This is a genomic window from Chitinimonas lacunae (genome assembly GCF_042650885.1).
In the GTDB taxonomy this organism is placed as follows: domain Bacteria; phylum Pseudomonadota; class Gammaproteobacteria; order Burkholderiales; family Chitinimonadaceae; genus Chitinimonas_A; species Chitinimonas_A lacunae.
Genome location: NZ_JBHSBU010000001.1, coordinates 1,371,890 through 1,428,432 on the forward strand (window position 1 = coordinate 1,371,890; position 56,543 = coordinate 1,428,432).

A 56,543-nucleotide genomic window follows, 5' to 3' on the forward strand; every position below is an offset into this window, starting at 1 on the left:
ACCTGGGCGGGCACGCTTCCCCTGGCGTGCTCGCTTTTTTCATCCGCTTGATCCTGCATAATCGCTGCTTTCCCGACGGAGTTCCCGATGAGCCGCCCGCTGACCGCCACCATTCGCCTCGACCATTTGCGCGCCAATTATCAGTTGGCGCGGCGCCTGCACGGTGGACGGGTGCTGGCAACGGTCAAGGCCAATGCCTATGGCCATGGCGCCGTCGCCGTCGCCCGGGCGCTGGCCGATCAGACCGACGGTTTCGCCGTCGCCTGTATCGAGGAAGCCCTGACCTTGCGCGAAGCTGGGATCACCCAGCCTATCTTGCTGCTCGAAGGCTGGTTCGAGCCGGCCGAACTTGAGCTGATTGTCCAGCACCAGCTATGGACCGCCCTGCACTGCCCCGAGCAACTGGCCCAGCTTGAACAGGCCAAGCTCGCTGCACCGCTGCCCTCGGTCTGGCTCAAGTTCGACAGCGGCATGCATCGGCTTGGTCTGCCGCTTGGGCAGGCCCATGAAATCCATCGCCGCGTCTGCGCCAGCGGCAAGGTCGAATCGGTGGTGCTGGCCACCCATTTCGCCCGCGCCGATGAGCTTGACTGCCCCAGCACCACGGAACAGATCGAGCGCTTCCGTGCTGCGGTGGCCGGTCTGCCCTGTCCGCTCAGCCTGGCCAATTCAGGCGGTGTGCTCGGTTGGCAAGCCGCACGCGGCGACTGGGCCCGGCCCGGCATCATGCTCTACGGCGGCGCCTCGCTCGACCGCATGCCGGCCGAGCCGCCGCTGCCGGTGATGCAGCTCGACAGCAAGCTCATCGCCGTCCAAAGCCTGTCCGCTGGCGAAGCCGTCGGTTACGGCGCGCGTTTTGTTACCGAGCGCGCCAGCCGGATCGGCCTTGTTGCCTGCGGCTATGCCGATGGCTATCCCCGTGCCGCCAAGACCGGCACGCCGGTATTGATCGATGGCCGCCGCAGCCGGGTGGTCGGCCGGGTATCGATGGATATGCTGGCAGTCGATCTCGAACATTTCCCCGAAGCCGGCGTCGGCACGCCGGTGCGGCTATGGGGCGAAGGCCTGCCCGCCGACGAAGTGGCCCAGGCCGCCGGCACCATCTCCTACGAATTGTTCTGCAATGTGAAGCGGGCGCATTTCCGCTATGTCGGCTGAGCAATAGACTACCCCGCCTCGCCTACAGGCAGACCGGCCACGCCGGTTCATGGTGGGCAATCCAGGTCGCGGACGCCCTGAAGAGCGTGCTTCTTCAGGGCAGCCTCGATCGTTTCCCGCGACCATTTTGACTCCACCCCGGACGCCAGGTCAGCCCAGCGGCCGACCGTCCCGTCCGCGCCCAAACCCCCTACCCCGGAATATCCGCCTCCGTCGGCCCCTCCTCGATCGAGCCAGATACCAAGATGGCGTGACCCCAGAACAAATCGCCATCACGGTGCCAGAACTCAAAGTGCTGATCCGGATATACCGTAATGGCGATCAATGCCATCTTTTGCAGGAATTCCGCCGCCGTCACCTCGTCTTCGTCATCATCGAGCCAACTGTCGTTCTTCAACGGCAACAGCGACTCGACGGCAAATTGGCGAATCCGCTCGCTCCAGGTTGCCATATCGCGCCATAGCGTGCGGGCCGTCGCGATGGCTGCGGCGGTTTCCGACAAGTCTTCGACGCCGATACGCAGCTTTACCGCCTGGCCCCGCCAATCAGCCTGGGTTTCAAACCAGTCGAGGCGCCTGTCGAGAATCAGGGTGCCGAAATCGGGATCGTCCAGCGTACAAGGCTTTACATACTCGTCGAGCACACTTTGCAGTGCCGCATCGTGTGCCTCGCCATCGAGACTCAGCAGCAGGGCTTGCGGCGTGCCGAACGGATTTTCTTCAGCGAGTTTGACCGTGAGCCGGATCAGGCTTTCCGGCTTGAGGGCCTGTTGGAATTGCCGCAACTCGGCATCGCCGACCTTTTTGCAGACCTTGAGGAGACCTTGATGGAGAGGGCCGTCATCGACTTTCCAGGCAATCAGATCGAACCGCAGCGTCCATTCCTGTTCTGCCGGGGCTTTCCCACCGCTTGGGCCACTTGCGCCAACCACTGCGGTGATGGTGACAGGACTCTCTCTGTCGAACTGCTGCGCCAAAGCCAGCGCTTTCTGTTGGGCTTCGCTGAAAAAATCGTCGGCCATTATCTATTTAGCCCTCTTGCTGAATCAGACGAGTTGGCAAGCTGTCCGGTGGCGGACAGCAGCACGGTTTCCACGGCCTGGGGTGACTTCCCGGCTGCGTCAGGGTAGCGTGACAGACGGATTTTCCGCCCAGGATTTTTTAGCCAGGCTTCTGGCCCAATGGCGGTATGCACAAGATTCTTGGAGGCCCTATGCAAACGAACAGCAATCCTGGAGCAAACCTGGAAATCGCCACGCTGGCCGGTGGCTGTTTCTGGTGTCTCGACGCCGTGTTTTCGCGTATCGAAGGCATACAGCGTGTGGTGTCCGGCTATATGGGCGGACGGGTCGATCAGCCGACCTATAAGCAGGTCTGCCATGGCGACACCGGTCACGCCGAAGTCGTGCAGCTCCACTACGACCCGGCCCGGATCGACTACGCCACCTTGCTTGAGATCTTCTTCGCCATCCACGACCCCACCACGCTGAACCGCCAGGGCAACGACATCGGCACCCAGTACCGCTCGGCGATCTTCCACCACGATCCCGAACAAGAAAAAACCGCCCGCGCCACGATTGCCGCGCTGGAGGCTGAACACGCTTTTGCCGACCCGATCGTTACCGAGGTCGTGCCGGTCAGCACGTTCTATCCAGCGGAGACCTACCATCAGGGCTATTTCGAAGACAACCCGCTCCAGCCCTACTGTCAGATGGTGGTCGCTCCCAAGGTGCGCAAGGCGATGCTGAAATTTGCCCGTCGCTTGAAGCCGGTGTGAGCGCCAGCTCAGAGATTGCGAGAGAATTTTGGCAGGAATCGGTCAAAATTCTCCCTAAACATCTATGCATACAGCACTGAAGCTTCCCAATTATTTCCACTTGGCTCAACTAGCCCTTTTTCCCCGGCTCCGCTCCATGTCCGTCTCCCCGAGGACAACGGTTTTTGCCAGACATGAGAGGCGTTGACAGCGGCACAGCAATCGCGCTTTCGCGGCGTATTCGAATCGCTCTTTGCAAGAATCATGTTTTTTTCATTGAATACCGCGATAGGTCTTGCAAAGCGTTTTCCTAAAAGTTTCCAAAAGACTTGCATAGATAATCTGGCGTAGCGTGCAAGCTCGCCTATGCTTGTAAAAGTATGCGAAGCGGCACCGCCTCGCTGGTATGAACCCGCGCATTCGGAGGAAGCATGCAGTCCTTGCGCAGCAAGCTGATCGTCGCCGTATCCGCCCTGGTCGCTTTGACCGCCATCGTTCTCACCATCGTCGCCTATCAGCGTCTACGTACCGATCTATTCGAATCCCTGCAAGGCCAGACCAGCGAGGCGGCCAATGCCTATGCCAAGACGGTGGACGACTGGCTGACCGGCAAGGCCCAGATCGTCACCGCCCTGGGGGCAGCGGCCACACAGAGCGATCCGCTGCCTTACCTCCAGATGATCGCCAATACCAGCAGTTTTGATACGACCTATATTGGCTACCCTGACCGCCGCATCATCTTCTCCAAACCGCAGAACCTGCCGGCCGACTACGACCCGACTTCGCGGCCGTGGTATCAGCAGGCCGTCAGCGCCGGCAAGACCATCATCACCGAACCCTATAGCGACGCCGCCACCAAGAAGCTGGTGTTGTCGCTGGCCAGCCCGGCCGGCACACCCGTGACTGCCGTGGTGGCTGCCGATGTGTTCATGGACGGGCTGGTCGCCAGCGTCCTCAGTGCCCGGCTGGCGCATCAGGGCTATGCCTTTATCGTCGATGGCCAGGGCAAGGTGCTGGTCCATGCCAATGAAGCCCGGCTGATGAAACCGGCCAGCGAGCTTGGGACGGAACTCGAAGCGACCCGGATCAAACAGTGGGCCGAGGGTGATGTGATGGTCGAAACCACCATCGATGGCGCCGGCAAGTTTGTGCGTTTTAAGCGCATTCCGACCACCGGCTGGTATCTGGCCGTGGTGATCGACCGCCAGTCGGCGCTGGCGCCGCTTGGGCGTCTGCTGACTTTCTCGGTGATTCTGGTGGTAGGGCTGTTGCTGCTGGTGATTCCGCTGTCGGCGGTATTGATCGGCCGGATGCTGAGCGGCCTGCTGCGTATCCGCGACGCCATGCGCGCGATTGCCAGCGGCGGTGGTGATCTGACCCGGCGGATCGACGTCCACGGCCACGACGAAATTGCCCAGACGGCGCAGGCTTTCAATCAATTCCAGGAACAGCTGCGTCAGATGTTCGTCGCCGTGCAGAGCGAAGCGGCGCAGCTCACCGGCGGGGTTAACGATATTGCCGGCATTACCCGCCGCATGGCGCAGGATTCGCGCGTACTGGCCGACCATGGCGCCAGCAATGGCGCCGCCATCGAACAATTGACCACCAGCATTGCCCATATCGCCGAATACGCCAATCAGGCCAATCGTCAGGTGGACAGCACCGGCCAGCTATCGACCGAAGGTGCGGCCAGCATCGAGCGGGTCTCGGCCGAAATCGGCAAATCGGCCCAGGCCGTGCGCGAACTGGCCAGCCTGTTTGGCGAAGTCAATCAGCGCGCCAATGAGATCGGCGGCATTGTGCAGGTGATCAAGGAAATCGCCGATCAGACCAATCTGCTGGCCCTCAACGCCGCCATCGAAGCGGCCCGGGCCGGTGAGATGGGACGCGGCTTTGCCGTGGTCGCGGACGAAGTGCGCAAGCTGGCCGAACGGACTGGACAGGCCACCTTGCAGATCACCGGCATGATCACCGGGATGCGCGACGCCACACAGAGCGCCAGCGCCAATATGGGCCGCACCCTCAGCGCCGTCGAAGCCGGCGCCGGCCTGGCGCATGAAACGGCCCAGAGCATCGCCCAGATCCAGGCCTCGATGGATCAGGTGGTCAACAATATGCGCGAGATCGCCCACTCGACCAGCGAACAGCACCAGGCCGCCACCTTGATGGCGCAGAATACCGAGCGCGTCACCAATCAGTTGCATGCCAGCGATGAAGCCTTGCAGTCGGTGACGACGACGCTCCATAACCTCAATGAGCTGGCCGGCGCGATCCGCAGCCTGTTTGCGCAGTTCAAGGTCTAGAAACGACGGGAGCGGCCCGAAGCCGCTCCCGTGCCAGCGATTGCACGCCCGACCCAATGCAGCCTCGGCCCCAGGGCCAAGCCCCTCGACTCGGGTCGCTCGCTCAACCGGAGCAGCCCGACCCGCACCAATGCTGCCACCATGTGGCTTGCGACCCTCTGTCGCTCTTCAAATATCGAGCCGGGCGCAACGATACGCCTCGGTCCGGTAGGGAAACGCCACGCTGTCCCGGCCACGCAGCGCCGGATGGGTATCGATCAGTGTTTGCAACTGCGCCTTTACCCGGGCCTTTTCCGCGTCCGGCAAGGCGGCGATAAAGCTGACCGACAGGAAGCGGTCAATGATCACCAGCTCCGGGCCACCGAGGTGGTGATGAACGAAGACATTGCTTTGCAGCGGAGAAAAACCGCGCCTGCCGAACGATGCCTCGCCGAACGGCCGGCGCCAATCGCCCTTGTAGAAACGCGGCGCGTCGCCCTCGTATGGCGTGATGATCTCGGTGATGGCGGCGACCCAGTCGACCGATTCGTCGCGGACGTTCCAGACCAGGCCCAGTTGGCCGCCGGGACGCAACACGCGATGGATCTCCTGCAGCGCCGCGTCCGTCGCGAACCAATGGAAGGCTTGGGCGCAGATCACCACGTCGGCGCTGCCCGTCTCCACCGGCATCCGTTCGGCGGTGCCCGGCAATGCCGTGACCGTCGGCAGCTTGGCGGCCAGCCGTTCGCGCATTGCCGCGACCGGTTCGACCGCGACGACGGCGGCGCCCGTCCGGACCAGCCGCTGGCTGAATTTGCCGGTGCCCGCGCCTAGATCGAGCACGGTCGTGCCGGCCCCGATCGCGAGCGCATCGCTAAGCCAGCTTTGCAGCTCGCCGGGATACTCCGGCCGACCACTTTCATAGGATTTGGCTTCGTTGGAATAACCTTGCCGAGCGGCGTCATGAATTGCTGTCATCGATAACCCCATGAATCTGCACCCCCCATATAAAAAGAAAGGACCACCACGGCAAAGCGAACAGCGGTCGGGAAGCACCGCCTCAGCGCGACAGCGCCAGGACGAACAAGGCGACCACGACGCCGATGCCGACGAACCAGACCAGCGAACGGGCGACGTGCCAGTCCTTGATGTAGCAGACGCCGTAGAGCGCCCGCGCCACCACGAAGGTCAGAGCCAAGGCGTCAACAGTATCGGCCGCGACGCCCGCCTGGATCGCCACCAGCACCGCCGCCGCGAACGGCGCGAACGCCTCGAAGCTGTTCATCTGTGCCCAATAGGCACGCTGGCGCCAGCCGGTCAGCCCTTCTTGCTGGGCGCGCGGCGTGCGGTTGTTGTAGCGGATCGTGGCCTTGGTCAGCGTGATCCACACGTAGGGCATGCAGGCCGAAATCAGGATGCAGGCGTAGGCGAGCTTCATGGCGGCAAGGACCGGTCGTCTAGTGGAAGAAGACAGCAGTGTAGCCAAGTGCCGGCTGCGCGGAAGCGGCTAAGCCGCTAGAATAGCGCGCTTACAACAATTCATTCTGGAGACCACCATGTCGATGGCAGACCGTGACGGCGTCATCTGGTACGACGGCAAGCTGGTGCCCTGGCGCGAGGCCACCACCCACGTCCTCACCCATACCCTCCATTACGGCATGGGCGTCTTTGAAGGCGTCCGCGCCTACGAAACCTCGCGTGGCGCAGCGCTGTTCCGCTTGCAGGACCATACCAAGCGCCTGCTGCGCTCGGCGCATATCCTCGGCATGAAACTGCCTTTCGGCCACGACGAGCTCAATGAAGCCCAACGTGCCGTGGTCCGCGAAAACAAGCTCAGTTCCTGTTATCTGCGCCCGATGGCCTTCTACGGTTCGGGCAAGCTCGGCGTGGCGCCGCCCGAGAACGATGTCCACGTTATCGTGGCCGCCTGGCCCTGGGGAGCTTATCTGGGCAGCGAAGGGCTGGAAAAGGGCATCCGGGTCAAGACTTCCTCGTTCACCCGCCACCATGTCAATGTGACCATGTGCAAGGCCAAGGCGAACGGCAACTATATGAATTCGATCCTCGCCAATACCGAGGCCACTCGCGACGGCTACGAAGAAGCGCTGCTGCTCGATGTCGAAGGTTATGTGGCCGAAGGTTCGGGCGAGAACATCTTCCTGGTCCGCGACGGCAAGCTCTATACACCTGACCTGACTTCCTGCCTTGACGGCATTACCCGCAACACCATTTTCCATCTGGCGGCCGAACTGGGCCTGCCGGTGATCGAGAAGCGTATCACCCGCGATGAGGTCTATATCGCCGATGAAGCCTTCTTCACCGGCACGGCCGCCGAAGTCACCCCGATCCGCGAACTCGACGGCCGCCAGATCGGCGCTGGCGGACGCGGTCCGATCACCGAGCGCCTGCAGGCGATGTACTTCGCCTGCGTCAAGGGCGAGGATGAGCGGCGGGCCGACTGGCTGACCCTGGCCTGATTTTCCTTTTTACCGAACAGCCGTAGGTTGCATCACCATGAGCCAACTCAAAGAGAACACCCAGCGCCATATCGAGGTTGAAGCCAAGGACCTGCCCTTGCACTGCCCGATGCCCGATATGCTGAAGTGGAACGCCCATCCGCGCGTTTTCCTGCCGATCGAGAACAGTGGCGAAGCGCTGTGCCCGTACTGTGGCACCCGTTATGTGCTCAAGGGCGGACCGGTCGGCCACCATTGAGCCGTCCGGCCCTCGTCCCGGCCCGCCGCCCGCGCGGCGGGCCTTTGTTTTGTTTCCACCGTGGCAGCGCTGCCTGCCCGGCATTTCCCGGGTTCGCCCGGGCCGGCGCGGCAGGGATTTCCTGCGCCCCGTACACTGCGCGAGACACGCATGACCGACCGTCTTCTCGTTGTCGCCCCATCCTGGGTCGGCGACTGCGTCATGGCCCAGCCGCTGTTGCGGCGGCTCAAGGAATACCGTCCCGACAGCCATTTGACCGTATTCGCCCCGGCCTGGACCCTGCCGCTGTTCGAGCGTATGCCCGAAGTCGACGCCACGCTCGACAACCCGTTCGGCCATGGCCAGTTGCGGCTCGGTCAGCGCTGGCGCATGGGCCGCTCGCTGCGGGGCCGCTTTGAACAGGTCATCGTGCTGCCGAATTCCCTTAAATCGGCACTGCTGCCCTGGTTTGCCGGTATCGGCCAGCGGACCGGTTTTGTCGGCGAATCGCGTTATGGCCTGCTCAACGATGTGCGTCAGCTCGATGCCAGTGCCTATCCACTGCTGGTCGACCGTTTCGCCCTGTTGGCCGAGCCGCGCGACGCCACGCTGCCGCGTCCGCTGCCCTACCCCGCCTTGCAAATCGACCCGGCCAGCCGCACCCGCGCCCTGGCGAGCTTCGGTCTTGCCACCGACCGACCGATCGCTGCCTTCTGCCCCGGCGCCGAATACGGCCCGGCCAAGCGCTGGCCGGCCCGGCATGTGGCCGAGCTGGCCCGCCGTCTGGAGGCGCGCGGTTTCCAGGTCTGGCTGTTTGGCTCGACCAAGGACCGCGAAGAAACTGCCCGTATCGTCGAGCTGTCCGGCGCCAGTCCGACTGATCTGGCCGGCCGCACCACCCTGGCCCAGGCCATCGATCTGCTGTCGCTCGCCGACTTGGTCATCACCAACGATTCGGGCCTGATGCATGTGGCCGCTGCCTTGCAGCGCCCGCTGGTGGCGCTGTTTGGCTCATCGAGCCCCGATTACACCCCGCCCTTGTCCGACCGGGCCGAAATCGTCTCGCTCGACCTCGATTGCAGCCCGTGCTTTGAACGGGTCTGTCCGCTCAAGCATTTCGACTGTCTGGAGAAGCTGGGACCGGAGCTGGCGGAAGCGGCCATCGATCGCTTGTTGAGCGGAAAAGCGCAGATTCCCCTGCGCCCGGTTCAATAGGCGCAACCGGCACAGGAGAGCACCGTTTGCAGAGAAATGAAAATTTCAGGAAAATCATCTGCTATACAGATAGCCGAAATTAAACAAAAATAAATAATAATTCCATTTTTGCCTCCTCCGCCACCCGGTCCACTTGAACGCTTGACCGGATCGTCTGCTGTGAGAGCAAAGCCGTCGGACGCAGCGAGGACGCTGCCATGAAAAACGGGCGCCCGCAGGCGCCCGTTTCGTCGATGGCTCGAACCGATCAGTATTGATCGCCCGCCCACGGCTGCCGCACATGGACTTCCACGCCGCGCCGCTCGTTGCTGCCGATCCCTTGCTGTTCGGTAAAGGTATCGACCCGGTCCAGTAGATCGTTGACCTTGAGTCCCTGTTCCTGCCAGATGGTGTTTCTGACGTCGTTGGGTTTTGGCCCTTCGTACTGGGTGCGCAGGTTGTGCAGGACATCGGTCATATGGGCCAGACCGAAATGCTTGGTGTCGTGGGCAACCACCTCGGCCCAGTTATCGGGTTTGTTGAGGTGGGTGCCGACGTCGCTCAGCATGGTTTTGTATTCCTCGAACAGCGGCTTGGGCTGGCCCTTGTTGACGGCCTCGCGGTGCACGCCCCAATCGGGGGTGTCGAGCCCAAGATCGACGCCCATTTCCAGTTTGAAATCATTGAGTTGGCGCAGCGTGCTGCTGATATCGCCTCGATGGCTGTACCACTCCATCCGCTCATGCGAGTACAGCACGCCCTGCAGATCGGCGTATTGTGCCTGCAAGCCTTGCAGGGTGCGCTCCATATGGGCGAGGCCGTGCTTCTTGCTGTCCTTGAGCGTCTGCTCGACCCAGGCCTGATTGTGGCCGAGATCGGTCTTGGCCTGTTCCAGCACCTGCTTGTAGCTGTTGAACAGCGGCACAGCCGGTCCCTTATCGATGGCAATGCCCGGCTCGCCCGCTTTGGGCTTGTGTTCGATCAGGGAATGGAAGAAGTTGTTGGCATGCCCCAGACAGCGGAAGTTCGCCGCCGCGCGGTTCAGAACCTTGTCGGTCCAGCCCGATTCGGCATCGGCATGGGTGCCACGCCCAAGCACCGTGGGCATCCCGACCGATTCCCACTTCATGAATAAGCGCGGCGTGCCGCCTTGCTGGATCGAATTGATCTTGTCGAACACCAGACAGCCCTTGCCCGAGGGCATGCGGTTGTCGAAATCCTCCATGCCGCGCTGCGCGCCCTGGCCGCTCGCCACACCAGCCACCATACCGGCCAGACCGGCGTTGAACAGACCGGCCTGCGGTGAGGAGCTGCGTTCGTTGAAGTGGGTGGAGGCGCGGCCATAGGTATTAGGCGCACTGTTCATGAAGTTGTACAGCTTGTTGCCCGGGTCATCCATCACCATGCTGCCACGGTTCAGGAAAGCCGGTTCGACCTCGGGCGAGGCATTGTCGGCCAGTGCCTTGGCTTGCAGATACCACGAAATGGCCCGGGTGGTGTCGAGATTCGGCGACACCATATGGCCATCGACCTCGATCGGGCCACCGGTGTAGTCCGGCTGGCTTTGCAGCGCCTTGACCAGCTTCTCGCCCATATTGATATAGGTGTGCATCTCGGCCTGGCTGACCGGGCTGCCCAGGCGGGCGCGGTAGACGTTCATCAGATCGCTGACCGAGGCCTCACGCGGGCCATCGGGTGATTTGAAGGTGATGTGCTGGCGCAGCACGCCACCCTGCGGCGGTGGAGCCCCCAGATTGTCACGCAGCGCCTGGGCCTGTTCGCGCGCCACCTTGAGATCACCCCAGCGGCTGGAGAACGCATCACGCAAGGCAGCTACCGGCAGTGCCAGCGGGGTGACGATCGCCGTACCGATCAGGGTACACAGGCCGACAGCGCCCGACAGGATCGCCAGACAGCCAGCACCGAACTTGCGTCCGATATTTTCCAGCGTCCCAAACTCGCGCTTGGCCAGCCGCTCGCGGCATTCGGTCTGCAACTCGGTAAAGCCGGCTTTATTGTCGGGGGCCTGGGCGAGACTGATGGTCTTGTTGGGAATCGGGGAATTGGCGCTCGACTGGACAGTCTGGAGCGCAGGCTGCTGATTGCCCGAATTGTTCGATACATTCTGCGACTGCTGCGCGACTTCCATGCCGAAGTCGGCAACTTGGCGGAGATTGATAGAAGTGGTCATGGCAAATTCTCCGATCAGGCGCGCAGCATGTCCATGCTGGGCATGGCAGTCGGGGCGGCAGCCGCTTCAGCGCTGGCGGCGATAAAGGCTCGCCATTCGAGGGCGATCTGGCCGAAATAGCCGATCAGGCGGCCCAGGTTGGCGCCATCAAGGCCGGCGATGGGGGTGCGGTAGGCGATCATCGCCTCGCGGGTGGCGGAGTTGACGCCGATGGTGGCATCGGCCGTGGCCGACCACAGCAGATTGCCTTCGAGCAGGGCCCGATAAACTTCCAACTCGCGCTCGGCCGGCACGGTGCCGAGGCTGGCATAGAGCAGCACATCGTCGCCTGCACTGCGTGCGTCATAGGCGATGGTCAGGGGCAGATCGTCGATAGTCAGCTCGATCGGGCTGATCAGACCTTCACTGGACTCGAAACCCAATTCGCGGGTCAGGGATTCGATCAGGGCATTGAAGGCAGCACTCATGACAAGGTTTTCCTGTTGATAAAGCGTTGAACAGCGCATAGGTAACGGGGACGAAACATTCGTTCCATTCTGCGCAGCATTGTTATTCCGTTGTAGTGCGTCATCCACTTTTGCACTGCGCCACCCATCGGAAACGTTCGCAGGAATTCATGGCGCCTGCCTGGCGTCCACATCCTTCTCAGAGCGACCAGTCAGCGCAACCCGGACAGGCCGACGCAGCCATCGCACCTGACTGCGCTCTTCACGTTTTCTTGACGCCCGCGGGGCCACACTGCGCTCATCCCAACCAGGAGAACCGCAATGAACCGTTCCCGCATTGTTCGGCTGGCCCTGGCGGCCAGCCTGCTATGGAGTACCGCCAGCGTGGCTGCCGCCGACAAGGTGCTGTTGGTGGTATCGAGTCATGGCAGGGTCTCGACCGAAAAGCCGGCCGGCTTCGACATGGCGGAATATGCCCAGGCCTACTGGCTGTTTCGCGATCATGGCTACGAAGTCCAGGTAGCCAGCCCCAGTGGCGGCGAAGCGATACCCGACCGCTATGAAGCCGAGGCCCCTCCCACCGCCCGGCTGCTGGCTGCGCCCGAGGCCATGACTCAGCTCAGGAACACGCGCCAGCCTGAGCAGCTCAATCCTGCCGATTACGCCGCCGTGCTGGTGATCGGTGGCAAAGGAGCGATGTTCGACCTGCCCGGCGCCGACCCGCTGCACAAGCTGCTGGCCCGCCATTACCAGGGCGGTGGCGTCCTTGGCACCGTCTGCCATGGTGCGGCGGCATTGCTGGGAGTGAAGCAGGCCGACGGTCGGCCGCTGATCGCCGGGCGGGCGGTCAACAGCTTTAGCCGCGAGGAGGAGCGGCTGTTCAACCCCGACTGGTCGAAGCGTTATCCCTTTGTGCTGGAAGACCGTCTGCGCGAGCAGGGTGCCCGCTTCGAGGCGGCGCCGCCGATGCTGATCCATGTGACACGCGACGAGCGGCTGTTCAGCGGCCAGAATCCCTTCTCGACCGCACCGCTGGTCGAGGCTATGCTGCGGGCGCTGGGCCGCGAGCCCAAGCCGCGCCAGATCGGTAGCGATGAACTGACGCTGCGGCTGCTCGGCCGTTTGCTGGTCCCGGCACAGCGCCCCGAGGCCGAACGCGAACTCGCCGCCGAGCCGAACCGTTTCCAGCCCAGGCTGATCGCGCTCTACGGCACCCGGCTGGCCAAGGGGGCCAACGGGTCGGCCGAGCTGGAGACGGCGCTCCATCTGATGACGCTGGCAGCGCCCTATTTCAGCCATCCACGGCTCGATCTGGCGCGGGCCGAGACGCTGCGCAAGCTCGGTCGCAGCGAAGCGGCCCGGCAACTGCTCGAGCAAGCCAGCGGGCGCCATCCGTCCGCCCCCGAATTGAAACAGGCCCTGGCCGAACTGGAGACGGCGAGCCGATGAATCCGCTGCGCATCCTGCTGATCGAGGACCACGCCGCCCTGGCGGCCAATATCATCGACCATCTCGAAGCAGCCGGCTGCGCGGTCGACCACGCCGGCCACGGCCGTCAGGGCCTTGCCCTGGCGCTGGCCGGCCGCTACGACCTGTTGATTCTCGATGTCCAATTGCCCGGCCTCGACGGTTGGCAGGTCTGCCGCACCGTGCGCGAGCAGGCCAGCCACCATTTGCCCGTCCTGATGCTGACTGCCCGCGATACGCTTGAAGACAAGCTGCAGGGCTTTGCCGAAGGGGCCGACGACTATCTGACCAAGCCGTTTGCCCTGGCCGAACTCGAAGCACGCTGCCAGGCGCTGGGCCGCCGTCCCCGGCTGCACCGCCCGACCCGCCTCAGCATCGGCAGCCTGACGCTTGACTGTGTCCGCCGCCATGCCGAACGCGACGGCCGGCCGCTCAGCCTGTCGCCCAAGGCTTACGATCTGCTGCAATGTCTGGTCGAGGCCCATCCTGCCGTCGTCACCCGCTCCGAACTGCTGCACCGGCTATGGGGCGACCACGCCCCCGACAGCGATGCGCTGCGCAGCCATGTCTATGCACTGCGCCAGGCACTCGACGGCGGCGCTGTCACGCCCATGCTGCGCACCTTGCATGGCGTGGGTTTCAGGCTGGAAGCCGACCGGTGAAGCGACCACACCGGCTCGGCCGCCGCTTTGCCCTCGCAGGTGCCGTGTTTGCGCTGCTGTTATGTGCACTTCACGGCCTTTATCTGTTTATGGCCAGCTATACGGTCGAGGACGCCCTGTTCCGGCGCCGGCTCGAAGACGAAGCCCGCCACCTCGCCTCGGGCGGCCTGTCCCCGCGCCTCCCCTCGGTCCGCCACTACCGCAACGCCGCCGCGTTGCCGCCCGAACTGGCGCGGATACTGGTCGCCGATCCCGCACGGGAGGAATTCGCCGGTCAAGGCGACCGCCACTACCACGCGCTACGGCTGCCCCAGGGCGGCTGGCTGGTCAGCGAGGTCAGCAGCGAGCTGGTGGTGCGTACCCAGCGCGGCCCGATGCTGCGTTTTCTGCTCTATTCCAGCCTGACCATCCTATTGCTGACCCTGCTGCCTGGCGGCTGGTGGATCAGCCATCAGCTGCGCCCCCTCGACCGGCTGGCCGCCCAGGTCAAGCGCCTGCGGCCCGAAGCCCTGCCGGCGCGGCTCGATGAGGGTTATCCCAATAATGAAATCGGCGTGTTGGCCCAAGGCCTGGCGCAGAGCCTGCAACGCATCCGTGGCTTTATCGAGCGCGAAACCCGCTTTACCCGCGATGTCAGCCATGAGCTGCGAACGCCGCTCACCGTGATCCGCCACGCCGCCGAGCTGTTGCAACGCCAGCCGCTCGACGCCAACGGCCGCGCCCAACTGCAGCGACTCCAGGAAAGCGCCGCCCAGGCCGAGCTGACCGTCGCCACCCTGCTCGCCTTGGCGCGCGAGGAGAGACTGCCGCCGCAACCGGTCGATCTGGCCGCACTTGCCGAAACGGTGGTGCTGCGTCATGCCCATCTGCTGAGCAACAAGCCGGTCGAAGTCGAGGTGAGCCTGCTGCCGGGCTGGACCGTGTCCGCCCCGGCCGGCGCACTCGATATCCTGCTGGGCAACCTGATCTACAACGCCTTCCTCTACACCGCCGCGGGGCAAGTGGTGATCGACCGGGTCGACGATGCCCTGCGCGTCCGTGACAGCGGCCCCGGCATCCCGCCCGAAGTGCTGGCCCGCCTGGGCGAGGAAGGCGCCAAAGGCCCGGACAGCCCAGGTCTCGGCATCGGCCTTGCGCTGGTCCAGCGGCTTTGCGAGCGCTTTGGCTGGACACTCAAGGTCCACAGCAATGGCCATGGCAGCTTGATCGAAGTGCGTTTTGCCATGGCAAGCTGACAGCGGATTCCATGCAGGGCCGGGACCGGTTCCGGACACAGGGAACCCTCCTCGCCGCTTCGGGCTCCAGCCTGCCAAAACAGATGGCGCGTCAGCCGCAACGCGGCATGACGCGCCATGGTCTCCGTCTTCGCTGTGGTTCTCCCGGATAGGAAGACGGCGCCTCACCTGCAGTTCAACGAACGGCCTCGATGCGCTGTGGAAAGTCAGTCGAGAGCAGGACACTCCGGTCTGTCAGGCTCAGCGGACCATCGCGGCCAGCACCAAGACGGACGCTTCTTTGCCGCTCAGCTCACTCCCACGCCTTCGAGGCTGAGGCCCAGCTCCGCAGCAAGCGGCACCGGTTCGGTGGTCGACAGCACCAGCGTCTGCCGCATATAGCCTTGGTGCAGGGCGATGCCCAGTGTCTTGGTCATCCGGTCGTAGCGGGCGGAATAGCTCTGTTCCTCGATCTTGTTTTCCGCCATCAAGGTGCCGGCGCGCTGGTAGATGGCGCCGAAGACGATGCGGGAGCAATGCGCCGAGGCATCGATACGTTTCATCAATTCCTGCATATCGAGCCCTGCCACCACCAGTGCCCGACCGCTCTGACCTTCGAGCTTACGGCCTTTGCAGACGACGGTATCGAACGGGTCCTTCTTGCTGAATCCAAACATGGTCTAGCCTCTTCCGACGGCCAATCGCCCGGAGGGAGTTTTTTCTTTTTCTTTCTATCGCGGCTTTATGTCTAGCACACGACTGGCACAATAATTTAATCAATAAGGGAACAGCAACGGATATGGTCAGAGACCATCGTTGAATTCTAGAACTGAATGCGGCATCCGGCCGGATACCGCACAGGACAGAGGGGAGATCAGCCTTCGCGGGTAATGCGCAGAATTTCTTCGTAGGTCGTGCGACCATCGATCACACAGGCGATGCCATCGTCGCGCAGGCCGGTCATCCCTTGGCGCAGCGCATGCTCGCGGATCTTGGCTTCGGACGCCCCGTCGTGGATCAGGCTGCGGATGGCGTCATCGACCACCAGCAGCTCATACACCCCGGCACGGCCTTTATAGCCCGAGCCATTGCAGGCCGGGCAGCCCATCGCATGGAACAACTGGCTGGGCTGCTTCATCCCAAGCTGCTCGCACTCGGCGGCATCGGGCCAGTAGGGCCGGCGACAGGCGGGGCACAGATTGCGATAGAGCCGCTGCGCCAGCACGCCGATCAGGCTCGATGCCAGCAGGAACGGTTCGATCCCCATATCGACCAGCCGGGTGACGGCACTGGCCGAATCATTGGTGTGCAGCGTCGCCAGCACCAGGTGACCGGTCAGCGAAGCCTGCACCGCGATCTGGGCGGTTTCCAGGTCGCGGATTTCACCGATCATGATCACATCCGGGTCCTGCCGCAGAATGGCGCGCAGGGCCCGGGCAAAGCTCATGTCGATACGGGGATTGACCTGGGTCTGGCCGACGCCGTCGAGGTCGTACTCGATCGGGTCTTCGACCGTCATGATATTGGTGGTACGGGCATCCATCGACGCCAGCGCCGCATAGAGCGTGGTGGTCTTGCCCGAACCGGTCGGGCCGGTCACCAGCACGATGCCGTGCGGTTCGGCAATCAGCGACTGCATGCGGTTGAACGTCACCGGCCGCATGCCAAGCCGGGCCAGATCGAGCCGGCCGGTCGATTTGTCGAGCAGACGCAATACGGCCCGCTCACCATGGCCGGTCGGCAGGGTCGATACCCGCACATCGACCGGCCGACCGGCCACCCGCAGCGTGATACGGCCATCCTGCGGCAGCCGTTTTTCCGAAATATCGAGGCTCGCCATCACCTTGATCCGCGACACGATGGCGGCATGGAGCGCCCGTTGCGGTTCAAGAACATCCTTGAGCTTGCCGTCGATGCGAAAACGCACCACGGAGCGGGTTTCGAACGGCTCGATATGAATATCCGACGCCCCTTCGCGCAAGGCCTCGGTCAGCAACGCATTGATCAGGCGGATGATGGGGGCGTCGTCTTCGGCTTCGAGCAGATCCTCGATAGCCGGCATATCCTGGGCAAGCCGGGTCAGGTCGAGATCGTCGGCGATATCTTCGGCCACCTCGGCCGCCTGACTGTCGCCGCGCGAAAACAGTTGGCCGAGCCGCTGATCGAATTCGACCTGCGACACCGCCGTGACCGTGACCGGGCGGCGCAGATTGCGGCGCAATTCCATCAGGCCGGCCATATCGGCGCCTTCGCGCAGCAGGACTTCGATGCTGTGGCCATGGTCGGCGATATCGACCACGCCGCGATGCTTGGCGAAGCCGTAATTGGCGATGCTGCGATAGCTCATTTCTGGCGGGCGTCTATCGTTTGGGTGGCAACGGGTGCGGTATCGACCACCGGAGCGGGCGGCTGGGTGACGGGTGTGGGCGGCAAGGGCGCTGGCGGCGATTTGCGCCGGCGGCCATCGAGACCCGGCAGGGCCACTTCGGGCAGCTCGGGCAACATCAGATTGCGGTCGCGCCGGTATTCACGCTGCATGGTCTGCAACATCTGGTAGCGCTCATTGGTCAGCGCCTCGGCCGCCTGGCCGTCACGCAGCACCACCGGGCGCAGGAACACCATCAGATTGGTCCGTTTGTCGCCACGCGACTCGTAGCGGAACAGATTGCCCAGTACCGGAATATCGCCCAGCAGCGGCACCTTGCTCTCGCCGTTGGAGACATCGTTCTCGATCAGCCCGCCCAGCACGATGATCTGGCCGTCGTCGACCAGGACCTTCGATTCGATCGAACGCTTCTTGGTGATCAGACCGGCGTTGCCGGTGTTGATATTGCTGCGGGTATCGACGCTCGACACTTCCTGGAACACCGTCAGCGTGATCGCCCCGCCCTCGGAAACCTGCGGCTTGACCTTGAGCTGGATACCGACGTCCTTGCGCTCGACCGTGGTAAACGGGTTCTGGTTGTTGCCGGTGGAGGGCTGGGTGCCGGTGATGAAAGGCACGTTCTGACCGACGATGATCTTCGCTTCTTCATTGTCGAGAGTCAGGATATTGGGCGTGGACAGCACATTGCCGCCCCCGTTGGTCTCGATGGCGGTGGCCAGCAGACCGAGGTTGGGCTTGTTGGTGGAATCCTTGCCGAGCACGCCGTTGAGCACCCCGATGGTGAAGCCCTGCGGCAGCGTCGGATTATTGGTAGCGATGCCCTTGGCAATATCGAGGATATTGCTGCCGCTTTCCTTGCTGCCCAGCACCGAGGCCGAACCGACCGACCATTTATCGCCGTCCCCGCCGCCGACCAGCCACTGGATGCCGAATTCGCCGGCCTTGTTGATCGAGACCTCGGCGATCATCGCCTCGACATAGACCTGGGCACGACGGGCGTCGAGCTTGTCGATCACCGCGCGCAGATTGTTATAGATATGGTCAGGCGCCGTGATGATCAGCGAGTTGGTGGTGGCATCGGCCTGGATCGCCACGCCGGGGGTGCTCTGGGCCGCCCCGAGCCCCAGGCCGGCGCTGCTCGGGCTGATCTGCGGCTGCGGCGTGGCCGGCGTGGTATTGCCTGGCGTGGCGCCCGAACTGGGCTGTGGCACATCCTGGCCGGTGATGATGGCCTTGAGCGTCGGCGCCAGCCGGGTGGCGTCGGCGTTCTTCAGATAGACCACATGGATATTGCCACCCGATTGACCTTGTCGGTCGAGGGTTTCGGCGATCTTGCGGATCTGCGCCAGATGGGCGGTATTGTCGCCGCGCACCAACAGCGTATTGGCACGGGTGTCGGCGATGACCTGGCTCTTCTTGGCCCCTTCCAGACCCGGACCGATCCCGCCTGCCACCACGCCCGGCGTGCTGACTTCGGGCATCAGGCGGCCGATGGTCTGGGCCACTTCGAGCGCCGAGGCGAATTTGAGCGGGATCATGGTGATCTCGCCATTGGCCGGCTGATCGATATTGGCAATGATCTGGTTGAGCCGTTTGACGTTGTCGGCGTAGTCGGTGATCACCAGCAGATTGGCGCCGGGATAGGCGGCAATCGAGTTATTGGGGGTGATCAGCGGCCGCAGGATAGGCACCAGCTGCGCGGCCGACTCGTGTTTCATCGGGTAGACCTGGGTAATGATCCGGTCGCCCGAGACATTGTTGTTGCGGTTGACCGTCACGCCCCAGTTCTGTTTGGCGTCGGCCTCGGGCACGATCTTGATCGCTCCGCTGGTCTCGACCACTGCAAAACCCTGCAGGCGCAGCGCCGACAGCATGATGTTGAACACTTCGCGCTTGGCCACCGGGCTTGAGGACACGATATTGACCGTCCCCTTGACGCGCGGATCGAGCACGAAATTCTTGCCGGTAATCAGGCCGATCGCCTTGACCGCCGACTCGATCTCCATGTTCACGAAGTTGAGCATGACCTTGTCGTCGGCGGCCATCACCATCTGGCCGGAGAGCAACAGCGCGAGCGCGAGCGTCTTGAACGATTTCATTGTCAGGGAACGATTCGGTAACGAAGGGTCAACGGCGCGCCATGACGCAGCACGGTCAGATTGATCTGACTGTCGCGGCTGAATGCGCTGTAGACCGAGGATATGTCGGAGGTCTTGGCCAGTGGTGCGCCATTGACCATCTTCAGCACGTCGCCGTTCTGCAAACCCAGCATGGGCGCAAGCGGCTGGGCGCCGACGTTTTCGATCAGGATGCCGCCAGCGGGCGCCGGCGCAATGCCACGAGCCCAGTCGCTGATATTGAGACCTTGCAGGCCGCCGGCCAGTGAACGCCGGTTCAGGGAGCGCTCGTCTCCCGGTAAGGGCAGCGGCGCCGGGGGCGCCATCCCGGGCGTCAGGGCCAGCGAGGGAGGGGGCGGCGGCATCATGCTATTGAGGGACGGTGCAGGCTTGCTGTCGAGTTCGACCCGTTCGCGCCGGCCACGGTTATCGATGATGACATGGTCGCCGTTGACTTCGGCCAGTCGAGCGCCCGACTCGACCTCATCGCCGGCCTTGAAGGCGTTCTCTTTGCCGCTGCCACCGATCAGCACCGCCACGGCCGGCCAGTCGCCCCGCGCGGCGATCACACCTTTGAGTTTCAGATTCAGGGTGGAAGGTTGTTCCGGCCCGCCAGCCGTTGCACTGAATAAGCGAGTCAGCGGACCCAGGTCGGTCGGCGCCGCTACGCTGCCCGGTTCGGGCGGCGCCGCCAGGGGCGGCAGTGGGCGCGGTGCCAGCAGCAGCCAGCCCAAGGAACTGGCCTGCCAGGCCAGACAACCGAGCAGGCCGAGATTCACGGCACGATAAAACCAGGGGGAGTCGGGAAGACGGACGATCATCGTCGGGTTAGTTCTTATCCTGCCGGTGAAGGTTCAGTCGCCATCAAAGTCATCTCACTATATATAAGGGCGACATTTAGGTGGCCTGCTATCCAGCGTAGCAATGACAATGGCAGATCAGGGCGCATTTATATCAGGTTTGATGCGTTCCGGGCCATTTCGCGACAATTTGCAAAAAACATGCAGATTGGTGGTTGACAGGGTCCAGCCTGCGTGATTAAATGCGCGCCTTCCTGCAGCAACACAGCAGGAAGCCAACGCGGAGCGGTAGTTCAGTTGGTTAGAATACCGGCCTGTCACGCCGGGGGTCGCGGGTTCGAGCCCCGTCCGCTCCGCCAGAATTTTCCGCTGTCGATACCGTAAAGGGTCGTACAGTTGGGTGGTTAGCTCAGCGGTAGAGCACTGCCTTCACACGGCAGGGGTCACTGGTTCGATCCCAGTACTACCCACCAGATGGTTTAGTAGTAAAACAATCTGCCAGATTTGGCGGTTTGTTCCGGAGCGGTAGTTCAGTTGGTTAGAATACCGGCCTGTCACGCCGGGGGTCGCGGGTTCGAGCCCCGTCCGCTCCGCCAACTTCAGTGCTGTTGAGATCGTTTGGTCTCATACAGTCGGGTGGTTAGCTCAGCGGTAGAGCACTGCCTTCACACGGCAGGGGTCACTAGTTCGATCCTAGTACTACCCACCAGTATTGAGCAGTAAACAGACTGTCTTAACGATAGTTTGCCCGGAGCGGTAGTTCAGTTGGTTAGAATACCGGCCTGTCACGCCGGGGGTCGCGGGTTCGAGCCCCGTCCGCTCCGCCAACACCGAAAACCCAGCCAGAAGGCTGGGTTTTCTCTTTTGCTGTCCGGCTACTCGCCTTTCTTGCCTTGGCGCGCCTTGACCAAGGCACTGCGCGCTTCTTCGGGCATCTTGGCCTCGGCTTCCGCCACGGCCTCGTCATGGACCCGGCGCAACTCCTCAGGCGACGCGGTCTGGTTCGAGCGGAACCAGACGATCGCCGTACGCCCCATCGCATAGGTCCAGGCCGAATCCAGCGCGATCGCCACCAGCGAACCCAGCCCCGGCAACATCCCTTTGAGCGCCGCCACAGTCAGCTGGCGGCCGACCATGCTGCCGCCTACCAGCGCCAGTGTCTCGCGTACCCCATTGGGGGACAGACGATAGCCATAGATATGGCCCAAGCCGCGCACCATCATGAATTGCAGCGGCGTCACCGTCAGCATTTCGGAAAACGGCAGCGGTATCGGTGCCAGGGCCGCCGCAGTCAGGGCGCAATCGCGCACCAGCTTCTCCGCCGCCGCATCGCGCTCGGCCGGACTCATCTTGCTATAGTCACCACGGAATATCTCTTTGACCTGCTTGCCGCTATCACCGAGCTGCTTGGCCCAGGTCGCCAGTCTCAACACCATATCGCCTCCTGCGATCCATCATCGAATACACCATGCAAAGCGCCAGCCGCGCCCTGTCCACCGTAGCAAGCGGCTCACCCGGACGGCGGCCGGCTACGCCATTGTGCTAGAATCGGCGCCTTTGTTTGCCCTTCCCTTGCTCTTTATTCATCTATGTCCAGTCCATTGAGCCAATTCAGCGCCCAACTGACGCGCTGCCTGATTCGCGACCGCCACCCCATCCGCCAGAAGATCCAGGCGGCCCGCGAGCGCCAGAAGAAGAATCAATCTATCGAGCGCGCCCTGATCGAGATCGAAGGCGCGATCAAGGTCTCCCAAGCCAAATTCGAGGCCCGCGCCGCCCGGCTGCCGCGCCCCAACTACGATGACACCCTGCCGGTCAGTCAACGCCGCGATGAGCTGCTGCAAGCCATTGCCGCCAATCAGGTGGTGATCGTCTGCGGCGAAACCGGTTCGGGCAAAACCACCCAACTGCCCAAACTCTGCCTGGAACTGGGCCGTGGTGTCGCCGGCCTGATCGGCCACACCCAGCCGCGCCGTCTGGCTGCCCGCTCGGTGGCGAGCCGCATCGCCCAGGAGCTCGATACCGAACTGGGCGATCTGGTCGGCTACAAGGTCCGCTTTACCGACCACACCTCGGCTTCCAGCCTGATCAAGCTGATGACCGACGGTATTCTGCTGGCCGAGACCCAGACCGACCGTTTCCTGTCGCAATACGACACGATCATCGTGGACGAGGCACATGAACGCAGCCTCAATATCGATTTCCTGCTGGGCTTTCTGCGCCAGTTGCTGCCCAAGCGGCCCGATCTCAAGGTCATCGTCACCTCGGCCACCATCGACGCCGAGCGCTTCTCGCGCCATTTCGACGGCGCGCCGGTGATCGAAGTTTCCGGCCGGACCTATCCGGTCGAAGTCCGTTACCGGCCGCTGCGCTCGCGCGACGAAGACGACCAGGAAATCGAGATGGAAGAAGCCGTCGTCGCCGCCGTCGACGAATTATGGCGCCACGATGGGGCCGGCGATGTGCTGGTTTTCCTACCGGGCGAGCGGGAGATCCGCGATACCGCCGACGAGCTGCGTAAAGCCCAGCTCAAGGGCGCCGAGATTCTGCCGCTGTTCGCCCGGCTGTCGGTCGAGGAGCAACAGCGCGTCTTCCGTGGCAGCAGCGGCCGCCGGGTGGTGCTGGCCACCAATGTGGCTGAAACATCGCTGACCGTGCCCGGCATCCGCTATGTGATCGACTCGGGACTGGCACGAATGAACCGCTACAGCCCGCGTGCCAAGGTCGAGCAATTGCAGATCGAAAAGATCTCGCAGGCCTCGGCCCGTCAACGTGCCGGCCGTTGCGGCCGGGTGGCTGCCGGGGTCTGTATCCGCCTCTACGGTGAAGACGACTTCAATGCCCGCCCCGCCTTTACCGATCCGGAAATCGTCCGCTCTTCGCTTGCCGCCGTGATTCTGCGCATGCAAGCACTCAAGCTCGGCCGGGTCGAGGATTTCCCGTTTATCGAAGCGCCCTCGGGCCGCCTGATTGCCGACGGCTACCAGTTGCTCCATGAACTGGGCGCCGTCGATGAGCAAGGCCGGCTGACCCGGCTCGGCCAGGAGCTGGCGCGCTTGCCGATCGACCCCAAAGTCGGCCGGATGCTGTTGGCCGGTCGCGACGAGCACTGTCTGCGCGAAATGCTGATTCTGGCCGCGGCGCTATCGATCCAGGATCCGCGTGAACGGCCGTTCGAGGCCCGCGATGCGGCCGATCGGGCACAGCAGCGTTTTGTCGATGAAAAATCGGACTTCCTGTCCTTCCTCAATCTCTGGGACTTCTTCGACGAGGCACTCAAGACCAAGAAGTCGAACCGCCAATTGGTCGATCTGTGCCATAGCCATTTCCTGTCCTATCTGCGGCTGCGCGAGTGGCGCGAGCTGCATGGCCAACTGGCCGAGATCGCCTCGGATATGGGCTGGAAGGTGGAATCGTCGGCGGCCGAACCGGTCGCGGCCCCGGCTCCGACCGGCAAACAGGCAGCCAAGCAAAAGCTCAATGCCGAAAATAGCCGCTACGAGTCGATCCATCGTGCGCTCTGTGCCGGCCTGATCGGCAACCTTGGCATGAAGCAGCCCGAAGACGAGGAGTACCTGGGCGCCCGCAGCATCCGCTTCCATATCTTCCCGGGCTCCGGCCTCAAGAAATCCCGCCCCAAATGGATCGTCGCCGCCGAGCTGGTCGAAACCACCAAGCTCTATGGCCGCTGCGTCGCCAGCATCCAGCCTGAATGGCTGGAGCAGTTGGCCGACCATCTGGTCAAGCGTGACTATTTCGACCCGCATTGGGAAGAAGGTCCGGGCCAGGTGGTGGCCAGCGAGCGGGTAACGCTCTACGGCTTGCCGCTGGTGGCGCGGCGCCGTGTCCACTATGGGCCGATCGATCCGGTGCAGTCGCGTGAAATTCTGATCCGCGAAGGGTTGGCCGGGCGGCGTTTCAATACCCGCGCCGAGTTCTACCGCCATAACGAGGCACTGATCAGCGAAATCGAGGAACTCGAACATAAGGCGCGCCGCCAGGATGTGCTGGTCGATGAAGGCGTGCTGTTCGACTTCTACGCCGCCCGCATTCCCGAGGGCATCATCAATGCCGCTGGCTTCGAAGCCTGGCGCAAAGAAGCCGAGAAGACCGATCCGAAGCTGCTGTTCCTCAGCCGCGAGGACCTGATGCGCCATGGTGGCGAGCGCATCACGGCAGCCCAGTTTCCGCCCGAGCTGCAACTCGACGGCGTCACGCTGGCACTGGCCTACCGCTTCGAACCTGGCCATCCGCTCGATGGCGTTACGGTGCAACTGCCGCTCCATCTGCTCAACCGGGTCAACGGTGCGGCGTTCGAATGGCTGGTACCGGGTCTGATCCGCGACAAGATCACCCATCTGGTCAAGTCGCTGCCCAAATCGATCCGCCGCCTGTGCGTGCCGGTGCCCGAATTCGTCACCCGCACCCTGGTCGAACTCGACCGGGCCGACCTGACCCAGCCGCTCTTGCCACAACTGGCGCAAGCAGTGGGTCGTGGTATCGGGCAGCCGGTTTCGGTCGAGGAATTCGACCCATCCGATCTGCCGCCACACCTGAAAATGAATATCCGGGTGGTCGATGACGCCGGTCAGGAGCTGGCGCTTGGACGCGATCTGGTGGCACTGCGCGAGCAACTGTCGGAAGCGGCACGGATGACTTTCCGCGAGGTGGCCCAGACACCGGCCAAGACCGGCAAGAAAGGCAGCAAGACCACGCCAGTCGAAGTGGGCATCGAACGTGAAGGCATTACCGCCTGGGACTTCGGCGACCTGCCAGCTAAGCTGACCTTCGAGCGCCAGGGCGCGCGGTTGACCGGTTATCCGGCCGTGGTGCCGCAGGATGAAGGCTGCGCCATCCGGCTGTTCGATACCGAAGAAGCCGCCCTGCTCGCCCATCGTCAAGGCGTGGTGCGGCTGATGCAACTCGAACTGAAGGAACAGGTGAAGCAGTTGCCGAAATGCTTCCCCAACTTTACCCAGACCGCGTTGCTGCTGCGCCATGTCGCCAACTCCGACCAGTTGATGGACGACCTGATCCAGTGCGTCTGCGACCGCGCCTTTATCGGCGACGATGAACTGCCGCGCAGCAAGAAGGACTTCGACAACCAGAAATCACGCGCCAAGGCTCGTCTGCCGGCCGTGCGCGATGCGGCGTATCGGGTGCTGAACGAGGTGGCGGCCGAGTATCAGACGCTATACAACCTGCTCAGCAAGCCGGTCCGGCTGCAAAGCGAGTTGAAGCAGCAGTTGGGACGGCTGATCTATCCGGGCTTTATGACGGCGACGCCCTGGGAACAGCTTCCCCATCTGCCGCGCTATCTGAAGGCGATGAAGCTGCGACTCGACAAGTACAACGCCGCCCAGGCCCGCGACGAACAACGCGGCGCCGAAGTGGCCGAGCTATGGTCGCGCTGGGAAACGGAACAGGAGAAATGGCGCAAACTCGGCCGCGACCCGGCCAAGCTCGCCCCGTTCCGCTGGATGATCGAGGAGCTTCGAGTCGGCCTGTTCGCCCAGGAACTGAAAACGCCCTACCCGGTATCGGTCAAGCGGCTCAATAAACAGTGGGAAGAGCTGGTGCGGCACTGAACCGTGGCGCCGGACTAACCGGTCATGATCGTTCGAAACGGCGTCCTACACCATAGCCTTGCAGGCTGTGTCAGCTGCAAAGCGAGGTCAGGCACCCTTTGCTTCTATCCTGGCCTCGCTTTCTGACGGACAGAAAAATGAGGCATAGCCTTTGTATCTGTCCCGCTGCAATGTCAGCCTGCCTGGACACCATAGGGAAAGCGAACTGGCCTCAGTGCTCAGATTGAAAAGCGGCTTACTGGACAGACCCAGTAAGCCGCTTTCATTTGTATTCAGCAATAAATAAATATTTCTGCAATACCTTTGCCAGACAAATAGCCAGATATAAATATAAATACATAACTATTGCCATTACGCCAAGCAATGGGGATCGACCCCAAAACCGCACTGAGACCGATCCCCCAAGATTTACCGCCCGTTAGTCCTGGTCGTCCACACCGCCTTACCCGCCTCGGTATACAGCACCAGATTGCCGTCTTCCTGTAGGCGCAGTTCGACGGCTTTGGAGCCGCGTGTGACCGTATCCCAGGCTGGGCGGTTCTGTGCGTCGTAGGCGACCAGGTTGCCATCGCCTTGCATGGTCAGCGTCACCGCACCGCGCCGGTTGGTGGCCCAGATCGCCCGGGTTGGGCTGAGGCCGTACAGCACGATATTCCCATCGTCCTGGAACGCCAGCTTGTACAAGCCGTTGGGCGCCACCAGCTCGCTACCGCGCCGCATGGTCTCGCCCGAGCGCAGGCGGTCGGGTTTGGGGGCGGTGGGCGGTAGGGCATCACCTACGGTCAGCATCAGCTTGGTTGTGCCTGGACCGAACCATTTCACATGCTCTTCCAGCATCTTCCAGCGGAACACGTACTCGCCGCGATTCGCCGGCGCCGTCACATCGAAGCTGAATACCGCCGTGCCACCGGGCGGCACCGGCTCGGTCAGATCGACCCGGCTGCGGCCCCAGGTCGTGTTGTCCTGCGGCAGGTCCGAACCGAGCTTGTGCCGGCCCGGCCGCCAGGTGGTGGTGCCGATATTGCGCATCTCGATCGTCACGCGCTGGGTACTGCCCGGCTGCATCACGGTCGGCACCCGCTGAACCAGAAAGGCCGAGTCGTTCTCCAGCGTCGGTACCGGCAAGGAGCCGGCCGGCATCGTTACCACGATGGGCGCGGTCGCCCCGGTTTCGCCGACACGGTAATGGACACGCAGCCCGGCAGCGTTGCCCTGATCGAGCCGGAATTCGACCGTATTGGCGCCGTTGCTGACCAGTGCGCTGGCCGGAATCGTCCATTCGCTGTAGTTCACATTGGCGCCGGCAGCCGGTACACGCCGGCTGGACTGCACCACACCATTCACCACCAGCACCACATCGGCTTCGACATTGGGCTGTGCCGAGGACAGAACGGCCGCGACACTGGCCTCGCCAATATCGGCGGGAAACTCGGGCAGAGAGAAACGATAAGCAAAGCGACCGACCCCGCGGCCGGCCGCGTATTCGCGCAGGGCGTTTTCCAGCACATAGTCAAAGCCGATGCTCCAGCCGCTCAGCGCCCTGTCGAAATTGCGCGGCAGGCTTTCGGCCCGAATCGGCTCATAGTCGCGTTGCGAATAAATGAACCATTTGCCCGAACTGTCGTAACCAGGCTCTTTATTGCGCGACACCGACACATGAATATGACCGGTATGCGGATTATCCCCGCTATAAGGCTGCCAATCCCAATTATCGTAAGCACCGGCAATGCGGCGGTTATAGATCACATAGCCGCCACCGCGCAGCCGTTTGTCGCCATGGAGACCGCGCAGCCGCAGATGCTCGGCCAGCCATTCGGCATCGATCCCATCGACATCGAAATCGCGCGCCCGCACCACGCCCACCCCGTTTTCGATTACCCAGGGATTATGGTCAGAATTAGGATCTTTTTGATGTGCCTCGTCGCCGATCGAGCCATCACTGCTTTTATCGCGACCAGGCCAACGCTTATTGATCTCGGCCAGCATTTCCTCAAGACAGTTGGCTACCCGCCAGCGGCTTATCTGGGCTGCATTACGTTGGGTCTGATTGCTTTCCTGCATGATCTGTCTCCTTCTCCATACCCATAGTGTGGTCGGTCTCGCCTGACGGATTCAAATCGATCGCCACACGGAATCGATCTGCCGTCAAAAAACCTCTGCGTGCTCTCTCTATATCGCGAGAAAGCCCGGAAAACCAGTTCGATCAAAAACAGAGAAATAAACCATACTTATGAAAATCGACAGCAAATAAAATCCCGCGAACAAATAGTCCGCAAACAAAATCCGGCACTCGATTAACAGCAGCGCCTATAGAGAAGGCTCTCCAGAAAACATCAGCAGAATTGTTTATTTAAAATATTTTTAGCTGGCGCAGTCTAGCGCAGCACTGAGGCGTTGTCATACTGCATATGCAGGATATAATCGTGAATCAATTCATGCCGACCGGGAGATTTGCAGTGTTATAGGGCTTGTCCATCGGGAGACAACCCTCGGCTTTGTCTTGCTATCGGCGGCCGAATTGAGGACAGATGGGCGGGAAAGGCATTGGTTTTTGGATACCCATCAAAATCAACAGCTTAGCGAGGAAGGCGCGGCCGAAGTGTGGTGAGCCTGTCCCTAAGTCGCTAGAATCGCGGGCTGACTTTGCTCCGCAGACCTTCGATGCAACCCTATCTCGCCCTACTGCAAGACGTCCTCGACCACGGCACCGACAAGACCGACCGTACCGGTACCGGTACCCGTTCGGTATTTGGCCGGCAGCTGCGCTTTGACCTCGCTGCCGGCTTCCCGCTGGTGACGACCAAGAAAGTCCACTTCAAATCCATTGCCTATGAACTGTTATGGTTCCTGCGCGGTGAGACCAATGTGCGTTGGTTGCAGGAGCACGGCGTCAGCATCTGGGACGAGTGGGCCGATGAAAACGGCGAGCTGGGGCCGGTGTATGGCTATCAATGGCGTTCCTGGCCCACGGCTGACGGGCAGCATATCGATCAGATCAGCCAGGTGATCCAGCAGATCAAGACCAACCCTGATTCACGCCGTCTGATCGTTTCGGCCTGGAATGTGGGTCAGATCGACGAGATGGCCTTGCCGCCGTGTCACGCCCTGTTCCAGTTCTATGTGGCCAATGGCCGGCTGTCCTGCCAGCTCTACCAGCGCTCGGCCGATCTGTTCCTCGGCGTGCCGTTCAATATCGCCTCCTACTCGCTGTTGGTGCTGATGGTGGCCCAGGTCTGCGGCTTGCAACCGGGTGAGTTCGTCTGGACCGGCGGCGACTGCCATATCTATGCCAATCACCAGGAGCAGGTGAAGCTGCAACTGTTGCGTGAGCCGCGTCCGCTGCCGACGCTGATGCTCAACCCCGAGCGTCGCGACCTGTTTGCCTTCGAATACGAAGATTTCACGCTTGAAGGCTATGATCCGCATCCCGCCATCAAGGCGGCGGTGGCGGTCTGACGAGGAGCTGCCGATGCCGCTGATTTCCCTGATCGCTGCGGTAGCCCGCAACGGCACGGTGGGCCGCGACAATGCCATGCCCTGGCATCTGCCGGCCGATCTGCGCTATTTCAAATCGGTCACCAGCGGCCATCCGGTGGTGATGGGACGCAAGACCTTCGACTCGATCGGCCGTCCGCTGCCCAACCGCCACAATATCGTGATCACCCGCCAGATCGACTGGCAGGTCGAGGGCATCACGGTGGTGCACAGTCTGGAGGAAGCGCTCGCCGCAGCCGGCCCTGCCGACGAGATCTTCATCATGGGCGGCGGCCAGATCTATGCCCAGGCGCTGCCGCTGGCCGACCGGCTCTACCTGACCGAGATCGACGCCGATTTCGAAGGCGACGCCTTTTTCCCCGCCTGGCCGCGCGAACAATTCCGCGAGCAGGCGCGGCAGGAACAGCAGGGCGAATCGTTCAGCTACCGTCATATGGTCTACGAGCGGTGCTGACCGCACGGGCCGGATACGCTTCCGCCCCATGACCACCCCGCCTTCGCCGCTGTGGCTCTACCGTCTGGTCCCGCTCGGCCAGCTCGCCCCGCTGCTGCGCCGAGGCGGCTTGCATGCCCCGGCCCATCAACCCGAAGATGGGCTGACCCTCCCCTCGTTTGACCCTGCTGTGGCCCGGCCGGCCGGACGGCGGCAATTCGCCGTGCCTGGCGCTCGCGGCGGCAGCAGCGACGATTATCTGGGCTTTGACTTCGGTCCGGCGCCGCCGGCGTTGGCAACGTTTATCCAAGATGCCCCACCTGATGGCGCTGACTCGCCTATCCTGATTTATCTGCTCACCACATTGCAGGTTCTGACCGACAAGCGGATCGAATTCGTGTTCAGCGATGGCGACCCTGCCGTTGGTTATACCGATTGGTACGATGACCCGGCCCGGCTCGATCGAATCGACTGGGACGCGGTCAAGACACCCCCCTGGGAAAGCCCTGCTGACGATGACCAGCGCCGGCGCAAGCAAGCGCGTCTGCTGGTCTGGCAGTCGCTACCCTGGGCGCTGATCAGGGGGATCGCCGTGCCCGATGGCGATATCGGCTATCAGGTCGAATCGCTGCTCGCGCGTTATCCCCGTCGCGCCCAGCCCAAGGTCGTGGTCCGGCCGGGCTGGTATCGCCCCTGATCCGCGAAAGGCCGTGACCATGATCGAAACCGCCCAAGGCAGTCCGTTCGAAGCCGATGTCGAAGCGCTGGTCAATACCATCGATGCGGCCGGTCACGCGATGGGTCGCGCTGGTCAGCGGTTCAAAAAAGCCTTCCCCGACAATGCCGCACTCTGCCTGGCCGCCGGCCGGGCCCGCCGCATCTCGCCCGAGCAGATCGTGGTGTATGGCTGCCATGGCCTGATCAATCCGCGTTATCTGCTCAATCTGGCGATTGTCCCGGCACGCCACAGCGAACCGTGCGTCGAAACCCTGCAAGCGAGTCTCGCCGCGCTCAGCACCACGGTCCGCCGGCTCGGCATCAATTCGCTGGCGCTGACTGCACCGTGCGGGCTGGCCGTCTCCACCGTGCATACCCTGCTGTCGCAGGCCTTTGCCGAGCTGCCCGAAGTCAGGGTGCTGCTGTTCGAATCCGACCTCGACCGCCACGAGCCGAAACCGGCCTATCCGCCGCTCACTCCGGCGCGTGCCATGTTGCTGGCGCTGGTCGATGACTATGCGGCGTTGGGTTATCCGCAGACGGCGCGGGAAGTTCAGACCCTGGCCTATTTCCTTCAGGAAGCGGGCGAGCCGCTGCGGCTCTATTTCGAACCGGCCGACCACGGCCTGACCCTGGGCAAACCGGGCCGCTTCTGGGCCGGGCTCGATGGCCACTATCTGCGCCACGACGAAAGCAACGACACCTACAGCGTGCAGCCCGAGGTGCGCGAAGCCGTGCGTGCCCTGATCGGACGGCTGCCCGATTCGCAACGACGGCTGTCGGAAGTGTCACGACTGATCGAAAGTTATGAAACGCCCTATGGATTGGCCCTGCTATCGGCCGTCCACTGGGTGGCCCATCGTGGCGGCCGCGCTGGCGAATTGCCGGCGACCGACCAGGAAATGGCGCTCAGGCTGATCCAGCGCTGGCAACGTGCCACGCCGTATCGCTTTACGGCCAGCCATATCAATCAGGCCTGGAACCGACTGGCACGGCTGGGCTGGCTGTCTTGTCTGCAAGGCGGCGACGAGCGCCAAGGCGAACCGGCCTGAGTGGCGGTCGAGCCAGTTTGCGGGCTGACCGACTGGTTGCCTCTGATTGAGCCATAAATATTTATTTTTAATTTTTTCTGCACCAAATCTAGCAGACGTTTTTCCTGAAATTTTCTTTTTGTCCGTCTCTACGCTGTATCGCCCGACCGTCCCGGTCCGCCCCTATTGCAGACGATACAGTCCATAAAAGAACTGCTGTTCGGTACCAAACGGCGTGTGGTGCGATTCGATCAGGCTGTCGAGCAGCGTGAAGCGCTCGCCCAGGCAGGCCGACAGCGAGGCCGCGTCATAGCGCACTACGTCAAGACCGCTGCAACGCAGCGGACCCTCGGGTCCGAAGGTGGCCATGATCAGATGACCGCCCGGTTTGAGTGCATGCTGGAGCTGGCGCAGATACCCCTGCCGCTCGGCTTCGTCAGTCAGGAAATGGAACACGGCCCGGTCATGCCAGATGTCGTAGCGGGCGGCAGGCAGTGCTGCCGTCACGATATCGGCGGCCAGCCAATCGACCTCGGCCGCCCGCTCGGCCAGCCGCTGCCGGGCGGTTTGCAGCGCGGCGGCCGAAACGTCGAGCACCCCTGGCCGCTGATAGCCGGCTGCCAGCAGATGATCGACCAGCGTTGCCGCACCGCCGCCGACATCGAGAATCGCGGTCTGCGGCCCGGACGCCACCTGTCCGATCAAGCGCAGCGAGGTAGGCAGACAAGGGCTGTACCAACTGACGTCCTCGGCCGATCTGGTCTGGTAGACCGTTTCCCAGTGGATCTTTCTGTCTTCCATCTCAATCTCTCCCTCCGCCACCTGCGGAGCCGGAGGTAAGCTAAACCACGCCGGGCCCCTGCGCAAACGGCATGCCATGCCTATAGTTGTTCCAAATAGCCAGCAGGGCCAGTGCCATGAAGCCGGAGTTTTCCACTGCCAACCATCTGATTGCCGAAATGGCCCAACTGGCACCGTTGCCGGTGCTGGCGGTCGATGCCGAGAATGGCAGCATTCTGGCTACCAATATCCTGGCGCGCGATACGCTGGGCTTATCGGCCGAAACGCCCGCCTTGCGTGATCTGTTCGACAATCCCAGCCTGGCGCGCCAATTCCTGTTGATCGCCCGCAATAACGGCTTTGTGCGCCAGTTCGAGGCACGGCTGCGGCTGGCGGCGGGGCAGCGGGTCTGGGTACTGCTGGCTGCGCGGCTGACCGAAACGACCAATCGGTCCCTGCTGATCGTCACCATCACCGATATCCACGAACGCCGTCTGATCGAAGAAGCGCTGCGTGAAAGCGAAACCCGTCATCGGCGCGTGCTTGAAGCCGCCAATGAAGGCTATGCCTTGTTCGATGCGGAAAGCGGCGAGCTGCTCGATGTCAATCCTGCCCTGTGCGAGCTGTTGTGCTACCCGCGTGACGAGCTGCTCAAGCTCAAGCCCGAGGACGTGATCACCGACGCGAGCCTCGAGACATTGCAGGAGGCGCGCAAGCTGTGGAATACCTCGCCTTACCGCCGTTTCGAGCTGGGCCTGCGCCGTGCCACGGGCGAGCACATCACCTGCGAGATCAGCCTGTCGGCCGTCACGGATAGCGATGGCCGTATCACCTCGCTGTTTGCCCTGGTCAATGACATCACCGCCCGCAAGCTCAACGAGGAGCGGGTACTCTATCTGGCCTTCTACGACACCCTGACTGCGCTGCCCAACCGTTTTCTGTTTGCCGAGCATATCGACCATGCGCTCAAGCAGCGGCAACGGATCGGCGGCCGGCTGGCGCTGATGTTTATCGATCTCGACGATTTCAAGCGGGTCAACGACAACTTCGGCCATGACGGCGGCGATGTGCTGCTGAGCACGGTGGCGAAACGGCTGGTCGGCTGTGTCCGGGCTTCCGACACCGTCTCGCGCCAGGGCGGCGATGAATTCATTGTGCTGCTGGCCAATATTCACGACGCCTCCGATGCCGAACAGGTCGCAGAAAAAATTCTGACGGCGCTGTCCGAACCCATCTTGCTGCCCGGCGGCGAAGTCAATATCAACGCCTCGATCGGCATCGCCCTCTGCCCCGACCACGCCATGGACGCCCCCACCTTGCGCCGACTGGCCGATATCGCCATGTATCAGGCCAAGTTTGGAGGCAAGCGGCGGTATGTCTGCTATTCGGAGCCAGACGATGAACAGGACGCCCAAACGTGAAGCCGAGATAGCCGCAACTGCCCCTTTCACCTCTTCCCAAACAGAGATAAAGAGTAAGCCGCTACACCTGTGACATTCCGTCGCAGTCCCGCTCACCCGGTGCCCGCTAAAATCCCCCGCCTTCCTGTTGCGCAAGGCAAATCGATGGCGGTCTCCTCTGTGATTTCCGGTAAACCCCCGCGTTTTTATGCCGTGGCCTGGCGCTGGCACTTCTATGCCGGCTTGCTGGTGGCGCCCATCATGGTGCTGCTGGCGCTGACCGGGCTGATCTATCTGTATAAGCCCCAGCTCGATGGCTGGATGTATGCCGACCGGCTATTCGTCACACCCGCCGCGCCACTTGCTGCCGAGCAGCAGTTAGCTGCCGTCCGGGCGGCCTGGCCCGGGGCGACGGTGCAGAAATTCATCCCGCCGCCGGCTCCCGACCGCAGCAGCGAGTTCGTACTCAATACCTCGCAAGGTCCGCTTACCGTGTTTGTCGATCCGGCGACGGCGCAGATTCTGGGCAGCCGCGACGAAACCTGGAATCTCCAGGCGGTTGCCCGCCGGCTCCATGGCACCTTGCTGATCGGTGACACGGGCGATCTGCTGATCGAGCTGGCGGCGAGCTGGGGATTGGTGCTGTTGGCGTCCGGCCTGTATCTGCACTGGCCGCGCGGCCGTGGTATGGCCGGCGTGCTGTATCCGAGATTCCATGCCACCGGCCGCCTGTTCTGGCGCGATCTGCACGCGGTGACGGCGTTCTGGGGCGCCTTGCTGCTCGCTTTTATGTTGCTGAGCGGCATGCCGTGGACCGGCTTCTGGGGCGAGCGCTTTGCTGCGGTCTGGAGCCGTTTTCCTGCCCAGATGTGGAACGAGGTGCCGAAATCGACCCGCAAGGCGGTCACGCTCAATGTCGCCGGTCAGACCGTGCCCTGGGCGGTGGAACAGACACCGCTGCCACACTCGACCGGTCATGCCCATCATGGTGCGGCGCTCGGTGGCGCTACCCGGCCAGGCGTTGGCCTCGACCATCTCATCAGCATCGCCACCCGATACCGGGTCGCAGCCGGCTATAGCATCAGCCTGCCGGGTGACGCGGACGGGGTCTATACGGTGTCGGTCTTCCCGAACGATCCTCGTCAGGAGCAGACCCTGCATATCGACCAATACAGCGGTGCGGTACTTGCAAGCATCAGTTTCCGCAACTATGGCTGGGTGCCGAAAGCCGTCGAGCTGGGAGTGGCGTTTCATGAAGGCAAACTGTTTGGCTGGGCCAATAAGCTGCTGATGACGCTGGCCTGTCTGGTGGTCTTGCTGGTGGCCGTGTCGGGCGTGCTGATCTGGTGGCTGCGCCGGCCATATGGCCGGCTGGGGGCGCCGACCGCCAGTGCGGCCACACCGCCGTGGAAACTCGGCGCCCTTGTGCTGCTGGGATTGGGCCTGCTGTTTCCGCTACTGCTCGGGTCGTTGCTGCTGATCTGGCTGCTCGACCAGACGCTGGGCCGGCTTGCCTTCTGGCCTGTCTTGCGCCGCTAGAGCCACCCCGAACCGTTGCATTGAAGCCCGGCCACCGCGTGATCAGCGCAGGCGGCCGGGCTTTTTCGTCTTCCGCCCATTGGGCCGATGCATTAACGATTATTATTCATCAGTACAAATTGTAATACTCAAGTAATTCTCGAGAAAGAATACTTCTATTTCCGCCCACATATAATGCACTTCAGTGCAAAAATAGATGTAAAGTCATCGTCACCTTTTGATTTTTGATCTTTCGTGCAATTTGTGCACAGCAAAAAATTACCGGCCGCCAATTTCAATTCATCTATTCTCTTGACGGAAAATTTTCCCCTAGATACACTTTTTTAGCGATTGCAGTTTTAATGATGAAGGCATTTAAATGCTCGGTCACGAGCAAAGCAATACCGCCTTTTTGGCATTGCCTTGTTTAAAGATATACAGCTCGAAAATTGACTTATATCCTCCGTGCCCAGCCCACGATTCCTTCTTCCGCACAAGCGCTATGCAGGCGCCGAATGCGTCAAAACGGCAATTGCCGCGCCAGCCCTCCTTTCGACAACAGAGCCAGAATTGATGTGCATCGCCCATTTCGTCTTTACCAGGCGGAACAGGATAGTCACGCCAATTTTTCTCCAGACGATTCGGTGGCGGCGTGAAATAACCGCTGTAGACTCTTAACCGCAATTCCGGCCCAACCATTTTAATGGTCACCGGAAGAGTTATTAAAAAGGAGAAATAGAGATGAGCAAGCAGTCCCTGATCGAGTTCTATGTGTCGCGTGAAGAAGATGTCACCGGTCTGGCAGTGGGTGTCGATGTCGCTGGTCGTTGCACCACCACGACCACGACCTGCTGTAGCTGCTGTGGTAGTGGCGGCGGTCGTACCCCGGCTCCGGTGGAAAACCAGCCGGTCTGATTCCAGCAGTAAGACCCTTGAGGTCGCCCCCTCTTGAACGAAATGCTGACAGCAGGGGCAGCCCTGGCAGCAAGCTGGGGCTGGCACGACTGATGGGTAATTAAAATGCCTATCCAGCCGTCCTTTACGGCTGATACAAGCAAAAAATCCAAAAAAGGAGAAGATAGAGATGAATAAGCAATCCCTGATCGAGTTCTATGTATCCCGCGAGGAAGATGTCGCCGGTATGACCGTTGGCATGGATGTTTCCGGTCGTTGCTGCACCACGACTTCGACCTGTTGCTGCTGTAGCGGCAGCGGCAATACGCCGGCTCCCGTGGAAAACCAGCCGGTCTGATTCTGGTTGGATCGTTTTACGGCCCAGATGAGCAAGCAAAGCCGTAACTCTTCATCGAGACACTATTTACCCGTGCCGTGATGAATTTGACCTGACCATTCCCATGGGGTTTTGCCGCATTGCATTGATGCGGCAAAACCCGGACTCGACAAAAGGCATCTTTCGCCCTGCCATATCGACGCCGATTTCAGCACGCCGAAATACGACGTTTTATGGCGGAGGGATTATTTCTACTCTTTATCTCTATGAACCCGCTTATCAAACTGCACCCGAATCTTCAATTGTTGCCGCTCAGCAATGAAAAAATCCAGATCCGCCTGAGCGCCGATCAAATCACCCTCCCCAGCAGTGGAAAGCTCGTTCAGGCATTGGCCCGTTATAGCGATGGATCGCGTCACCAACAGGAAATATTGCAGGCATTGAGCGCAGAGGGGTTTGACCCGGCGCAAATCGAAGCCCTGCTCGAGTTATTCCATGATCGTGGCTATTTCGCTGATGATTCGACGGGCAGCGGCAGTTGGCAGATCGATACGCTGGCTGGCCAGATCGAATGGATAGGTGAGAAAAGCCGGGAGAGCAATGATCGTTATGAAAACCTGTTGAATACTTTCGATATCCGGCATATCACGGTTCACCTGCCCCAGCCCGGCCTGCTGAGCCAGACCGTCGCCGCCCAGTTGCGTGCGCTGGGCTTTCAAGTCCAGGAAGGCGGGGAGCTGCCGGCGGACGCCAGCAATCTCATCCGTCTTGTCTGTAGCGACCACGACGACCACCGTTCGGCGCTGGAGCAGAACAAACTGGCGCTCGATGCGCGCCATCCGGTCCTGTTTGCGGCCCTGACCGACTCGCACGCCCGGATCGGTCCTTTTGTATTGCCCGGGGAAACCCCCTGCTTTGCCTGCTATCACCATCGGCTGCGCAGCAATCTGCGCTTTCCCGAGGAATTCGATCATTTCGTCGGCGTCGCCAGCGAAGGACAGTCCAAGCAGGCCATCGAGCCGTCGAAGATCTATGCCCAGGCCGCAGCGAGCTATCTGTGTACCGAGCTGTTGAAGTTCGTGCACAAGACCACCCATCTGTCCTTGCTGGGTCGAGTGATGGAAGTGGATCTGCTGGGCTATCAGTCCACGATTTCCAGCGTACTGAAATTGCCGCGCTGTCCGGTCTGCGGCGTGGGCCGGGCTCATCTCAGCCCGTCGCGCGCCGTGCGCAATCTTCTGTAAGACACGGAGGCGATGATGCAAAACCCCGTGTTTTCCGACCGTTTCCAGGAAGTCTATCGGGCGCTGGTCGCGCCGAAGACCGGCATCATTCGCCGCCTGGTCGATCTGCCGCTGCAACCCGACGAAGCGCCTCTGTTTATTTCGGCGGCGACCTGTACCACACCGCAGTATTTCTCCCGCAATGCCACGCCCGAGCAGATCTTCTACACGGTACAGGCCAACGGCGTCGGCTTTACCCGCGAGGACTGCCTGTGGAGCGTGATGGGTGAAGCCTGCGAGCGCTACGCCAGCGGTATCTATTTCGAGGACGAGCTGGTCGAAGCCAGCATCGCCGAAATGGGCGATGCCGCCGTCGATATGACGCGCTTTATCGCCTACGACGAAGCCCAGTACGCCAACCCCGACTTCCCCTGGCGTCGCCTCGCCCGCAACCAGCCGCTGCGCTGGACGCCGGGCAAGAGCCTCAAGGACGGACGGGAAGTCTATCTGCCGGCCTATCAGGTCTGGATGGGCTGCGTGCCCCGGCTCGCGGGCGAAATGTGTCTGCCCCAGCTCAGTACCGGTCAGGGCGCCGGTGCCACGCTGGAGCAGGCGATCCTGTCCGGACTCAATGAAGTGGTCGAACGCGACTCCTTCACCAGCGCCTGGCTATTGCGCTACAGCCCGCCGCAACTGCGCTTTGGCGCCGATATCGATCCGCGTCTGGCTGGATTGCTCAATATTCCCCGCCTCGGTATCCGGGTGCTCGATATCAGCACCGATCTGGGCCTGCCGTGCTATCTGACGCTGCTCACGCCCGAGCAGGCCGGTGGTGTGGCCGTGGGCGCCTCGGCCAACCGCAGTGCCATGACCGCCCTGCTGAAATCGGTGATGGAAGCGCATCACACCCGCAACTGGACCATCGAGTTGGCGCGTACCGCCGAGAAGACCGACGAGCGCTCGATTTCCGACTTTGAACACCATGTGCGCTTTTATCTGCATCCGGAGCAGCGCCACCGCCTGCAATTCCTCCATGAAGGTCCGGTGCAGACCTTCCAGCACGAGCCCGATACGGAAAGCATCCCGGAACGGCTGGCGGCCTCGATCGCCGCGCTCGAGCGGGCCGGCTTCGAAGCCTTCTATGTCGATATCACGCCGGCCGACCTCGCTTCGATCGGCATCCATACCGTCAAGGTGATCGTGCCGGGACTCCAGCCCCTGCATGTCGGCTATGGCACCGAGCACCGCGACCCGCGCCGCCTGAAGCAGGTCGCGGCCCATTGGGGACTCGATTGGCCGCGTGCGCTCAACAGCGACCCGCATCCCTTCCCCTGAGCGCCTCGCCGTGAACCTGCCGACAAGATGGATTAGCCCATGACTTCCTCTACCCCCGTTCTGGTCAATTCGCAACCGACCGACCCCGATCGTCTGTACGAGATCTTTCACGAAAACACCAAGCATCGCTGGTCTCAGGACCTGGAAAACCGCCTGCGCATCGGCAGCTATCTGATCGAGGAACGCTCGATCCGCGAGACCGCCAACAACTACAAGGTCTACCAGCTGGCGGAAAGGCTGGCACTGCCCTCGGCCGAGCCGCTCGAGATGGCGACTTCGACCGCGCTGGCCAGACGGGTCAGCTCGCGTCAGTTCAACGGCCAGTCGATCACGCTGAACGAGCTGTCCAATCTGCTGTACCACGGCGCCGCCTGTACCCGTCAAGGTCTGTCCGCCAGCCATCGCGATGTGGAACTGCACTTTCGCAACTACCCCTCGGGCGGCGGCCTCTATCCGATCGAGGTCTATCCGGTGCTGCTGCGGGTCGAGGGCCAGCAGCCGATGATTACCCACTACGATCCGCTCAACCATCGGCTCGATATCCTGCAACGCGATATCAGTCTCGATGCGCTGCACAGTGCCTTTGCCGAAGTCGGCGAACTGCTGGCGCAGGCGGCCGTGGTGGTCTTCATGACGTCGGTGTTTGCCCGCTCCACGGTCAAATACAACGACCGAGGCTATCGGCTGTGTCTGCTCGAAGCGGGTCATCTGGCGCAGAACCTGTGCATCACCACCGCCGCCAGCGGCCTGTCCTCGCTGGTACATGCCGGTTACGACGATGATGCCGCCGCCCGCTGGCTCGATTGCGACGGCGTGAACGAAGCGGTGGTCCACTCGGTATTCATCGGTCATCCGCACGCCGATGACCCCTGGTTCGCCAGCCGGAACGAGGCGGTATGAGCGCATCCGCCACCCTCGGGCAAAGCGCCCGCGCCATACTGGCCGACGACCCCTACCGGATCGACGAACTGGCCCGTCTGATGCTGCTCGGGCTGCTGCCCGGGGGCGAGCGGGAAGAAACCGACCGTGGGCTGGCCATTCTGGGCCGGCTGCGCATCGGTCGGTACTTTCGCACGGCAATCGAGGCGGTCCGGCAGCAACAGGCCGAGCTGGACTGGCTCGATGGCGTGTTCTATCTGAGCGAACCGGCCCACAACGGCACCTTGCTGCACACGGTCCATAGCGCCGTGCAACACCATCTCAAGGCCGCCCGGGTGCTGTTCCGCCTGCCGCTGCCCCTGTTACTGGTCGATCTGCGCAACAACACGCAAGCGATCAGCCTGACCATCCATGAAATCGAGGGACTGGGGCAGATTCTGCTGGCCGGCAACTGTCCGCCCGCCGAGCGCTCCGCCACCTTGGCCCATGAGCTGTTCCACAGCCTGTTCCGCTGCGGCAACCGTTTTCTCGACGAGGGTCTGGCGGTCCATTTCGAAGCGCGGCGCTGTCCTGAACATTGCTTCCCACTGCCGCGCAAGCGCTTTGCCGAGCTGCTCGACACAGCCCCGCAGTGCTTTTCACTGCGGGAGCTGATCGAGTGCGAGCCGGAACGGACCCGTCTGCAAGGCGGTCTGGCCGGCACGCAGGAAGAAAAGCAGCTGGTCTACGTACAGGCCTGGCGGCTGATCGATGACTGGTTCAACCGTTTCGGTCTGGCCGGCACGCTGGCGGCCTGCCGCAAGCTCGCCGAGGCCGGAGCGAAACAGCGTGAACAGGTCTTCCAATCGATTACCGGGCAGGACTGGGCAGGTGCCGATCAAGCGCTGTTCGGCAACAAGACTACCTTCAAGACCGCTTGGAATCTCGATCTGATCGAAGCACGGCTTGCTGCGGGCCAGCCGTTTCCCGAACTCGAAGAAGCGCTGCGCTGGCTGCGTCAGCAGGCTGCGGACGGCGAGCGCCGTGCCCGGCGTCTGCTGGCCAGACAGTTGCTGTTGCCGGCGCTGGAGCGGCAGATGGAACCGGCCGCGCAGCAGGCTGCGGTACGCGAGGCCGTACCGTTGCTCGAAGCGGCTGAGCGCGATGGCGAGGACGGGCCGGAACATCGGCTGCAACTGGCCTGGCTTGCCACCTTGCAGGCGCTGCTGACCACGGCACCCGAACAGATCTGGCTGGCCAACCAGGCCGCCTGCCAGCGCTACCGCGAAGCGCTGACGCTGGCGCCCGACCATGTCGAGACCCTGCATTCTGCCGGCATCTTCTTTTCCCATATGCCCGCATCCCTGGGCGGCGACCCTGCGTTTGCCCGCCAATGTTTTGAACAGGCCGCCCGGCTGCGCTCGGTGCATGCCGCGGCGGTCCGTTCCGGAGTGACCTCATGATCGAGCTTGACCGGGTCGTATTGCAGAGCAAGACCTTTTCCCTCGAAGTCCCGTCGCTGCGGCTCAAGCCCGGTCAGCCCACCGTGCTGGTCGGCCGCAACGGCGGCGGTAAATCGACACTGATGGAAGCCATTCTCGGCCTGCGCCCCCTGGCCCAGGGTGAGATTCGTATCGAAGACCAGCCGGCGCCGAGCTGGCTCAAGCGGGCAGAGAACAAACGCCGGCTCGGTGTGCAACTGCAAGCCATGAGCTATCCGGCCAAGACCCGGGTCGCCGAAGTGGTCGGGCTGCACCATGTGCTCTATCGCGGCCGCCATTCGACGCAGATCGCCCAGGAATTGGCGATCCCGGCGATTGCCGACCGTTATTACGAGCGGCTGTCGCGTGGCGAGAAGCAGCGGGTCGATCTGTATATCGCGCTGTCGCATGACCCCGAACTGGTGCTGCTGGACGAACCGACCACCGGGCTGGACGCCTCGTTCGTCGAACGGGCGCTGGCGCTGATCGCCAGCTTTACCGGCCGTGCCGACAAGACCGTGCTCTATGCCTCGCATATCGCCCGCGAAGTGCAACTGGCGCGCGAACTGGCCTGGATCGAAAACGGCCGGCTCGGCCAGGAGCCCTTGGCCAACTACATGGCCTCGCGCTTTGGCACCTATTGCGGCGAACTGGCGGTGGGGCCGGCCCAGGCCGAGCCGCTGCTGGCTGCGGCCAGCCAGTTGCCGGCCGTGCGCACCACCCGGATCAGCAGTCATGACCGCCTGCTGGCCTTCGGAGAAGGCGAACTGTTCAAGACGGCTTTTCTGAATCTGGCCGAACACTGGGCGGCCGGACATACCCTGCGGCTGGTCGATTACGATGACTTGCTGAAAAACGTGTCCTGCCGGGAGGGTGGATTGTGAATATCAAGGTAATCGCCTACCAGTTGGTACTGGAGATCAAGCGCTATGGACGCGATCGGATGGGGGCCTTCTGGACCTTCGCCTTTCCCTTCCTGATGCTCTACCTGTTCATGTGGATGTATGGCGGCGACAAATACGGCCTGAGCAACAGCTATCTGGTCGCCGGGATGGTGGGCATGACCATCATCGCCACCTGTCTGTTCGGCTTTGCCGTGGTGCTGGTCGATCTGCGGGCACGCGAAGTGTTCAAGATGTTCCATCTGTTCCCGCTCGGTCGCGTCGACTACCTGCTGGCCTTCGTGCTGAGCCGGGTCATTATCCTGACCGGTTTTTCGGTGTTCTATCTGCTGGTGGCCCACGCCATCTATGGGCTCGATCTGCGGGCCGACTGGGGGCAATGGCTGGCCATCGTGTCCCTGCTGCTGATGGGCTCCATCACCTTCCTTGCCTTCGGCCTGGCCCTGTCCAGCCGCCTGTCCAGTGTCACGGCCGCGACGGGCCTGACCAATCTGCTGTATTTCCCGCTGATTTTCCTGAGCGATCTGTTCTACCCGCAGCAAGGTCTGCCCAGCTGGGTCGCCCAGGCGATCAACCTGTTTCCGCTCACTGACTTCGTCAACGCGCTGCGTGGCGCCATCGCCCCCACGGTCGAGTGGAGCCGGATCGGCGAACTGATGCCGAAGCTACTGATCTGGACCACCGTCTCGCTGCTGCTCACCGTCTACGGCTTCCGTTGGCACAACAAGCGGAACAACGACTGATGCGCGCCTTTCCCGGGAGACACCCCATGCTCAAACCTGTGCTCGCCGCCCTGCTGGCGCTGTCGGCCCACGCCGGCGGAACCCTCGAAATCGAAGTCGCCAATGTGATGGCCGGCAAGGGTCAGCTGTTGATCGGCCTATGCAAGAAGAGCGAATTCCTGACGCCCCATTGCAGCCACAACCAGTCGGTGCCGGCCAGCAAGAATCCGCAGCCGATACAACTGACCGGCGTCCCGGCCGGCGAATACGCCTTGCAGGTGGTGTACGACCGCAACAGCAACTATCGGATGGACGTCAACAACTTCGGCGCCCCCATCGAGCCGATCGGCTTCAGCCGCGACGCCGTCGGCAAGATGGGGCCGCCCAGGTTCGACGATGCCCGCTTCACCTTCAACGGCCAATCGGCCCGGTTGCGTGTCCATGTCTACTGAACTGCTTGACCACCAGGGCAAGGCCACCCCATGCCAGCCCACCGCGACTGGCGCCCTGCTGACCGTGCAGCATCTGTCGCGCTGGCACCGCAGCGAAGGGCAGCGGCTGGCCGTGCTCGACCATGTTTCGCTCCATCTGCTCCCCGCTGAAACGGTGGCGCTGTTTGGGCCTTCGGGCAGCGGCAAATCGACGCTGCTCAATCTGCTGGCGCTGCTCGATCGGCCCGATCAGGGGGAGATCCACTTTGAAGGCCGCCGCATCGACAATGCCTCGCCCGCCGAGGCCGAGTGGATACGCGCGCGTCGCCTGGGCGTCATCTTCCAATCGTTCAACCTGATCCCGAGCCTGTCGGCGCTGGAAAACGTCGAAATCGCCCTGCTCGCCCAAGGTGGCAGCCGTATCGAGCGGCGCAGCCGGGCGGTGGCGATGCTGGAGCGGGTGGGTCTGGGCGACCGGCTGGGCCATCGGCCGAGCCAGCTTTCCGGCGGCCAGCAACAGCGGGTCGGGGTGGCGCGGGCCTTGTGCAAGCGCCCGGCGCTGGTGCTGGCCGATGAGCCCAGTGCCAATCTGGACAGTCAGTCGGCCCAGGCACTGTTTGGTCTGATGCGTGAACTGGCGAGCGAAGTCGGGACGACGTTTCTGGTCGCCACCCACGATCCTCGACTGGTGCAGCAGGCCGACCGCACGCTTGAACTTCGCGATGGACGGCTTGTGACATGATCTGGCTCGAAATTGCCTGGCGCAATGTGCTGCGCAACTGGCGCCGTTCCCTTTTCACCATCTCGATTGCAGCGGTCGGCACCATCGCCGTGCTGCTGGCAGTCGGCTATATGCTGAGCGCCTTTGAAGCGGTGCGCGAATCGACCATCCGTGGTGGGCTGGGCCATCTGCAAATTGCCCATGCCGAGGAATTCGGCGGCTATTCGGAATATCCGCTGCAACACGGCCTTCCCCCCAACACTGTCGCAGCCATCCGTGAAGCCATCGGCAAGGCCGAGCCCTACGCAATGGTGATGCCCCGGCTGGAATTCCAGGGCGTGGCCTCCAACGGCGAGCGCAGTCTGATCTTTCTGGGCGAAGGGGTGGAGCCGCTCGAAGAGCGCCGGCTCAGTCAGTATTACGCCCAGGTGATCGACGGCCAGGGGCTGGAGCGAACCGGCGACAAACCGTTCCGCGCCGTGATCGGCCACGATCTGGCGCGTCTGCTCGGGCTCAAGGTCGGCGATTCGCTGGCGCTGATGTCGCCTACGGCCACCTCGGGGCTCAACGCCATCGATGTCGAAGTGGTCGGGCTGCTCAAGACCGGCGTGCCGCAGGTAGACCGGACCCGGGTGCTGGTGCCACTGGAGCTGGCCCAGAAGCTGATCCGTACCGGCAAGATCAACCGGCTGGTACTGGGGCTCGACGATACCGGCCAGACCGATGCCGTCCAGGCGCGTCTGGCACCCGTGGCCAAGCGGCTCGGGATCGAAAGCCGGACCTGGACCGAACTGGCCGTGTTCTACCACCAGCTGGTCGACCTTTATCTGCGCCAGTTCTCGGTATTGGGCGCGATCATCGCTGTGGTGGTGGCGCTCACCTTCAGCAATGCCGTGCTGATGAGCGTGCTCGAGCGCAGCCGCGAGATCGGCACCCTGGTGTCGCTTGGCATCGGCCGCGCCCAGATCCGCCGTCAGTTCGTGCTCGAAGGTCTGCTGCTGGGCCTGGGCGGCGGCACGCTGGCGGCGCTATTGAGCTGGCTGCTGATGCTGGGCCTCAATGCGCTGGCCATCCAGATGCCGCCGCCGCCCGGCCAGACCGAAGGCTATCCGCTGTTTTTCCTGTTCAGCCTGCCGGCGGCGCTGGCAGCGGTGGCCGGCGTCAGCGTGCTGGGTACGCTGAGTGCCTTTTTCGCCAGCCGCCGCGTCACCCGTCTCGACCCGATCAAAGCCTTGCACTATGCGTAATCTCTCCCTGTTACTGCTTGCCCTGTTCGCAGGCTTCGCCCAGGCGATGCCGACGTCCCAGCAATTTCTGACGGCGCTTGACGCCACGGCCGGCCAAAGCGGCGGCAGCGAGAAATCGCTGCGCCTGGCTCGGATCGACAACGGCGTCGAGCGCGACAGTCGCAACTTCAAGGTGCTCGACAACGGCAAGGGCGCTTCGCTGGTGGAATTCCTCGATCCGGCCGAGCGCGGCCAGAAGGTGCTGTCGACCCAGACCGAGATGTGGTTTCTCGGCGGCGGCTCGCGCCGGGCCATCAAGGTGCCGCCGATCAGCCGGCTGTTCGGCGACGCCAGCCTGGGCGATATTGCCCGGCTCAATCTGGCGCAGGACTACCAGATCGCCGCCACCGCCGCCGAAGGCGAAGGCCGCGAGGCCAGCTGGCGGCTCAATCTCGACGCCCGCAGCGAAGCGGCAACCTATAGCAAGGTGACGATCTGGCTGCGCCAGTCCGATCTGGAACCATTGCGCGCCCATTATTTCCTCGCCAGCGGCAAACACGGCAAAAGCGCCGAGTTTGTGCGCAACCGCCGCGTGGGGGCGGCCTGGAGCAGTGAGGAATGGCTGCTGGCCGAGCCGGGCGAAAACCAGCGCAGAACCCGGCTGACCATCGAAGCGGTACGGGCCAAGGAAGTGCCGGACGCCTGGTTCACCCCGCGTTATCTGGAAATGCAGCGATGAAGCCAGGCAGCCGCCTGCTGGCCCTGGCGGCGCTGGTGCTTCAGGTCCATGGCGCCGACAACTATCTCGATACCAGCCTGATCGGCAGCAGCGAGCGCACGGCAGCGGCCGTGCGCGGCAACAATGCGCTGGGCAGCCATATGGCCTCGAGCTGGGAACACGAGGCCGCCGCCGTGATCAACGGCCGCTTCGAAGGCATCAGCTTCAAGGCCCGTGCCGAACAGCGCCGGATCGACCCCGAGCGCGGCCAGCGGCGCCATCACGACGATCTGCGCCTGCTCGAACTCGCCACTGCCCGCAATGTGGGCGAGCATGGCGTGATCACGCTGGGCAAGACCTTTCTGAATTGGGATGTAGGGCTATCGGCCCAGCCGCTGGGCTTTTTCCAGTGGGAAAACCAATTGACCGACCTTGGCGACAGCCTGGGACAGGCCGAGGGCATTCCGCTGGTCGCCGCAGCCTGGCTCGATGAGCGGTTCGATCTGACGGTCGCCTACGGCAGCGGTCGCCGCAGTCGGGGCAAGCGGGTGCTGGAGCAGGCCGCGCTCAACCTGGGCTGGCATAACGAGCAACTGGCGCTGGCACTGGTGGCGCAAAAGCCGGCAGGCGGGCGGGTCGGGGTCGGCGGGACCTTCTCCTGGACCGCCCGCCCCGAGCTGGTGGTGCACGGCTCGCTTTTCCGCCGCCGCGGCAATAGCCGCGAAATGGATAGACGCTTGCTCGACGGCAGCGGATTTGCCCAACTGGGCCGTTGGCGGGAACACGATCAGCGTCATTATCTGAAATCGGTCCTGGGCGCCACCTGGGCATTTGGCGCCGATTCGAGCCTGATCGCCGAATGGAGCTATGACGCCGCGGGCCTCGACCGCCAGCAATGGCAGCGTTACCGCCAACTGGTCGAGCAGGATCTGGCAGCCTATCGGCAGCAGGCTGACAACTATGCCGCCTATCAGCTCTACGCCGATTCGGCCGCACTGCACGAGAGCGGCGCCCGCCGTCACTATCTGTTTCTGCAATGGCGCGGCAGCGAAGGCAACTGGTCGTTTGCGCCGCTGTTGCGCTTCGGCGAAGGCGGCAGCGTGATGAGCCATCTGGGCGGCAGCTACCGGCTCTCGCGCAGCGCCACCGCCAACTTCGGCCTGACCCACTTTTCCGGCCGACGCGGCAGCGAGTACGACTATCTGCCGATCCGCTATATTGCCCGGCTGTCGCTGAACTGGACTTTCTGACCGGGGCGGCTCACACCACCCGGTTTTCTTCGATCAGAATCTCGTCGTTGATGCGCTTTCTGAGCTTTCTGCCACGGGCCAGCCGGCTGCGGGTCCAGTCGCCGCGCTTGAACCAGGCGTAGGTAATCACGGCAGTCAGGATATTGGTGACCGGAAACGACCACCACAGCCCCTCGGTACTGAGCACCGTCTGGCGCGACAGCACGAAGGCCAGCGGAAATTGCAGCACCCATTGCGACACCAGCGCCAGAATCATGGTGACGAAGGTATTGCCCGAGGCGCGAAACACCCCGATCAGCGCCAGTTGCAGGCCCATAAAGCCAAAGCTGAAGGCCACAATGCGCAGGAAAGTGGTGCCGCTGGCGATCACGGCCGGGTCATCGGGAATAAAGAACCGCACCACCGGCCCGGCCAGGGCAAAGATCAGCACCCCGAACACCGACAGGCCGACAAACGAGATCATGGCACTCAAGCGGGCAATCTGACGGGCACGGTCGAGCTGGTTGGCGCCGAGGCTCTGCCCCACCAGGGTCGAGGTGGCCATCGACAGCCCCATCGCCGGCACGATCACGAAATTCAGGATATTGGTGACGACCCCATAGGCCGCAATCGCCAGCGTGCCGAATCCCGTCACCAGAAACGTCATGATATTCATCCCCAGCGCCCGGGCCGACAGCTCGACCGAGGCGGGGAAGCCCAGCAGAAAGGCGCGGCGGATAAACGGCAGATCGGGCTTCAGATCGGCGCCGCGCAGATGGATGCCCCAATCGCCCCGCAACAGCACCACCACCCCGGCTGCCAGCGCCAGCGCCTGGGTAATCAAGGTGGCCAGCGCCGCGCCTTCGACCCCCCAGCCCGGCAGCGGCCCCCAACCGAAGATCAACAGCGGCGTCAGCCCGAAATTCAGCACCACCGTGACACCGATGATATAGAGCGGAATCCGTACCTCGCCGACCCCACGCATCAGCGCCTGGAACATGGCAAAGCCGAAGGTGAACACCACTCCGGCCAGCGAAATGCGCAGAAACGCCAGCGAGGCGTCATAGACCACCGGGGTGACCCCAACCAGCTGCAACAGCCACGGCGCCAGCGCCAGCGCGCCGAGCGACAGCAGGAGCGAGCTGCCGATCACCATCAGAAAGGTCTGGCCGGCCACATGGTTCACCATAGTGGTATTGCGTGCCCCCACATACTGCGCCACCAGGGTGGAGCCGGCGATGCCAAGCCCCGAACCGAGCGCAAACAATAAGAAAGTGATCGGAAAACAGACGGAGACCGCCGCCACGGCATGGCTGCCCAATCGGCCCACCCAGAACGCAGCGGTCAACTGATAGACCGATTGCAGGATATTGGCAAACACCACCGGAATCGCCAGTTTGAGCAAAGCCCCCAATACCGGCCCTTCGAGCAGCGGGTTATAAGTCGATCCAGCAGGCGTGGCAGCCATGGCATTCTCCCGTCCGGACCGGGAAGACCGGACCCTGCCGCTGCATCAGCAAGCGACAAGCCCATGCTGGCTGAGAACGCCGACGCGGCAAGACGATCCGATGGGCTGCGCTGGGTCGTCTGGCGGGGACTGGGCAGATAGAAATATTTGCGCCAAATATTTTCAAGATCCAGAGCCGATAATGAAACATTTAGAAAAAATGCTCTCTACCCAATATCTGATCGATATCATCCTGCGGCGCGAGCTGGTCGAAGACTTCTCGGCCTATCCATTTGCCCTCGATGCGGTACGCGAACTCGACCGCTTACGGCTGCATCGGGCCGTGACCTTCTTTGTCGGCGAAAACGGCTCGGGCAAATCGACCCTGCTCGAAGCGATCGCCGTCGCCTGGGGCTTCAACCCCGAAGGTGGCTCGCGCAATTTCAACTTCGCCACCCACGCTTCGCATTCACCGCTGCATCGGGCGCTGCGCTTGTCGCGGGGACTGCGCAAACCCCGTGACGGCTACTTTCTGCGGGCAGAGAGCTTTTACAACGTCGCCAGCGAAATCGACCGGCTCGACCAGGAAGGCGGCGGGCCGCCGCTGCGCGACAGCTACGGCGGCCTGTCGCTCCATGCCCAGTCGCATGGCGAATCGTTCTTCTCGCTGCTGATGCACCGGCTGCGCGGCCAGGGCCTTTATCTGTTCGACGAGCCCGAAGCGGCCCTGTCGCCCAATCGGCAACTGGCCATGCTGAGCCGGCTGCATCAGTTGGTGAATCAGGATTCGCAGTTCGTGATCGCCACCCATTCCCCCATCCTGCTCGCCTATCCGGACGCCCTGATCTATCGCTTCGACGCCTCGGGCATTAGCGCCGTGGCCTACGAGGACACCGAGCATTACAAGATCACCCGCGACTTCCTCAACCATCCGCGTCGCAGTCTCGACCTGCTGTTGGCGCCCGATGAGCCGTAACCGTTGGCTTGTCCGGCTTGGCCTGCCGTACCGGCAAGCGATGGGATGCACAGGTCAATCGCTGGGTCCGGGGCCAAGCGGAGCCACGGGACGACAGGAAGGAATGGCGAAGCAGGCTTCGCCGCCGATCTGGCAGGGGCTCAGAGGAGGTTCTGCAAATGCCTGGAGCAGCGCGCCCGATGACGCGCTGCCGGAGATGGGAAATCAGCGCAGGGCCACGATTTCCCGGTAGGTAAGGCCCATATATTGTTTAAACAGGGCGTTGATCTCACCCGCCCGCTCCATCCGGGCGAATTCGCTGTCGAACTTGGCAGCCAGCTCCTTATAGGCCGGCGCGAAGCCGATCACATTGGAGCGCTTGACCACCACGGGCTGCAAGGCGCGGATCCTGAAGCCGCGCTTGTCGGCCACCTGCTGCGCCCATAGCAAGTCTTCAAACACCACATCGACCCGTTTAGCATCGAGCTTGGCCAGATTCATCGAAGCATCGGGCGCATTTTGTACTGACCATTGCTTGTAGCTGTCCACCGGGTCGCCATAGCTGTAACCGATGACCTTGCCGACGGTCTTGCCTTTCCAGTCGTCGAGCTGGCGATAGCTTTTCAGCGGCGAATCCTGCGGCACGAAAGCGGCCAGAATCCAGAAGCCCACCGCTGATTTGATGAAGTGGAACTTGGGCAGCTCCTCGTGGGTGGCGAACAGGGCGATATCGGTATTGCCCGATTCGGCCATCGCCAGACAGCGGGCATAGGGTACATCGTCGAATTCCACCTGATGCCCCATCGATCCCACGATCTTGCGGATCAACTCCACCGCCAGCCCCTGGTGCTGTTGAGCGTTGTTCTTGAAAGCGTAGGGCTCCCAGGTTTCGTAGCAGGCGCGCAAAGTCGCCGCTTCGGCGGAAACCGCCAAGGCCAGGCTCAGACCGGCCGCAGCACGCAACCACATCGTTGTCTTCCTTTCACATATCAGCAAACACTGCTGGACCAGCATAGATGGCCAGCGTGACAAACGCACACTACAAAGCCGCTGGTTAGGCTCAGGTGGGCGACGTATAACAATAGACAGGACCGTCCGCTTTTCTCCTACCGTCCCGGAGCCTGTCTTGCCGCCCTCGTCTTCCTTCCGGCTTTTCCCCTGGCTTGTTGTGCTGTCGTTGAGCAGCCAGGCAGCGACCGTGCCCAGCGCCGAAATCGTCAGCCTCGAAGGCGGTGGCGAGTACCGGACGGCCGCCACGGCGGCCTGGGTGGCGGCGCGGGTGCAGCAGAAGCTGTTCGGCGGCCAGACGGTGCGAACCCTGAGCGACGGCAGCATGGCACTGCTGTTTGCCGATCGCAGCCAACTCCGGCTCGCCCGCAACAGCCAATTCGAGATCAAGTCGATTGGCGACGGCCGCGGCCTCGACACCCTGATCAAGCTGCGCCAGGGCAAAGCCTGGATGCAATCGAAAAACGCCCCCGACCGGCTCAAGTTCGAGACGCCCACCGCGATTGCCGCCATCCATGGCACCGACTGGGTCGCCGAAGTGGCCGACGACGGCAGCACACTACTGACGGTGCTGTCGGGTCGGGTGGAATTGCGCAATGAACAAGGCCGGGTCAGCCTTGGCCCCGGCGAGCAAGGCCAGGTCCAACCGGGTGGCGCGCCCAGCAAGCGGGTATTGCAGAATCCGGCCGAACGGGTGCAATGGGTCGGTGATTTCCGGCTCGAGCCGCGCCGCCATCCGGAACTTGCCGCCGCGCCACGTTGGCGGCCGGTGTTCGAGGCGCTGGCGCGGGGGGCGATCGGGGAAGCCGCCAGGCTGCTCGACGCCGAGCAGTCGCGGAACTTCGACGGCGCAGCCGCCTTACTGGGCGCCGACCTCGACGTCTATCTGGGCGACTTCGCCGCCGCCCGCGCCCGCCTCGAACAGGCCGCCCAACAGGATCAGCAAGCCACACGCCCACAGGCGGCGCTGATCGAGCTTTCGATGCTGCAAGGCCAATGGGACGAAGCGCGGCGCCGGCTGGCCGCACTGGCGCGACCGATCCCCACCGAATTCGCCCTGCTCGAAGCCGAACTGGCCCGTTTCGACGGCGCTGGCGACGCAGCCCTCGCGGCCTACCGACGCGCCCAGGCAGCCCGTCCCGCTGACCCGCGCGGCTGGCATGGCGCGGGCGTGGTCGAGACCGAGCGCGACAATTTCGATACCGCTGCACAGGCTTTGGCGCGGGCACTCAGCCTTGACCCGACCGATCCCGAGCTGCTGGCCGATCAAGCCCAGCTCGACAGCCGCGCCAGCCGCTTTGCTGCGGCCGAGGCGGGCTTTGCCGCCGCCCTGGCCGCCCGGCCCGACGATTACCGGGCGCTGACCGGACTGGCCCTGCTGCGACTGCGGCGCGGCGAGGACGAAGCGGCGCTCGAAGCTGCCCTCAAGGCCGGCGTGATCGAGCCGCGCTACGCCCGTGCCCACGTCTACGCCGCCGTCGCCTATTACCGACTCGGTCGCGCCGACGCGGCCCAGGCTGAACTGGGTCTGGCCAGCCGGCACGACCCTAACGATCCCCTGCCCTATCTGATCAGCGCCCTGATCGAGCACGACACCCTGCGTCCCGGCCCGGCGCTCGAAGCCGCCCGTGCGGCGCTGGCCCGGCTGCCACGGCTCAAATCGCTGCAACAGCTGGCCGACGACCGCAAGGGCAGTGCGGGCCTGGGCAGCGCCCTGGCCTTCATGGGATTGGAAGAATGGGCACTTGCCTATGCCCGCGACAGCTACGATCCGTTCTGGGCCGGGGCCAACTTCTTTCTGGCCGAACGGCTCGCTGGCAACTTCAACCGCAAATCGGCGCTGACGCTGGGTCTGCTGACCCAACCGACGGCAATCGGCGCGGCCTCGCGCTTCCAGCCCTTGCTGCCGCAGCCGGGCGATTTCCCGACGGCGGCGCTTCAGGTCGCCGCCAGTGAGCGCTTGCGCAGCTGGCAGCCGGCGCTCGCTGTCGCGGGCTACCGTCAGTCGCCCGTGCCGTGGGCCTATTCGCTCCAAGGCTCGCGCCGCTGGCTCGACCCGCGCCAGGGCGGCAAATTGCCCTACGACGACCGCATCGATGCGGCCTTCGGCATCGAACCCAACCATCGCTGGCGCGGCTTTCTATCGCTCGAACATTTCCGCTCGACTTCAGGCGGCCTGTCGCCGCAGCGGCAGCCGGTCGGCACCGGCATGACCGACCGGATCGACACGGGCCTGGCCTACCGCCCGGTCGCCCGAGAGCAGTTCTGGCTCAAATTCGGCCAGGGCCGCGACCGCAGTCACTGGCAGCGCCATGAAAGCTCCCAGCTGGCCGCCGAAGCCATCGACGTGGTCAGCCATAGCGTGATGGCCGAGCGCGACGAGCAAAGCGATATCGCCGCCCGCGCCAGCCTCGACCGTGGCCAGATCGAATGGAGCTTCGGTGCCGAAACGGCGCGCCGTCGAATCGACAGCCATGGCGATGTGCTCGAAACCATCACCTTCCTGCCCGATCTGGCGATCAGCGAACGGCAGACCCTGAGCGACCGTGGCCGCGACCGCAGCAACTCCCTGTGGCTCGGCGGCCGCCTCCGCAGCCAGCCCGGACTGGTATTCGACTGGACCCTCAGCGCCACCCGCTTCGACGGCTGGCGGGCACGTATCCGCCACTTCGACAGCTTCCCCAACGCCCCGGTCGCTTCGCGCGACGATCTGCGTGACAGCCGTATACGGCCTCAGCTTGGGGTCGCCTGGACACTGAAACCGGGCCTGGTACTACGTGCCGCCTGGCAGGATTGGCAACGACCCGTCTCCCCGGCCTCGCTGCAACCGCTCGCTCACGGCGGCATTCCCGTGGACGACCGCCTGACCGCGCCGGGCGGCAAGCTGAAGCAGGGGCGGATACAGCTAGATTGGGAAATCGGCGAACGCAGCTTCTGGAATGCCTTTGCCGCGCGCCAGACCATCGACAACCCGAGCGGCCTGGCCGGCCCCTGGCCGCGTCCGGTCGATGTCAGCCGGCTCGACCCGTTCCGCTTCGCCCGGATCGCCAACGCATCCCGCCTCGATCTGCTCGAAGGCGAACCGGTATTTGCCCAGGGCACGGTCAACAGCGCCGGCCTCCATGCAGGCATGCTGCTCGGTGGCAACAGCTCGCTCTACGCCCGCTACCGCTATCAAGACAGCCACAGCGAGCGCTGGCGCGGCAGCCATCTGCCGTATCTGCCGCGCCATCAGGTCGCCTTGGGCGGCAGTTGGCTGGTGTGGCCGCGTACCCAACTCTCGGCCCAGGCCATCCACCGCAGCCGCCGCTTCGAAGACGAAGCCAACCGCCAACCGCTCCCTGCCGAATGGGAAGGCATCGTGCGCATCTATTGGGAAAGCCCCGACAAGCGCTGGAACCTCGATGCCCTGGCCGGCAACCTGGGCCGGCGCGACGAGCCGGCCTTGTTTGCGGCGACGTTGCAGTATCGCTTTTGAAAGGTTCAGGAGAAGCGGGAGAGACGAATAGAAAAATTCAGGAAATCTCCCTGCAAGCAATGACCCATATCTCTTTGATAAAGGAAATTTTTTAGGCGGACACTTGAGACCAAGATCACACATTGGACTGCATGCCGATTCGGAAAACGCCCCCAGCCCCACTGCCCGATAGAAAAGCGGCGTAAGACACGAGGTTTCCGTCCTTACCGTCGTTCCTGCTGGACGCAAACGGTGGGTGACGGTCTGCGGCCCAAGCCACCCTGTGAGCTTGGTGGGATGGGAGACCCAGCAGGACAGGAAGCCTCAGCAGCACCAGAATAGAAAATTTCAGGAAAAACGACTGCTATATCCATAGCCATATACATTAGAAAAAGAAAAAATACTTCAAAAAGGCCGCTTGTCGCTCGGCAAGCAGCAGTCCGGAGGCGGAAAAGGATAGTCAGGCCGACGCACCCATAGCGGCGGCGACGCGAATGGCCAGTTTGGCCTGATCGCATCACGGACGAGGTATGCATCATGAAGCGATTCCCTGACCAACTCCTGCCGGCCCTGCTGGCGCTGGTACTGGCCTGGCCGAGCGGCCATGCCGCCACACCCGGCGTCGCGGCTGGTTGGGACCATAGTCTGGCGCTCGACGCCAATGGTACGGTCTACGCCTGGGGCAGCGATATTTCCGGTCAACTGGGCAGCAACCGCAATCTGGCCCAACTGCTGCCACAACGACTGAGCCTGCCCGTTCCCGCCATCGCAGTTGCCGGTGGTGACCATTTCAGCCTGGCACTCGGCCGTGACGGCACGGTCTGGGCCTGGGGCGACAATGGCTACGGCCAGCTTGCCGACCGCCAACGGATTCCCCGCGCCGCGCCGGGCAAGGTGGCCGGGCTCAGCGCCATCAGCGGCATTGCTGCCGGCGACGATCACGCCCTGGCCCTGAAAAGCGACGGCAGCGTCTGGAGCTGGGGTCGGCCGCAAGGCAGCGACACGGCCCTGGCCGGGCAGAGTGAAGTCAAACGGGTCGAAGGTCTGAGCGGTATCCGGCAAATCGCCGCCGGCGCCGACCATTCGCTGGCGCTCGACGCCTCGGGACAGGTCTGGACCTGGGGCGACAATGACTGTGGCCAGCTCGGTGATGACGGCGAGCGCCGCACCACGCCGCAACGGGTCTATGGCATCTACGGCGCCAGCGGCATCGCAGCAGGCGGCCGGCATTCGCTGGTGATGTTCCCCGATGGCAGCGTATGGGGCTGGGGTTGCAACGACAAAGGCCAGGTCGGCGACGGCTCGGGCCAGTCGAAGTCCTATGCAACCCAGGTCTTCTTGAGCGGCATCCGCTCGATTGCCACCCGGGGCGACTGGAGCATCGCGGTCGCCGGCGACGATGTGGTGTGGGTATGGGGCAGCGGCATCGGGCTTTCACCGCGACCGTTCACTGCGCTGCGCGGCAAGCAGGCGGCCCTGGGCTGCTATCACGTGATGACGCTCAATGCCGACCGCAGCGTCACTTCGATCGGCGACAACAGCGCCGGCCAGCTCGGCAATGGCAGCCAGGACTACAGTATTGAGCCGATCCGCGCCGTGGGCGTCAGCAACGCCAGCGCCATCACCGCCGGCTGCCGCCATGCGATGGCCCTGCTGGGCGACGGCAGCGTGCAGGTCTGGGGACTCGACGACCACGGCCAGCTCGGGCTTGGCACCGTCACCACCAGCACCACCCCAATCAAGGTAACCGGCTTGAGCAGCGTCACCCAGACCGCCGCTGCCAACGGCAAGAGCTATGCGCTGCGCAGCGACGGAACGGTGTGGATGTGGGGTTCCACCCCGTGCGAAGTCTCCACCTCCTATCCGATGCAAGTGCCTGGACTGTCGCAGATTACCGCCATTGCCCCCTTCACCGGCTACCCCGAGGGCATCGCCGCGCTGCGGCAGGACCATACCGTCTGGGTCTACCGTCGTCATCACGACGAACTGGTCGGCGGCTGTTTCCCGCAGCCACAGCAGATCACTGGCCTCAATGGCGCCGTCAGCATCGCGGCGACCAGCTCGCATGTGCTGGCGCTCGATTCGCTGGGACAGGTCGGTTACGGCACCTACAACCCCTTGAGCAATAACTGGGATGCCGGGGTTGTCCCGGGGTTCAACGGCGCCGTGTCCCTATCCAACAGCGATTTCACCTTCCTCGCCTTGCTTGAGCTGCTCGGGCTCGATGTCAGCTACACCTCCTACGCGGTCAAGTCCGATGGCAGCGTCTGG

At 62.9% G+C, this 56,543-nt stretch carries 47 protein-coding genes and 5 tRNA genes (1 of these 52 cut by a window edge); 37 read left to right on the top strand and 15 right to left on the bottom strand.

The genetic code is table 11. The features are described 5' to 3' along the window. Positions 1-87 precede the first annotated feature (87 nt). Entirely contained in the window at positions 88-1,158 is a 1,071-nt protein-coding gene (gene alr, locus ACFOW7_RS05845; RefSeq protein ID WP_378162038.1) for an alanine racemase, read from the top strand. 190 nt (positions 1,159-1,348) lie between these two features. Here alr and ACFOW7_RS05850 read toward each other — a convergent pair whose 3' ends face one another. Further along, complete coding sequence (locus ACFOW7_RS05850; protein WP_378162040.1) at positions 1,349-2,179, bottom strand: DUF2262 domain-containing protein; 831 nt, start codon at positions 2,177-2,179, stop codon at positions 1,349-1,351. 191 nt (positions 2,180-2,370) lie between these two features. On the opposite strand from ACFOW7_RS05850, the gene msrA reads away from it, so the two are divergent. After that, positions 2,371-2,934, top strand: a complete 564-nt coding sequence (gene msrA / locus ACFOW7_RS05855; protein WP_378162042.1) for a peptide-methionine (S)-S-oxide reductase MsrA — start codon at positions 2,371-2,373, stop codon at positions 2,932-2,934. Between the two features lie 410 nt (positions 2,935-3,344). After that, entirely contained in the window at positions 3,345-5,216 is a 1,872-nt protein-coding gene (locus ACFOW7_RS05860) for a methyl-accepting chemotaxis protein (protein WP_378162044.1), read from the top strand. 168 nt (positions 5,217-5,384) lie between these two features. On the opposite strand, the gene ACFOW7_RS05865 is transcribed toward ACFOW7_RS05860, so the two are convergent. Both ACFOW7_RS05865 and ACFOW7_RS05870 read right to left on the bottom strand, forming a co-directional pair. After that, positions 5,385-6,173 carry a class I SAM-dependent methyltransferase gene (locus ACFOW7_RS05865; RefSeq protein ID WP_378162046.1) on the bottom strand — a complete coding sequence of 263 codons (789 nt, stop codon included), beginning with the start codon at positions 6,171-6,173 and terminating at the stop codon, positions 5,385-5,387. 82 nt (positions 6,174-6,255) lie between these two features. Beyond that, positions 6,256-6,633, bottom strand: coding sequence for an MAPEG family protein (locus ACFOW7_RS05870; RefSeq protein WP_378162048.1), 378 nt, complete (start codon positions 6,631-6,633; stop codon positions 6,256-6,258). Positions 6,634-6,751: 118 nt separating this feature from the next. On the opposite strand from ACFOW7_RS05870, the gene ACFOW7_RS05875 reads away from it, so the two are divergent. The 3 genes from ACFOW7_RS05875 to waaF all read left to right on the top strand — a co-directional run bounded on the left by ACFOW7_RS05875 (position 6,752) and on the right by waaF (position 9,104). Further along, the gene (locus tag ACFOW7_RS05875) at positions 6,752-7,672 is read left to right on the top strand and encodes a branched-chain amino acid transaminase (RefSeq protein WP_378162049.1); all 921 of its coding nucleotides are present in this window, start codon (positions 6,752-6,754) and stop codon (positions 7,670-7,672) included. Between the two features lie 37 nt (positions 7,673-7,709). After that, complete coding sequence (locus ACFOW7_RS05880) at positions 7,710-7,910, top strand: zinc-finger domain-containing protein (protein ID WP_378162051.1); 201 nt, start codon at positions 7,710-7,712, stop codon at positions 7,908-7,910. Positions 7,911-8,060: 150 nt separating this feature from the next. Beyond that, positions 8,061-9,104, top strand: a complete 1,044-nt coding sequence (gene waaF / locus ACFOW7_RS05885) for a lipopolysaccharide heptosyltransferase II (RefSeq protein ID WP_378162054.1) — start codon at positions 8,061-8,063, stop codon at positions 9,102-9,104. 247 nt (positions 9,105-9,351) lie between these two features. Here waaF and ACFOW7_RS05890 read toward each other — a convergent pair whose 3' ends face one another. Together ACFOW7_RS05890 and ACFOW7_RS05895 are read right to left on the bottom strand one after the other, a co-directional pair. Next, positions 9,352-11,274: a hypothetical protein gene (locus tag ACFOW7_RS05890; RefSeq protein ID WP_378162056.1), complete on the bottom strand. Its 1,923-nt coding sequence runs from the start codon at positions 11,272-11,274 to the stop codon at positions 9,352-9,354. A gap of 14 nt (positions 11,275-11,288) precedes the next feature. Then, on the bottom strand, positions 11,289-11,741 hold the full coding sequence (locus ACFOW7_RS05895) for a CesT family type III secretion system chaperone (protein ID WP_378162058.1): 453 nt from the start codon (positions 11,739-11,741) through the stop codon (positions 11,289-11,291). Positions 11,742-12,041: 300 nt separating this feature from the next. On the opposite strand from ACFOW7_RS05895, the gene ACFOW7_RS05900 reads away from it, so the two are divergent. From ACFOW7_RS05900 to ACFOW7_RS05910, 3 genes are read left to right on the top strand one after another with little or no spacing between them, the layout of a single operon-like run. Continuing rightward, entirely contained in the window at positions 12,042-13,169 is a 1,128-nt protein-coding gene (locus tag ACFOW7_RS05900) for a type 1 glutamine amidotransferase domain-containing protein (RefSeq protein ID WP_378162060.1), read from the top strand. Next, a complete protein-coding gene (locus tag ACFOW7_RS05905) occupies positions 13,166-13,849 on the top strand; it encodes a response regulator transcription factor (RefSeq protein ID WP_378162062.1) in 684 nt (227 codons plus the stop codon). Before ACFOW7_RS05900 ends, ACFOW7_RS05905 begins: the two co-directional genes overlap by 4 nt. Then, positions 13,846-15,084 (top strand): sensor histidine kinase, encoded by a 1,239-nt coding sequence (locus ACFOW7_RS05910; protein ID WP_378162064.1) that lies wholly within the window; start codon positions 13,846-13,848, stop codon positions 15,082-15,084. Before ACFOW7_RS05905 ends, ACFOW7_RS05910 begins: the two co-directional genes overlap by 4 nt. Positions 15,085-15,371: 287 nt before the next feature. Here the strand turns inward: ACFOW7_RS05910 and ACFOW7_RS05915 are convergent, their stop codons facing one another. From ACFOW7_RS05915 to ACFOW7_RS05930, 4 genes are all read right to left on the bottom strand, one after another. Beyond that, positions 15,372-15,740, bottom strand: a complete 369-nt coding sequence (locus ACFOW7_RS05915) for a hypothetical protein (protein WP_378162066.1) — start codon at positions 15,738-15,740, stop codon at positions 15,372-15,374. Positions 15,741-15,937: 197 nt separating this feature from the next. Further along, positions 15,938-17,410 carry a type II secretion system ATPase GspE gene (gene gspE / locus ACFOW7_RS05920; RefSeq protein ID WP_378162068.1) on the bottom strand — a complete coding sequence of 491 codons (1,473 nt, stop codon included), beginning with the start codon at positions 17,408-17,410 and terminating at the stop codon, positions 15,938-15,940. Next, positions 17,407-19,548, bottom strand: a complete 2,142-nt coding sequence (gene gspD, locus ACFOW7_RS05925; protein WP_378162069.1) for a type II secretion system secretin GspD — start codon at positions 19,546-19,548, stop codon at positions 17,407-17,409. The genes gspE and gspD overlap by 4 nt, the downstream gene beginning before the upstream one ends. A 2-nt stretch (positions 19,549-19,550) precedes the next feature. Continuing rightward, positions 19,551-20,387 carry a type II secretion system protein N gene (locus ACFOW7_RS05930; RefSeq protein WP_378162071.1) on the bottom strand — a complete coding sequence of 279 codons (837 nt, stop codon included), beginning with the start codon at positions 20,385-20,387 and terminating at the stop codon, positions 19,551-19,553. A 261-nt stretch (positions 20,388-20,648) separates the two neighbouring features. Here ACFOW7_RS05930 and ACFOW7_RS05935 point away from each other — a divergent pair. The 5 genes from ACFOW7_RS05935 to ACFOW7_RS05955 all read left to right on the top strand — a co-directional run bounded on the left by ACFOW7_RS05935 (position 20,649) and on the right by ACFOW7_RS05955 (position 21,193). Beyond that, positions 20,649-20,725, top strand: a tRNA-Asp gene (locus tag ACFOW7_RS05935). Positions 20,726-20,764: 39 nt separating this feature from the next. Then, positions 20,765-20,839 (top strand) — tRNA-Val (locus tag ACFOW7_RS05940). A 46-nt stretch (positions 20,840-20,885) separates the two neighbouring features. After that, positions 20,886-20,962: transfer RNA gene (locus ACFOW7_RS05945), tRNA-Asp, on the top strand. Between the two features lie 38 nt (positions 20,963-21,000). After that, positions 21,001-21,075 (top strand) — tRNA-Val (locus ACFOW7_RS05950). A gap of 41 nt (positions 21,076-21,116) precedes the next feature. Beyond that, a tRNA-Asp gene (locus ACFOW7_RS05955) sits at positions 21,117-21,193 on the top strand. 48 nt (positions 21,194-21,241) lie between these two features. Here ACFOW7_RS05955 and ACFOW7_RS05960 read toward each other — a convergent pair. Continuing rightward, a complete protein-coding gene (locus tag ACFOW7_RS05960; protein ID WP_378162073.1) occupies positions 21,242-21,802 on the bottom strand; it encodes a YcjF family protein in 561 nt (186 codons plus the stop codon). Between the two features lie 153 nt (positions 21,803-21,955). Here ACFOW7_RS05960 and hrpA point away from each other — a divergent pair, with 153 nt between their 5' ends. Continuing rightward, positions 21,956-25,954 (top strand): ATP-dependent RNA helicase HrpA, encoded by a 3,999-nt coding sequence (gene hrpA, locus ACFOW7_RS05965; RefSeq protein WP_378162075.1) that lies wholly within the window; start codon positions 21,956-21,958, stop codon positions 25,952-25,954. A 408-nt stretch (positions 25,955-26,362) separates the two neighbouring features. Here hrpA and ACFOW7_RS05970 read toward each other — a convergent pair whose 3' ends face one another. Further along, the gene (locus tag ACFOW7_RS05970; protein ID WP_378162077.1) at positions 26,363-28,015 is read right to left on the bottom strand and encodes an NBR1-Ig-like domain-containing protein; all 1,653 of its coding nucleotides are present in this window, start codon (positions 28,013-28,015) and stop codon (positions 26,363-26,365) included. Between the two features lie 600 nt (positions 28,016-28,615). Between ACFOW7_RS05970 and ACFOW7_RS05975 the strand changes: the two genes are divergently transcribed. Genes ACFOW7_RS05975 through ACFOW7_RS05990 form a run of 4 tightly spaced genes read left to right on the top strand, consistent with a single transcriptional unit; the run spans position 28,616 to position 31,651 of the window. After that, complete coding sequence (locus ACFOW7_RS05975; protein ID WP_378162080.1) at positions 28,616-29,410, top strand: thymidylate synthase; 795 nt, start codon at positions 28,616-28,618, stop codon at positions 29,408-29,410. Between the two features lie 13 nt (positions 29,411-29,423). Then, on the top strand, positions 29,424-29,903 hold the full coding sequence (locus tag ACFOW7_RS05980) for a dihydrofolate reductase (protein WP_378162082.1): 480 nt from the start codon (positions 29,424-29,426) through the stop codon (positions 29,901-29,903). A 28-nt stretch (positions 29,904-29,931) separates the two neighbouring features. Then, complete coding sequence (locus ACFOW7_RS05985) at positions 29,932-30,579, top strand: DUF4433 domain-containing protein (protein WP_378162084.1); 648 nt, start codon at positions 29,932-29,934, stop codon at positions 30,577-30,579. A gap of 19 nt (positions 30,580-30,598) precedes the next feature. Further along, positions 30,599-31,651: a hypothetical protein gene (locus ACFOW7_RS05990; protein WP_378162086.1), complete on the top strand. Its 1,053-nt coding sequence runs from the start codon at positions 30,599-30,601 to the stop codon at positions 31,649-31,651. Between the two features lie 162 nt (positions 31,652-31,813). Here the strand turns inward: ACFOW7_RS05990 and ACFOW7_RS05995 are convergent, their stop codons facing one another. Next, the gene (locus ACFOW7_RS05995; RefSeq protein WP_378162088.1) at positions 31,814-32,431 is read right to left on the bottom strand and encodes a class I SAM-dependent methyltransferase; all 618 of its coding nucleotides are present in this window, start codon (positions 32,429-32,431) and stop codon (positions 31,814-31,816) included. Between the two features lie 116 nt (positions 32,432-32,547). On the opposite strand from ACFOW7_RS05995, the gene ACFOW7_RS06000 reads away from it, so the two are divergent. Together ACFOW7_RS06000 and ACFOW7_RS06005 are read left to right on the top strand one after the other, a co-directional pair. Beyond that, positions 32,548-33,831 carry a diguanylate cyclase domain-containing protein gene (locus tag ACFOW7_RS06000; RefSeq protein ID WP_378162090.1) on the top strand — a complete coding sequence of 428 codons (1,284 nt, stop codon included), beginning with the start codon at positions 32,548-32,550 and terminating at the stop codon, positions 33,829-33,831. 144 nt (positions 33,832-33,975) lie between these two features. Continuing rightward, positions 33,976-35,349 carry a PepSY-associated TM helix domain-containing protein gene (locus ACFOW7_RS06005; RefSeq protein ID WP_378162092.1) on the top strand — a complete coding sequence of 458 codons (1,374 nt, stop codon included), beginning with the start codon at positions 33,976-33,978 and terminating at the stop codon, positions 35,347-35,349. Between the two features lie 366 nt (positions 35,350-35,715). Here ACFOW7_RS06005 and ACFOW7_RS06010 read toward each other — a convergent pair whose 3' ends face one another. Next, on the bottom strand, positions 35,716-36,027 hold the full coding sequence (locus tag ACFOW7_RS06010; RefSeq protein ID WP_378162094.1) for a hypothetical protein: 312 nt from the start codon (positions 36,025-36,027) through the stop codon (positions 35,716-35,718). A 42-nt stretch (positions 36,028-36,069) separates the two neighbouring features. Between ACFOW7_RS06010 and ACFOW7_RS06015 the strand changes: the two genes are divergently transcribed. The 13 genes from ACFOW7_RS06015 to ACFOW7_RS06075 all read left to right on the top strand — a co-directional run bounded on the left by ACFOW7_RS06015 (position 36,070) and on the right by ACFOW7_RS06075 (position 47,426). Beyond that, positions 36,070-36,243 (top strand): hypothetical protein, encoded by a 174-nt coding sequence (locus tag ACFOW7_RS06015; RefSeq protein WP_378162096.1) that lies wholly within the window; start codon positions 36,070-36,072, stop codon positions 36,241-36,243. Between the two features lie 169 nt (positions 36,244-36,412). Continuing rightward, the gene (locus ACFOW7_RS06020; RefSeq protein ID WP_378162098.1) at positions 36,413-36,580 is read left to right on the top strand and encodes a hypothetical protein; all 168 of its coding nucleotides are present in this window, start codon (positions 36,413-36,415) and stop codon (positions 36,578-36,580) included. A 281-nt stretch (positions 36,581-36,861) separates the two neighbouring features. Continuing rightward, positions 36,862-37,803 carry a TOMM precursor leader peptide-binding protein gene (locus ACFOW7_RS06025; RefSeq protein WP_378162100.1) on the top strand — a complete coding sequence of 314 codons (942 nt, stop codon included), beginning with the start codon at positions 36,862-36,864 and terminating at the stop codon, positions 37,801-37,803. A gap of 12 nt (positions 37,804-37,815) precedes the next feature. Then, the gene (locus ACFOW7_RS06030; protein ID WP_378162102.1) at positions 37,816-39,117 is read left to right on the top strand and encodes a YcaO-like family protein; all 1,302 of its coding nucleotides are present in this window, start codon (positions 37,816-37,818) and stop codon (positions 39,115-39,117) included. Positions 39,118-39,156: 39 nt separating this feature from the next. Continuing rightward, the gene (locus ACFOW7_RS06035; protein WP_378162104.1) at positions 39,157-40,017 is read left to right on the top strand and encodes a SagB/ThcOx family dehydrogenase; all 861 of its coding nucleotides are present in this window, start codon (positions 39,157-39,159) and stop codon (positions 40,015-40,017) included. Beyond that, the gene (locus tag ACFOW7_RS06040; RefSeq protein WP_378162106.1) at positions 40,014-41,438 is read left to right on the top strand and encodes a hypothetical protein; all 1,425 of its coding nucleotides are present in this window, start codon (positions 40,014-40,016) and stop codon (positions 41,436-41,438) included. The genes ACFOW7_RS06035 and ACFOW7_RS06040 overlap by 4 nt, the downstream gene beginning before the upstream one ends. After that, positions 41,435-42,340: an ATP-binding cassette domain-containing protein gene (locus ACFOW7_RS06045; RefSeq protein ID WP_378162108.1), complete on the top strand. Its 906-nt coding sequence runs from the start codon at positions 41,435-41,437 to the stop codon at positions 42,338-42,340. The genes ACFOW7_RS06040 and ACFOW7_RS06045 overlap by 4 nt, the downstream gene beginning before the upstream one ends. Continuing rightward, positions 42,337-43,101, top strand: a complete 765-nt coding sequence (locus ACFOW7_RS06050; protein ID WP_378162110.1) for an ABC transporter permease — start codon at positions 42,337-42,339, stop codon at positions 43,099-43,101. The genes ACFOW7_RS06045 and ACFOW7_RS06050 overlap by 4 nt, the downstream gene beginning before the upstream one ends. A 26-nt stretch (positions 43,102-43,127) precedes the next feature. Next, positions 43,128-43,532, top strand: coding sequence for a DUF2141 domain-containing protein (locus ACFOW7_RS06055; protein ID WP_378162112.1), 405 nt, complete (start codon positions 43,128-43,130; stop codon positions 43,530-43,532). Further along, a complete protein-coding gene (locus ACFOW7_RS06060; RefSeq protein ID WP_378162114.1) occupies positions 43,522-44,253 on the top strand; it encodes an ABC transporter ATP-binding protein in 732 nt (243 codons plus the stop codon). The genes ACFOW7_RS06055 and ACFOW7_RS06060 overlap by 11 nt, the downstream gene beginning before the upstream one ends. Then, on the top strand, positions 44,250-45,479 hold the full coding sequence (locus tag ACFOW7_RS06065; RefSeq protein WP_378162116.1) for an ABC transporter permease: 1,230 nt from the start codon (positions 44,250-44,252) through the stop codon (positions 45,477-45,479). The genes ACFOW7_RS06060 and ACFOW7_RS06065 overlap by 4 nt, the downstream gene beginning before the upstream one ends. Next, complete coding sequence (locus ACFOW7_RS06070) at positions 45,472-46,197, top strand: outer membrane lipoprotein-sorting protein (RefSeq protein WP_378162118.1); 726 nt, start codon at positions 45,472-45,474, stop codon at positions 46,195-46,197. The genes ACFOW7_RS06065 and ACFOW7_RS06070 overlap by 8 nt, the downstream gene beginning before the upstream one ends. After that, positions 46,194-47,426, top strand: a complete 1,233-nt coding sequence (locus ACFOW7_RS06075) for a hypothetical protein (RefSeq protein ID WP_378162120.1) — start codon at positions 46,194-46,196, stop codon at positions 47,424-47,426. The genes ACFOW7_RS06070 and ACFOW7_RS06075 overlap by 4 nt, the downstream gene beginning before the upstream one ends. Before the next feature lie 10 nt (positions 47,427-47,436). On the opposite strand, the gene ACFOW7_RS06080 is transcribed toward ACFOW7_RS06075, so the two are convergent. Further along, on the bottom strand, positions 47,437-48,873 hold the full coding sequence (locus ACFOW7_RS06080) for an MATE family efflux transporter (protein WP_378162122.1): 1,437 nt from the start codon (positions 48,871-48,873) through the stop codon (positions 47,437-47,439). Positions 48,874-49,072: 199 nt separating this feature from the next. On the opposite strand from ACFOW7_RS06080, the gene ACFOW7_RS06085 reads away from it, so the two are divergent. Next, a complete protein-coding gene (locus tag ACFOW7_RS06085) occupies positions 49,073-49,828 on the top strand; it encodes an AAA family ATPase (protein WP_378162124.1) in 756 nt (251 codons plus the stop codon). Between the two features lie 204 nt (positions 49,829-50,032). Here the strand turns inward: ACFOW7_RS06085 and ACFOW7_RS06090 are convergent, their stop codons facing one another. Next, the gene (locus ACFOW7_RS06090; RefSeq protein ID WP_378162126.1) at positions 50,033-50,776 is read right to left on the bottom strand and encodes a substrate-binding periplasmic protein; all 744 of its coding nucleotides are present in this window, start codon (positions 50,774-50,776) and stop codon (positions 50,033-50,035) included. A 229-nt stretch (positions 50,777-51,005) separates the two neighbouring features. Between ACFOW7_RS06090 and ACFOW7_RS06095 the strand changes: the two genes are divergently transcribed. Beyond that, complete coding sequence (locus ACFOW7_RS06095; RefSeq protein WP_378162129.1) at positions 51,006-54,293, top strand: FecR domain-containing protein; 3,288 nt, start codon at positions 51,006-51,008, stop codon at positions 54,291-54,293. 516 nt (positions 54,294-54,809) lie between these two features. Further along, positions 54,810-56,543, top strand: partial view of an RCC1 domain-containing protein gene (locus ACFOW7_RS06100; protein WP_378162131.1) — the 5' portion only. The gene runs 807 nt beyond the window's last position; the window shows 1,734 of its 2,541 coding nt (coding positions 1-1,734); its start codon is at positions 54,810-54,812; its stop codon lies beyond the right edge, outside the window.

What these genes read in the sequence shown, in the direction of transcription:
- alr (WP_378162038.1), top strand. Translation starts at nt 88, where the DNA reads ATGAGCCGCCCGCTGACCGCCACCATTCGCCTCGACCATTTGCGCGCC.
- ACFOW7_RS05850 (WP_378162040.1), bottom strand. Translation starts at nt 2,179, where the DNA reads ATGGCCGACGATTTTTTCAGCGAAGCCCAACAGAAAGCGCTGGCTTTG.
- msrA (WP_378162042.1), top strand. Translation starts at nt 2,371, where the DNA reads ATGCAAACGAACAGCAATCCTGGAGCAAACCTGGAAATCGCCACGCTG.
- ACFOW7_RS05860 (WP_378162044.1), top strand. Translation starts at nt 3,345, where the DNA reads ATGCAGTCCTTGCGCAGCAAGCTGATCGTCGCCGTATCCGCCCTGGTC.
- ACFOW7_RS05865 (WP_378162046.1), bottom strand. Translation starts at nt 6,173, where the DNA reads ATGACAGCAATTCATGACGCCGCTCGGCAAGGTTATTCCAACGAAGCC.
- ACFOW7_RS05870 (WP_378162048.1), bottom strand. Translation starts at nt 6,633, where the DNA reads ATGAAGCTCGCCTACGCCTGCATCCTGATTTCGGCCTGCATGCCCTAC.
- ACFOW7_RS05875 (WP_378162049.1), top strand. Translation starts at nt 6,752, where the DNA reads ATGTCGATGGCAGACCGTGACGGCGTCATCTGGTACGACGGCAAGCTG.
- ACFOW7_RS05880 (WP_378162051.1), top strand. Translation starts at nt 7,710, where the DNA reads ATGAGCCAACTCAAAGAGAACACCCAGCGCCATATCGAGGTTGAAGCC.
- waaF (WP_378162054.1), top strand. Translation starts at nt 8,061, where the DNA reads ATGACCGACCGTCTTCTCGTTGTCGCCCCATCCTGGGTCGGCGACTGC.
- ACFOW7_RS05890 (WP_378162056.1), bottom strand. Translation starts at nt 11,274, where the DNA reads ATGACCACTTCTATCAATCTCCGCCAAGTTGCCGACTTCGGCATGGAA.
- ACFOW7_RS05895 (WP_378162058.1), bottom strand. Translation starts at nt 11,741, where the DNA reads ATGAGTGCTGCCTTCAATGCCCTGATCGAATCCCTGACCCGCGAATTG.
- ACFOW7_RS05900 (WP_378162060.1), top strand. Translation starts at nt 12,042, where the DNA reads ATGAACCGTTCCCGCATTGTTCGGCTGGCCCTGGCGGCCAGCCTGCTA.
- ACFOW7_RS05905 (WP_378162062.1), top strand. Translation starts at nt 13,166, where the DNA reads ATGAATCCGCTGCGCATCCTGCTGATCGAGGACCACGCCGCCCTGGCG.
- ACFOW7_RS05915 (WP_378162066.1), bottom strand. Translation starts at nt 15,740, where the DNA reads ATGTTTGGATTCAGCAAGAAGGACCCGTTCGATACCGTCGTCTGCAAA.
- gspE (WP_378162068.1), bottom strand. Translation starts at nt 17,410, where the DNA reads ATGAGCTATCGCAGCATCGCCAATTACGGCTTCGCCAAGCATCGCGGC.
- gspD (WP_378162069.1), bottom strand. Translation starts at nt 19,548, where the DNA reads ATGAAATCGTTCAAGACGCTCGCGCTCGCGCTGTTGCTCTCCGGCCAG.
- ACFOW7_RS05930 (WP_378162071.1), bottom strand. Translation starts at nt 20,387, where the DNA reads ATGATCGTCCGTCTTCCCGACTCCCCCTGGTTTTATCGTGCCGTGAAT.
- ACFOW7_RS05960 (WP_378162073.1), bottom strand. Translation starts at nt 21,802, where the DNA reads ATGGTGTTGAGACTGGCGACCTGGGCCAAGCAGCTCGGTGATAGCGGC.
- hrpA (WP_378162075.1), top strand. Translation starts at nt 21,956, where the DNA reads ATGTCCAGTCCATTGAGCCAATTCAGCGCCCAACTGACGCGCTGCCTG.
- ACFOW7_RS05970 (WP_378162077.1), bottom strand. Translation starts at nt 28,015, where the DNA reads ATGCAGGAAAGCAATCAGACCCAACGTAATGCAGCCCAGATAAGCCGC.
- ACFOW7_RS05975 (WP_378162080.1), top strand. Translation starts at nt 28,616, where the DNA reads ATGCAACCCTATCTCGCCCTACTGCAAGACGTCCTCGACCACGGCACC.
- ACFOW7_RS05980 (WP_378162082.1), top strand. Translation starts at nt 29,424, where the DNA reads ATGCCGCTGATTTCCCTGATCGCTGCGGTAGCCCGCAACGGCACGGTG.
- ACFOW7_RS05985 (WP_378162084.1), top strand. Translation starts at nt 29,932, where the DNA reads ATGACCACCCCGCCTTCGCCGCTGTGGCTCTACCGTCTGGTCCCGCTC.
- ACFOW7_RS05990 (WP_378162086.1), top strand. Translation starts at nt 30,599, where the DNA reads ATGATCGAAACCGCCCAAGGCAGTCCGTTCGAAGCCGATGTCGAAGCG.
- ACFOW7_RS05995 (WP_378162088.1), bottom strand. Translation starts at nt 32,431, where the DNA reads ATGGAAGACAGAAAGATCCACTGGGAAACGGTCTACCAGACCAGATCG.
- ACFOW7_RS06000 (WP_378162090.1), top strand. Translation starts at nt 32,548, where the DNA reads ATGAAGCCGGAGTTTTCCACTGCCAACCATCTGATTGCCGAAATGGCC.
- ACFOW7_RS06005 (WP_378162092.1), top strand. Translation starts at nt 33,976, where the DNA reads ATGGCGGTCTCCTCTGTGATTTCCGGTAAACCCCCGCGTTTTTATGCC.
- ACFOW7_RS06010 (WP_378162094.1), bottom strand. Translation starts at nt 36,027, where the DNA reads ATGGTTGGGCCGGAATTGCGGTTAAGAGTCTACAGCGGTTATTTCACG.
- ACFOW7_RS06015 (WP_378162096.1), top strand. Translation starts at nt 36,070, where the DNA reads ATGAGCAAGCAGTCCCTGATCGAGTTCTATGTGTCGCGTGAAGAAGAT.
- ACFOW7_RS06020 (WP_378162098.1), top strand. Translation starts at nt 36,413, where the DNA reads ATGAATAAGCAATCCCTGATCGAGTTCTATGTATCCCGCGAGGAAGAT.
- ACFOW7_RS06030 (WP_378162102.1), top strand. Translation starts at nt 37,816, where the DNA reads ATGATGCAAAACCCCGTGTTTTCCGACCGTTTCCAGGAAGTCTATCGG.
- ACFOW7_RS06035 (WP_378162104.1), top strand. Translation starts at nt 39,157, where the DNA reads ATGACTTCCTCTACCCCCGTTCTGGTCAATTCGCAACCGACCGACCCC.
- ACFOW7_RS06040 (WP_378162106.1), top strand. Translation starts at nt 40,014, where the DNA reads ATGAGCGCATCCGCCACCCTCGGGCAAAGCGCCCGCGCCATACTGGCC.
- ACFOW7_RS06045 (WP_378162108.1), top strand. Translation starts at nt 41,435, where the DNA reads ATGATCGAGCTTGACCGGGTCGTATTGCAGAGCAAGACCTTTTCCCTC.
- ACFOW7_RS06055 (WP_378162112.1), top strand. Translation starts at nt 43,128, where the DNA reads ATGCTCAAACCTGTGCTCGCCGCCCTGCTGGCGCTGTCGGCCCACGCC.
- ACFOW7_RS06060 (WP_378162114.1), top strand. Translation starts at nt 43,522, where the DNA reads ATGTCTACTGAACTGCTTGACCACCAGGGCAAGGCCACCCCATGCCAG.
- ACFOW7_RS06065 (WP_378162116.1), top strand. Translation starts at nt 44,250, where the DNA reads ATGATCTGGCTCGAAATTGCCTGGCGCAATGTGCTGCGCAACTGGCGC.
- ACFOW7_RS06070 (WP_378162118.1), top strand. Translation starts at nt 45,472, where the DNA reads ATGCGTAATCTCTCCCTGTTACTGCTTGCCCTGTTCGCAGGCTTCGCC.
- ACFOW7_RS06075 (WP_378162120.1), top strand. Translation starts at nt 46,194, where the DNA reads ATGAAGCCAGGCAGCCGCCTGCTGGCCCTGGCGGCGCTGGTGCTTCAG.
- ACFOW7_RS06080 (WP_378162122.1), bottom strand. Translation starts at nt 48,873, where the DNA reads ATGGCTGCCACGCCTGCTGGATCGACTTATAACCCGCTGCTCGAAGGG.
- ACFOW7_RS06085 (WP_378162124.1), top strand. Translation starts at nt 49,073, where the DNA reads ATGCTCTCTACCCAATATCTGATCGATATCATCCTGCGGCGCGAGCTG.
- ACFOW7_RS06090 (WP_378162126.1), bottom strand. Translation starts at nt 50,776, where the DNA reads ATGTGGTTGCGTGCTGCGGCCGGTCTGAGCCTGGCCTTGGCGGTTTCC.